This window comes from Aeromonas sp. QDB54, assembly GCF_027707385.1.
In the GTDB taxonomy this organism is placed as follows: Bacteria; Pseudomonadota; Gammaproteobacteria; order Enterobacterales; family Aeromonadaceae; genus Aeromonas; species Aeromonas hydrophila.
The window spans coordinates 1-55,269 of sequence record NZ_JAPCIT010000022.1 but is presented as its reverse complement, the minus strand read 5'-3'; the positions used below and the strand labels follow the sequence as shown (position 1 = coordinate 55,269).

General features: G+C 64.7%; 52 protein-coding genes, 1 pseudogene and 1 riboswitch (1 of these 54 only partly in view). Of the genes and pseudogenes, 26 read left to right on the top strand and 27 right to left on the bottom strand.

The genetic code is table 11. The annotated features are described in order from the left end of the window. The 4 genes in view from PG881_RS19175 to hemC are tightly spaced (at most 10 nt apart) and all read right to left on the bottom strand, a layout consistent with a single transcriptional unit that may run on beyond the window. Positions 1-656 carry the 5' portion of a heme biosynthesis HemY N-terminal domain-containing protein gene (locus PG881_RS19175; RefSeq protein ID WP_073348742.1) on the bottom strand. Its footprint begins 508 nt before the window's first position, so the window shows 656 of its 1,164 coding nt (coding positions 1-656); the start codon lies at positions 654-656; the stop codon falls past the left edge of the window. A 10-nt stretch (positions 657-666) separates the two neighbouring features. Continuing rightward, positions 667-1,740 (bottom strand): uroporphyrinogen-III C-methyltransferase, encoded by a 1,074-nt coding sequence (locus PG881_RS19170; protein WP_270802131.1) that lies wholly within the window; start codon positions 1,738-1,740, stop codon positions 667-669. After that, a complete protein-coding gene (locus PG881_RS19165; RefSeq protein ID WP_270802129.1) occupies positions 1,737-2,471 on the bottom strand; it encodes a uroporphyrinogen-III synthase in 735 nt (244 codons plus the stop codon). Before PG881_RS19165 ends, PG881_RS19170 begins: the two co-directional genes overlap by 4 nt. Further along, a complete protein-coding gene (gene hemC / locus PG881_RS19160; RefSeq protein ID WP_016349245.1) occupies positions 2,468-3,397 on the bottom strand; it encodes a hydroxymethylbilane synthase in 930 nt (309 codons plus the stop codon). The genes PG881_RS19165 and hemC overlap by 4 nt, the downstream gene beginning before the upstream one ends. 323 nt (positions 3,398-3,720) lie before the next feature. Between hemC and PG881_RS19155 the strand changes: the two genes are divergently transcribed. After that, the gene (locus PG881_RS19155) at positions 3,721-6,255 is read left to right on the top strand and encodes a class I adenylate cyclase (protein WP_043125655.1); all 2,535 of its coding nucleotides are present in this window, start codon (positions 3,721-3,723) and stop codon (positions 6,253-6,255) included. Positions 6,256-6,378: 123 nt separating this feature from the next. Here PG881_RS19155 and PG881_RS19150 read toward each other — a convergent pair whose 3' ends face one another. Beyond that, positions 6,379-7,032 (bottom strand): alpha/beta hydrolase, encoded by a 654-nt coding sequence (locus PG881_RS19150; protein ID WP_253627524.1) that lies wholly within the window; start codon positions 7,030-7,032, stop codon positions 6,379-6,381. A 14-nt stretch (positions 7,033-7,046) separates the two neighbouring features. Next, positions 7,047-7,361 (bottom strand): iron donor protein CyaY, encoded by a 315-nt coding sequence (cyaY, locus tag PG881_RS19145; RefSeq protein ID WP_011704445.1) that lies wholly within the window; start codon positions 7,359-7,361, stop codon positions 7,047-7,049. A gap of 73 nt (positions 7,362-7,434) precedes the next feature. On the opposite strand from cyaY, the gene lptM reads away from it, so the two are divergent. The 6 genes from lptM (at position 7,435) to PG881_RS19115 (ending at position 12,260) form a co-directional block, all read left to right on the top strand. Next, a complete protein-coding gene (lptM, locus tag PG881_RS19140; protein ID WP_017408874.1) occupies positions 7,435-7,611 on the top strand; it encodes an LPS translocon maturation chaperone LptM in 177 nt (58 codons plus the stop codon). Positions 7,612-7,631: 20 nt separating this feature from the next. Further along, positions 7,632-8,882, top strand: coding sequence for a diaminopimelate decarboxylase (lysA, locus tag PG881_RS19135; RefSeq protein ID WP_270802124.1), 1,251 nt, complete (start codon positions 7,632-7,634; stop codon positions 8,880-8,882). Positions 8,883-8,947: 65 nt separating this feature from the next. Further along, positions 8,948-9,778 carry a diaminopimelate epimerase gene (gene dapF, locus PG881_RS19130; RefSeq protein ID WP_011704447.1) on the top strand — a complete coding sequence of 277 codons (831 nt, stop codon included), beginning with the start codon at positions 8,948-8,950 and terminating at the stop codon, positions 9,776-9,778. 80 nt (positions 9,779-9,858) lie between these two features. After that, entirely contained in the window at positions 9,859-10,539 is a 681-nt protein-coding gene (locus PG881_RS19125) for a DUF484 family protein (RefSeq protein WP_016349251.1), read from the top strand. Next, complete coding sequence (gene xerC / locus PG881_RS19120) at positions 10,532-11,509, top strand: tyrosine recombinase XerC (protein ID WP_270802121.1); 978 nt, start codon at positions 10,532-10,534, stop codon at positions 11,507-11,509. Before PG881_RS19125 ends, xerC begins: the two co-directional genes overlap by 8 nt. Before the next feature lie 40 nt (positions 11,510-11,549). Beyond that, entirely contained in the window at positions 11,550-12,260 is a 711-nt protein-coding gene (locus PG881_RS19115; protein ID WP_270802119.1) for an HAD-IA family hydrolase, read from the top strand. Between the two features lie 109 nt (positions 12,261-12,369). On the opposite strand, the gene PG881_RS19110 is transcribed toward PG881_RS19115, so the two are convergent. Together PG881_RS19110 and PG881_RS19105 are read right to left on the bottom strand one after the other, a co-directional pair. Next, positions 12,370-12,771 (bottom strand): STY0301 family protein, encoded by a 402-nt coding sequence (locus PG881_RS19110; protein ID WP_270802117.1) that lies wholly within the window; start codon positions 12,769-12,771, stop codon positions 12,370-12,372. Positions 12,772-12,812: 41 nt separating this feature from the next. Further along, a complete protein-coding gene (locus PG881_RS19105; RefSeq protein ID WP_270802115.1) occupies positions 12,813-14,339 on the bottom strand; it encodes a mechanosensitive ion channel family protein in 1,527 nt (508 codons plus the stop codon). Between the two features lie 133 nt (positions 14,340-14,472). Between PG881_RS19105 and PG881_RS19100 the strand changes: the two genes are divergently transcribed. Further along, complete coding sequence (locus PG881_RS19100) at positions 14,473-14,868, top strand: hypothetical protein (RefSeq protein ID WP_161785140.1); 396 nt, start codon at positions 14,473-14,475, stop codon at positions 14,866-14,868. A 7-nt stretch (positions 14,869-14,875) separates the two neighbouring features. On the opposite strand, the gene PG881_RS19095 is transcribed toward PG881_RS19100, so the two are convergent. From PG881_RS19095 to PG881_RS19085, 3 genes are all read right to left on the bottom strand, one after another. Further along, positions 14,876-15,646 carry a gamma-glutamyl-gamma-aminobutyrate hydrolase family protein gene (locus tag PG881_RS19095; RefSeq protein WP_043167235.1) on the bottom strand — a complete coding sequence of 257 codons (771 nt, stop codon included), beginning with the start codon at positions 15,644-15,646 and terminating at the stop codon, positions 14,876-14,878. 361 nt (positions 15,647-16,007) lie between these two features. Continuing rightward, positions 16,008-16,817: a sugar-phosphatase gene (gene yidA / locus PG881_RS19090; RefSeq protein ID WP_085734306.1), complete on the bottom strand. Its 810-nt coding sequence runs from the start codon at positions 16,815-16,817 to the stop codon at positions 16,008-16,010. 104 nt (positions 16,818-16,921) lie between these two features. After that, positions 16,922-18,592 carry a DUF342 domain-containing protein gene (locus tag PG881_RS19085; protein ID WP_333563426.1) on the bottom strand — a complete coding sequence of 557 codons (1,671 nt, stop codon included), beginning with the start codon at positions 18,590-18,592 and terminating at the stop codon, positions 16,922-16,924. A 285-nt stretch (positions 18,593-18,877) separates the two neighbouring features. Between PG881_RS19085 and PG881_RS19080 the strand changes: the two genes are divergently transcribed. The 3 genes from PG881_RS19080 (at position 18,878) to PG881_RS19070 (ending at position 21,978) form a co-directional block, all read left to right on the top strand. Then, on the top strand, positions 18,878-19,852 hold the full coding sequence (locus tag PG881_RS19080) for an HlyD family secretion protein (RefSeq protein WP_270802158.1): 975 nt from the start codon (positions 18,878-18,880) through the stop codon (positions 19,850-19,852). Beyond that, positions 19,845-20,774, top strand: coding sequence for an ABC transporter ATP-binding protein (locus PG881_RS19075; protein ID WP_041217707.1), 930 nt, complete (start codon positions 19,845-19,847; stop codon positions 20,772-20,774). The genes PG881_RS19080 and PG881_RS19075 overlap by 8 nt, the downstream gene beginning before the upstream one ends. A 109-nt stretch (positions 20,775-20,883) precedes the next feature. After that, positions 20,884-21,978 (top strand): ABC transporter permease, encoded by a 1,095-nt coding sequence (locus PG881_RS19070; RefSeq protein ID WP_270802108.1) that lies wholly within the window; start codon positions 20,884-20,886, stop codon positions 21,976-21,978. A gap of 71 nt (positions 21,979-22,049) precedes the next feature. Here the strand turns inward: PG881_RS19070 and PG881_RS19065 are convergent, their stop codons facing one another. Both PG881_RS19065 and PG881_RS19060 read right to left on the bottom strand, forming a co-directional pair. Then, positions 22,050-23,207 carry a competence/damage-inducible protein A gene (locus PG881_RS19065; RefSeq protein ID WP_270802106.1) on the bottom strand — a complete coding sequence of 386 codons (1,158 nt, stop codon included), beginning with the start codon at positions 23,205-23,207 and terminating at the stop codon, positions 22,050-22,052. Between the two features lie 58 nt (positions 23,208-23,265). Next, positions 23,266-24,504 (bottom strand): HD-GYP domain-containing protein, encoded by a 1,239-nt coding sequence (locus PG881_RS19060; RefSeq protein WP_016349264.1) that lies wholly within the window; start codon positions 24,502-24,504, stop codon positions 23,266-23,268. 144 nt (positions 24,505-24,648) lie between these two features. On the opposite strand from PG881_RS19060, the gene metA reads away from it, so the two are divergent. Beyond that, entirely contained in the window at positions 24,649-25,602 is a 954-nt protein-coding gene (gene metA / locus PG881_RS19055) for a homoserine O-acetyltransferase MetA (protein WP_270802102.1), read from the top strand. An 8-nt stretch (positions 25,603-25,610) separates the two neighbouring features. On the opposite strand, the gene PG881_RS19050 is transcribed toward metA, so the two are convergent. Next, a complete protein-coding gene (locus PG881_RS19050) occupies positions 25,611-26,129 on the bottom strand; it encodes a cyclin-dependent kinase inhibitor 3 family protein (protein ID WP_270802100.1) in 519 nt (172 codons plus the stop codon). A gap of 159 nt (positions 26,130-26,288) precedes the next feature. On the opposite strand from PG881_RS19050, the gene PG881_RS19045 reads away from it, so the two are divergent. Beyond that, entirely contained in the window at positions 26,289-26,759 is a 471-nt protein-coding gene (locus tag PG881_RS19045) for an Lrp/AsnC family transcriptional regulator (RefSeq protein ID WP_011704464.1), read from the top strand. A 57-nt stretch (positions 26,760-26,816) separates the two neighbouring features. On the opposite strand, the gene PG881_RS19040 is transcribed toward PG881_RS19045, so the two are convergent. Continuing rightward, positions 26,817-28,781 carry an LTA synthase family protein gene (locus tag PG881_RS19040; protein ID WP_270802098.1) on the bottom strand — a complete coding sequence of 655 codons (1,965 nt, stop codon included), beginning with the start codon at positions 28,779-28,781 and terminating at the stop codon, positions 26,817-26,819. A gap of 259 nt (positions 28,782-29,040) precedes the next feature. Here PG881_RS19040 and PG881_RS19035 point away from each other — a divergent pair, with 259 nt between their 5' ends. The 3 genes from PG881_RS19035 to PG881_RS19025 all read left to right on the top strand — a co-directional run bounded on the left by PG881_RS19035 (position 29,041) and on the right by PG881_RS19025 (position 33,265). Then, positions 29,041-29,298 (top strand): DUF2442 domain-containing protein, encoded by a 258-nt coding sequence (locus PG881_RS19035; RefSeq protein WP_011704466.1) that lies wholly within the window; start codon positions 29,041-29,043, stop codon positions 29,296-29,298. Between the two features lie 256 nt (positions 29,299-29,554). Then, positions 29,555-31,522, top strand: coding sequence for a TonB-dependent copper receptor (locus tag PG881_RS19030; protein ID WP_270802096.1), 1,968 nt, complete (start codon positions 29,555-29,557; stop codon positions 31,520-31,522). Between the two features lie 123 nt (positions 31,523-31,645). Continuing rightward, positions 31,646-33,265, top strand: coding sequence for an alpha-amylase family protein (locus tag PG881_RS19025; protein ID WP_270802094.1), 1,620 nt, complete (start codon positions 31,646-31,648; stop codon positions 33,263-33,265). Between the two features lie 55 nt (positions 33,266-33,320). On the opposite strand, the gene PG881_RS19020 is transcribed toward PG881_RS19025, so the two are convergent. Both PG881_RS19020 and PG881_RS19015 read right to left on the bottom strand, forming a co-directional pair. After that, on the bottom strand, positions 33,321-33,854 hold the full coding sequence (locus PG881_RS19020; protein WP_016349269.1) for an MgtC/SapB family protein: 534 nt from the start codon (positions 33,852-33,854) through the stop codon (positions 33,321-33,323). A gap of 24 nt (positions 33,855-33,878) precedes the next feature. Beyond that, the gene (locus PG881_RS19015) at positions 33,879-35,321 is read right to left on the bottom strand and encodes a RimK family protein (RefSeq protein WP_270802092.1); all 1,443 of its coding nucleotides are present in this window, start codon (positions 35,319-35,321) and stop codon (positions 33,879-33,881) included. A 186-nt stretch (positions 35,322-35,507) separates the two neighbouring features. Between PG881_RS19015 and PG881_RS19010 the strand changes: the two genes are divergently transcribed. The 3 genes from PG881_RS19010 to PG881_RS19000 are packed head-to-tail and all read left to right on the top strand — an operon-like array spanning position 35,508 to position 37,028. Beyond that, on the top strand, positions 35,508-35,966 hold the full coding sequence (locus tag PG881_RS19010) for a GNAT family N-acetyltransferase (protein WP_049046858.1): 459 nt from the start codon (positions 35,508-35,510) through the stop codon (positions 35,964-35,966). A 13-nt stretch (positions 35,967-35,979) separates the two neighbouring features. After that, positions 35,980-36,225 carry a DUF3624 domain-containing protein gene (locus PG881_RS19005; protein ID WP_029301849.1) on the top strand — a complete coding sequence of 82 codons (246 nt, stop codon included), beginning with the start codon at positions 35,980-35,982 and terminating at the stop codon, positions 36,223-36,225. A gap of 56 nt (positions 36,226-36,281) precedes the next feature. After that, positions 36,282-37,028 carry an SDR family oxidoreductase gene (locus tag PG881_RS19000; protein WP_270802089.1) on the top strand — a complete coding sequence of 249 codons (747 nt, stop codon included), beginning with the start codon at positions 36,282-36,284 and terminating at the stop codon, positions 37,026-37,028. A 61-nt stretch (positions 37,029-37,089) separates the two neighbouring features. Here the strand turns inward: PG881_RS19000 and PG881_RS18995 are convergent, their stop codons facing one another. Then, entirely contained in the window at positions 37,090-38,562 is a 1,473-nt protein-coding gene (locus PG881_RS18995) for a C69 family dipeptidase (RefSeq protein ID WP_270802087.1), read from the bottom strand. A gap of 472 nt (positions 38,563-39,034) precedes the next feature. Between PG881_RS18995 and PG881_RS18990 the strand changes: the two genes are divergently transcribed. After that, positions 39,035-39,487 carry a hypothetical protein gene (locus PG881_RS18990; protein ID WP_270802085.1) on the top strand — a complete coding sequence of 151 codons (453 nt, stop codon included), beginning with the start codon at positions 39,035-39,037 and terminating at the stop codon, positions 39,485-39,487. Between the two features lie 195 nt (positions 39,488-39,682). Here PG881_RS18990 and PG881_RS18985 read toward each other — a convergent pair whose 3' ends face one another. After that, positions 39,683-40,264 (bottom strand): hypothetical protein, encoded by a 582-nt coding sequence (locus PG881_RS18985; RefSeq protein ID WP_017408897.1) that lies wholly within the window; start codon positions 40,262-40,264, stop codon positions 39,683-39,685. A gap of 211 nt (positions 40,265-40,475) precedes the next feature. Between PG881_RS18985 and PG881_RS18980 the strand changes: the two genes are divergently transcribed. Further along, positions 40,476-41,651: an iron-containing alcohol dehydrogenase gene (locus PG881_RS18980; protein WP_081086414.1), complete on the top strand. Its 1,176-nt coding sequence runs from the start codon at positions 40,476-40,478 to the stop codon at positions 41,649-41,651. Between the two features lie 132 nt (positions 41,652-41,783). On the opposite strand, the gene PG881_RS18975 is transcribed toward PG881_RS18980, so the two are convergent. The 3 genes from PG881_RS18975 to PG881_RS18965 all read right to left on the bottom strand — a co-directional run bounded on the left by PG881_RS18975 (position 41,784) and on the right by PG881_RS18965 (position 44,122). Then, the gene (locus PG881_RS18975; protein WP_270802080.1) at positions 41,784-42,413 is read right to left on the bottom strand and encodes a glutathione S-transferase family protein; all 630 of its coding nucleotides are present in this window, start codon (positions 42,411-42,413) and stop codon (positions 41,784-41,786) included. Between the two features lie 107 nt (positions 42,414-42,520). After that, positions 42,521-43,789, bottom strand: a complete 1,269-nt coding sequence (locus PG881_RS18970) for an O-acetylhomoserine aminocarboxypropyltransferase/cysteine synthase family protein (RefSeq protein WP_270802079.1) — start codon at positions 43,787-43,789, stop codon at positions 42,521-42,523. 156 nt (positions 43,790-43,945) lie between these two features. Then, a complete protein-coding gene (locus PG881_RS18965; protein ID WP_016349280.1) occupies positions 43,946-44,122 on the bottom strand; it encodes a hypothetical protein in 177 nt (58 codons plus the stop codon). 100 nt (positions 44,123-44,222) lie between these two features. Here PG881_RS18965 and sgrR point away from each other — a divergent pair, with 100 nt between their 5' ends. From sgrR to PG881_RS18950, 3 genes are read left to right on the top strand one after another with little or no spacing between them, the layout of a single operon-like run. Then, entirely contained in the window at positions 44,223-45,956 is a 1,734-nt protein-coding gene (sgrR, locus tag PG881_RS18960) for an HTH-type transcriptional regulator SgrR (protein WP_270802078.1), read from the top strand. 35 nt (positions 45,957-45,991) lie between these two features. Beyond that, positions 45,992-46,387: an acyl-CoA thioesterase gene (locus PG881_RS18955; RefSeq protein WP_011704482.1), complete on the top strand. Its 396-nt coding sequence runs from the start codon at positions 45,992-45,994 to the stop codon at positions 46,385-46,387. A gap of 31 nt (positions 46,388-46,418) precedes the next feature. Further along, positions 46,419-47,132, top strand: coding sequence for a hypothetical protein (locus PG881_RS18950; protein WP_270802076.1), 714 nt, complete (start codon positions 46,419-46,421; stop codon positions 47,130-47,132). A gap of 45 nt (positions 47,133-47,177) precedes the next feature. Here PG881_RS18950 and PG881_RS18945 read toward each other — a convergent pair whose 3' ends face one another. Together PG881_RS18945 and PG881_RS18940 are read right to left on the bottom strand one after the other, a co-directional pair. Then, positions 47,178-47,933 carry a lipase secretion chaperone gene (locus tag PG881_RS18945; RefSeq protein WP_270802074.1) on the bottom strand — a complete coding sequence of 252 codons (756 nt, stop codon included), beginning with the start codon at positions 47,931-47,933 and terminating at the stop codon, positions 47,178-47,180. Continuing rightward, positions 47,930-48,841 (bottom strand): lipase family alpha/beta hydrolase, encoded by a 912-nt coding sequence (locus PG881_RS18940; RefSeq protein ID WP_270802072.1) that lies wholly within the window; start codon positions 48,839-48,841, stop codon positions 47,930-47,932. The genes PG881_RS18945 and PG881_RS18940 overlap by 4 nt, the downstream gene beginning before the upstream one ends. A gap of 290 nt (positions 48,842-49,131) precedes the next feature. Here PG881_RS18940 and PG881_RS18935 point away from each other — a divergent pair, with 290 nt between their 5' ends. Further along, positions 49,132-49,557 (top strand): hypothetical protein, encoded by a 426-nt coding sequence (locus tag PG881_RS18935; protein WP_270802156.1) that lies wholly within the window; start codon positions 49,132-49,134, stop codon positions 49,555-49,557. Between the two features lie 21 nt (positions 49,558-49,578). Beyond that, positions 49,579-50,193: a superoxide dismutase gene (locus tag PG881_RS18930; protein ID WP_270802067.1), complete on the top strand. Its 615-nt coding sequence runs from the start codon at positions 49,579-49,581 to the stop codon at positions 50,191-50,193. A 53-nt stretch (positions 50,194-50,246) separates the two neighbouring features. Here the strand turns inward: PG881_RS18930 and PG881_RS18925 are convergent, their stop codons facing one another. The 3 genes and pseudogenes from PG881_RS18925 to PG881_RS18915 all read right to left on the bottom strand — a co-directional run bounded on the left by PG881_RS18925 (position 50,247) and on the right by PG881_RS18915 (position 55,010). Next, entirely contained in the window at positions 50,247-51,224 is a 978-nt protein-coding gene (locus PG881_RS18925) for a SanA/YdcF family protein (RefSeq protein WP_270802065.1), read from the bottom strand. Between the two features lie 211 nt (positions 51,225-51,435). After that, positions 51,436-54,182, bottom strand: a pseudogene (locus PG881_RS18920) (collagenase). Positions 54,183-54,686: 504 nt separating this feature from the next. Then, the gene (locus PG881_RS18915; RefSeq protein ID WP_270802063.1) at positions 54,687-55,010 is read right to left on the bottom strand and encodes a fimbrial protein; all 324 of its coding nucleotides are present in this window, start codon (positions 55,008-55,010) and stop codon (positions 54,687-54,689) included. A gap of 93 nt (positions 55,011-55,103) precedes the next feature. Further along, a riboswitch (cyclic di-GMP riboswitch) is annotated at positions 55,104-55,189 on the bottom strand. Positions 55,190-55,269 lie beyond the last annotated feature (80 nt).

Genomic DNA, 55,269 nt, shown 5'->3' with positions numbered 1-55,269 from the left:
AGCTTGCCCACCTTGTGCAGCACCGGGATGAGGTCGATGAGGGCAGCCCAGTCCTCACGGGCCAGGTGCACCTGGCGCAGCTGGTCCAGCACCATGGGGTGGCGCGGGTTGAGGGCATAGACGGATTCCAGCATGGCCAGCGCGGTATCGTACTGGCCCTGCTCGATCTGCAGCTGGGTCTGGGTCAGGGTCAGTGCCAGCTCGGCCTTGGGGTTCTCCTCCTGCGCCTTTTGCAGGTATTGGTCCCGGCGCACGTCATCGCCACGGGCCTGGGCCGCCTTGGCTGCGCTCAGGTAGTTGAGCAGCGGGGTGTCGCTGTTGCTGGCGCCCTTGAGCATCAGCTTCTCGGCCTGGCTGTAGTGCCCCTCGGCCATGGCCAGGGTGGCGGCCACGGTCTGCTGGTTGGCCTTGCGGCGCCGGCGCGAGCCGTACCAGCCCAGGGTCTTGCGGCGCAGGCCGAATACCCGGCCCAGCAGCCACTCGACGATGAGCAGGGCACCGTAGAACAGCACCGCCAGGATCACCGCGCTGGTGACCGAAGATTCAACCGTGTAGTTGCCCAGCGAGATCAGCACATAGCCCTTGTTGCCGGAGGCCTGCGGGCCGAAGATGAGGCCGGCCACCATGGCGGCCACCAGTACAATCAGACGAATCATGGTGCCCTCCTCAGTTGCTGGCCAGAATGCGCTGCAGGCGCTCGGTCAGCACCTCTTCCAGCATGGCCTGGGTCTTGAAGCGATCCGGATAGTTGAACTGGATCTGCTCCCCCTTGAGCTTGTCCAGCTCGGACTGCATGTAGTGGGTGGCGCTGTTGTCGGTGTCGAAATACTGGGTCAGCCAGCGCTGGGCCTTGTCCAGGCTGTCGTCATAGAGGGCCTGCTGTTCGCGGTAGACGGCGAGCTGGGCCTGCAGCAGCTTGGTCTTGAGGTTCTCGCGCAGGAAGATCTCCTGCTGCGGGGAGAGCAGGGCCTCCACCGCGCCGTCACGACGGCGGATGGTGATGAAGTTCTCGGTGAACTTGACCCAGTTCTTCTTGAGATTGCTCTCCCACTCGTCCGGGTTGGTGCTGACGGTCTGATCGGGCTCGCTCTTGGCTTCCGGCATGCTGACGGTGGAGAGTGGCAGCAGCTCGATCTGATCGGAGAGGGCGGCCAGCTTCAGGGTCAGCCCTTCGCGGTCGATGCGCGGCATCCCCTTGAGCTGGGCGATGTCTTCGGCCAGCGCCTTGCGGATGGGCATCAGGCTGGGATCGTTGAGCGCCTTGATGCGCTCGTCGGCGTTGCCGAGCAGTGTGATGGCGGAGACGAGGTCGTGTTCCAGCCACAGCTTGCGACCGGCCATCCGCACCAGATATTCGGATTCGGCCAGCATCCAGTCGTTGGGGCGCTTGTCGTTGAGATCCAGCACCCGGGTCTGCAACCCCTTGAGCTCGTCCTGCAGCAGTTGCTGCTGCTTGCCGAGGGCGGCCAGCTGCTCGCCATCCTTGCTGTTGCTCTGGTCAAGCTTGTTCATGGCCTCGGCCAGTTGCAGCTTGAGCTGGTTCAGCTCGCCCTGCTGGGCCACGGCACTCTTGTGGCCGTGCAGATAGAGGCCGCCGGTCAGGCCGAGGGCCAGCAGGATGGCGATGCCGCCGACCACAGCACCCGAGCTGCTCTTCTTGTTGTTGACCTTCTGGCCGGGTTGCTTGTTGTCGGCTACGGAGGCCGCGGCACTCGGCTGGACTTCTTGCTGTTCAGTCATTCCATCTTCCTCAGTTCCAGAGCGGCCGTCAGGGCCTGGTTGGATGCACCCTGGGCAATCGTGATATGGGTAAAGCCCGCCGCCGCGGCCATCTCGGCCACCCGCGGGCTGGGCACCACCAGCAGGCGGTCGCGCAGCCAGGGCAGCTGTTGGTCCGGGACCAGTTCCAGCAGCCGTTGCAGCAGTTCACCGCTGGTGACGAGCAGGCTGTCGAGCCCGGCCGCCTGCCAGTGGCGAGTCAATGCGTCCCCGTCCAGTGCGGGGTAGTGGCGCTCATAGGCCGCACAATAGTGCACCAGTGCGCCGCGTGAGGCCAGCGTCCGGGCGATGAGATCCCGGCCGCCATTGCCGCGCAGGATCAGCACCTGCTTGCCGTTCACCTGTTGCAGGCTGGGCAGGGCCAGCAGCCCTTCACTGCGCGGATCGTCCGGGCTCAAGGCCTGGATGCCCACCTCAGTGAAGGCATCCGCGCTGGCCTGGCCGACCGCAAAGTAGTCAATATTTGGCCAGGTCTGACCAGTTTGCAACAGAAAATGATGAGTGAAATGAACTGCATGCACGCTGACGGCGATGACGATGTCGGCCTGGGGCAGCAGTTCGGGCAGGCGGTGCAGTTCGCTGCCCGCCACGGTTTCCAGCAGCGGGCAGCAGAGCGGTGCGTGGCCGTGCTGGCGCAGCAGCGCCGCCAGCTCGGCGGCCTGGGCGGCCGGGCGCACCACCAGCGGGATCATGCCCGGTAGACCTCGGCCAGGATGACATCGGCACCATCGGCCAGCAGACGCTGGGCCAGGGTGTGGCCGAGGGCCTCGCCGTCGGCCAGCGGGCCGCGGATCTCGTCGCGGATGACGCGGCTGCCATCCGGGCTACCCACTAGCCCGCGCAGCCACACTTCTTCTCCCTGTACCAGGGCGTAGGCCCCGATGGGGACCTGACAGCCCCCCTGCAGGGCACGGTTCATGGCGCGCTCGGTCAGTACCCGGATGCGGGTCTCGGGGTGTTCGAGCGGTGCCAGCAGGGCGTGCAGCTCGTGATCGTCGAGGCGGCACTCGATGCCGACTGCACCCTGACCATTGGCGGGCAGGCTCTGTTCCGGCTCGATGAAGGCGGTGATGCGGTGCGCCATCTCCAGCCGTTTCAGGCCGGCGGCGGCGAGGATGATGGCGTCGTATTCACCGGCGTCCAGCTTGGCGAGACGGGTGTTGACGTTGCCGCGCAGGTCGCGGATCACCAAATCTGGACGTGCCGCGCGCAGCTGGCACTGACGACGCAGGCTGGAGGTGCCGACCACGGCCCCCTGCGGCAGCTCATCAATCTGGCCGAAGCGGTTGGAAACAAAGGCATCGCGCGGATCTTCGCGCTCGCAGATGGTGTGCAGACCGAGCCCTTCGGGGAACTCCACCGGCACGTCTTTCATGGAGTGCACGGCGATGTCGGCCCGTCCCTCCAGCATGGCGGTTTCCAGCTCCTTGACGAACAACCCCTTGCCGCCCACCTTGGCGAGAGGGGTATCCAGGATCTTGTCACCCTGAGTGCTCATGGGCACCAGCTCGACCTGTAACTCGGGGTACAGGGCTTCCAGCCGGTCTTTGACGAAGTTGGCCTGCCACAGGGCCAAGGGGCTCTTGCGAGTGGCAATTTTCAGGGTTCGGGCTGCCATATCAATCAGTTGTTTCATCTTTAGAAGGAAAACGATCTTACCACCCTTTGCAGGGGCTTTCATGGCACAGCCTGCAAAAGCGGGCTCAAGCTCAAAAACGGCTGCTGAAAATGATTTTTATTAAGTCTGGCTTTCCGGTTAATTTGTTGAAATTAAAGATTTTTATTGCTTTCCAATGATACTGTTTAGTGACTTGTCATAAATAATCCGGCGATTGTGTGCGGGCTTGTTTACCACCGCTGTTTGCATTGTTAACATGATCACACTTTTTTGACGTCTCCCCGTTTTGGTGCGTCATTTCTTACCTCGGTATAGGCAGGGCATTGCTGGTAAAACTCGACACGCTGGTGGCGCGCTACGACGAACTCAATCGTCTCAAGACGCAACGGGCGCTAGGTCTCATGAGTCGCTACGGGCAGCAGGTTTTTCAGCTGCTACCCGTCATGCTGCACTTCAATCACCCCCTGTTGCCCGGTTATGTGGCGGGGGATGTGCCGCACGGCATCTGGAGTTTTACCGCCAACGAAGCCCAGCAGGCCTTCATCGAGGACCTGTGCCAGAACGCCAACTGCCTGAACGGCCTCACCACCCATGACAAGTCGATCCAAGGGCTCTACTCCATGGGCAGCACCTCGTCCATCGGTCAGTGCTGCCACTCGGATCTCGACATCTGGGTCTGCCACGTGGCCGGTTTGTCGCAGGAGCGGCTCGAGCTGCTGGATCTCAAGTGCCAGCAACTCTCCAAGTGGGCCGAGCAACGCGGGGTCGATCTCAACTTCTTCCTGATCCCCGAGGACAAGTTCCGCCAGCGCAACGATGCCCAGATGCAGGGTGAGAGCTGCGGCAGCGCCCAGCACCTGCTGCTGCTCGACGAGTTCTACCGCAGCGCCATGCTGATCGCCGGCAAGCGGCTGCTCTGGTATCTGGTGCCCAGCGAGTATGACGACCACTACGACGACTATGTCAACGGCCTGTTCGCCCACGGCAAGCTGAGCCAGGATGACTGGCTCGATCTCGGTGGCTTCAACCGCATTCCGGCCGAGGAGTACTTCGGCTCCGCTCTCTGGCAGCTCTACAAGGGCATCGACTCCCCCTACAAGGCGGTGCTCAAGTCGGTGTTGATGGAGGCCTACTCCCACGAGTATCCCAACACCCGTCTGTTGTCGGTGACCAGCCGCGACTGGTTCCAGCACAACGAGGGGATGCACTACCGGCTCGACAACTACTGCCTGATGCTGGACAAGGTGACCAACTACCTCAAGTCCATCGGCGACATGCAGCGGCTCGATCTGGTGCGCCGCTGCTTCTATCTGAAGGTGTGTGACGGTCTCAGCCATCCGAAGGAGGAGCACTCCCCGGCCTGGCGCCGCGAGCAGATGACCCAGCTGGTGGCCTACTGGGGCTGGAGTCAGGAGCGGTTGCACCATCTGGATCACCGCCAGGAGTGGAAGGTCGAGGACGTCAAGGTGGCTCACGCCGAGTTGCTGGAAGCCCTGATGCAGAGCTACCGCAACCTGATCCAGTTTGCCCGGCGCAACAACATCAGCGAGTCCATCAACCCGGAAGACATCGGCATCCTGTCGCGCAAGCTCTATGCCGCGTTCGAGAGCCTGCCGGGCAAGGTGCAGCGCATCAACCTCAAGATTGCGCCGGACTTGAGCGAGCCGGATCTCAGCTTCGTGCAGGTGCCGCACGGCCGCTTGAACCGCGCCGGCTGGTATCTCTACAAACATTCGCTGGAGCCGGCAGACATCATCGGCCGGGCGCCGCTCGAATATAACGGCTACATCAGCAAGCTGGTGTCGTGGGCCTACTTCAACGGTCTGTTGACGCCCCAGTCCCGGGTGCACCTGTTCAACCAGGGCTCGGATCTGCACATCGACAACCTGCACCAGTTCTGTCGCGATCTGTCCGGCACTTTCCCGGTCAAGTATCCTCGCGCCACCAACCTGGCCCTCAGCCGGCCGTGCGAAATTCGCCAGCTCTCCATTTTCCTCAACCTGGAGACGGACCCGACCAGCCACTGGGTGGGCCAGGTGATTGAATTCGACGCCAATGCCGCCGACGTCTTCTCGTTCGGCCGCAACCAGGAGTGCCTGGTGGGCTCGGTGGACCTGGTCTATCGCAACTCCTGGAGCGAGATCCGTACCCTGCACTTCCAGGGGGACGAGGCGGTGGTGGATGCCCTCACCACCATCCTCGGCAAGATGCACCAGGATGCCGCCGCCCCCGAGATGATCGAGGTGTTCTGCTACAGCCAGCACTTCCGCTCCCTGGTGCGCACCCGCTTCCAGCAGCTGGTGGCCGAGTGCATCGAGCTGCGTCTGGCCCGCGACAAGCAGCAGCTGGTCAAGACGCTGGCGCTCGGCAAGGAGAAGTACGGCATCTTCTTCGAGCGGCGCGGGGTGTCGGTCAAGAAGCTGGAGAACGCGGTCGACTTCTATCGCCACATCTCCCACAACAAGCTGGATCACCTGCCGCTGCGGCTCGACAAGACCCACAGCCAGCATCTGCCCGGCATTGTCGACGCCTACGCAAGCGAGGGGCTGGTGCAGTTCTTCTTCGATACCCGGGATGCGGGCACCAACATCTATATCCTGGACGAGGCGAACCGGGTGGAGATCTACCAGCACTTCGCCGGCAACAAGGATGAGCTGGTGCAGGGGGTGAACCGCTTCTATACCTCCAGCCACGAGCGCTTCAGCGACGCTGGCCAGTTCAGCAACTTCAACCTGCCCCAGTACTACGAGATAGTGCAGATCAATGGCGAGCTGGAAGTGATCCCCTACCGCAGCCAGGGTCAGCTGCGCGATGGTGGTCAGGGGCGCGAGCTCGGCTCCGCCGCAGGCGCGGGGTAGGGCAGGGGCCGGTCCGGCGTGCGCGCAAGCGCCCCGGTCTCGGCCCCCTGCTGCACAGGATCATCGCTCATATCGAATGAAAACGGCCTGCATCTGCAGGCCGTTTGGCTATCCGCGGTTGGCTCAGCCCGCGAGGCGGGCCTGCAGCCACTGGCGGATGTCGTCGAGCTGCGGGCGGCAGATCTCGTGGCGCATCGGGTACTCGTGCCACGCGGGGGAGAGCCCCGCCGCCTCCAGCCGGTTCTTGGCGTCCCAGCCCATGGAGAGGTTCACCACGTCGTCATAGATGCCGTGCATGTAGCAGATGGGCAGGCTGCGGGCAGCCTCGCTCATCTCGCCGAGCAGGGCGTCGGGGGCCGCCAGGTAGGTGGACATGCAGAGCAGACCCGCCAGTTGCTGCGGCAGGCGCAGGGCGGCGAAGGAGGCAATCACGCCCCCCTGGGAGAAGCCGGCCAGCACGATGCGCTCGGGGGCGAAGCCCTCCGCCACCAGCTGCTCGATCAGCGCGGCGATGCGGGCCGCGGACTCCCTGACGTGGGACTCCACGGCGCGATCCGCCGGGTTGTCGAAGCTCTTGATGTCGTACCAGCCGCGCATCTTGTAGCCCATGTTGATGGTGATGGCGCGCTCCGGCGCATCGGGCAGCAGATGACGCACCGGCAGGTCGGCGGGCAACGCCAGCGCATCCACCAGCGGGGCGAGACCGGCGCCGGAATCCCCCAGCCCGTGCAGCCAGATCACCGCGTGACGGGCGCCTTCAGGATGCAGATCGATCATGGCGGGCTGCGTCATCATGGGAACTGGACGGGTTCGCCCGCCTGGGTGGTGCAGGCCTTGCTCAGCAGCGTCTTGAGCTCATGGCCGAAGCGGTTGTCGATCCAGCTTTCCCCTTGCAGCTCGAAGTGGAAGCCGTTCTCGCGGGTGGCGACCCAGATCTGGTGCAGGGGTTCCTGCTTGTTGATGATGACCTTGGTCTTGTTCTCGAACGACAGGGTCAAGACCCCGCCGGCACGCTCACAGTCAATATCCGGATATCCTGCGTCGACGGTGTCCTCCACATATTGGAAAAAGGCGTCGGTCAGGGCGTGATACTCGTGATCCTTCATCGGTTTATCCTGTTGCTTTTAACAATGTGAGTGCGATTATAGAGGGCCAAAAATTTTTTCGCAGCGAACCATTATGATTACCCAGCTTACCAAGTGTCTGCTTGCCACTCTTCTGTCTCTTGGTTTGGCCGCGTGTGGCCTGACGGGACCGCTCTACATGCCGCCCCCCGAGCAGCCCCAGACCCAGAGTACACCGCAAGCACAGACGCCTGCGACCGCCGAGGCTGCCCCAGAGGCCGCGCCGCAATAATTTAGGAAGGAACCGCCCCCTTGGATCACTTTAACTACGACGCCGACGGCCAGCTTCAGGCCGAACACACCTCGCTGCAACAACTTGCCGAGCAGTACGGCACCCCGCTGTACGTCTACTCCCGCGCCACCCTTGAACGCCACTGGCACGCCTTCGACAAGGCGGCGGGCGACATCCCCCATCTCATCTGTTATGCGGTCAAGGCCAACTCCAACCTGGCGCTGCTCAACCTGCTGGCGCGCCTTGGCTCAGGCTTTGACATCGTCTCCGGCGGCGAGCTGTCGCGGGTGCTGGCGGCGGGCGGCGATCCGGCCAAGGTGGTCTTCTCCGGGGTGGCCAAGAGCGAAGCCGAGATGCGCCTCGCGCTGGATAAAGAGATCCTCTGTTTCAACCTGGAGTCGGAAGCCGAGCTGGAGCGTCTGAACCGGGTGGCGGGCGGCATGGGCAAGAAGGCCCGGGTGTCGGTGCGGGTCAACCCCGACATCGACGCCGGTACCCACCCCTATATCTCCACCGGCCTCAAGCAGAACAAGTTCGGCATTCCCATCGAGCAGGCATCCGCCATCTATCGCAAGGCGGCAGCCATGGCCAACATCGAGATCGTCGGGGTGGATTGCCATATCGGCTCCCAGCTCACCGAACTCAATCCGTTCATGGAGGCGGCCGACAAGCTGCTGCGGCTGATCGACGGCCTGGCGGCGGAAGGCATCCACATTCACCACCTGGACGTGGGCGGGGGCCTGGGGGTCAATTACGGCGCCGAGCAGCCACCCCACCCGAGTGAATATGCCGAGGCGCTCAAGCAGAAGCTGGCGGGCCGGGATCTGACCCTGTTGTTCGAACCGGGTCGTGCCATCGTCGCCAATGCCGGCGTGCTGCTGACCCGGGTGGAGTACCTCAAGCCGGGCGAGACCCGCAACTTCGCGCTGATCGACGCCGGTATGAACGATCTGCTGCGTCCCTCGCTCTACGGCGCCTGGATGAACATCATCGAGGTGGACAGCCGCACCGCCCACGAGCCGGCGCTGTACGACGTGGTCGGCCCGGTCTGCGAGACCGGCGACTTCCTCGGCAAGGAGCGCACTCTGGCAATCGCCGAGGGCTCCCTGCTGGCGGTGCGTTCCGCCGGTGCCTATGGCTTTACCATGTCCTCCAACTACAACACCCGTCCCCGCGCCGCCGAAGTGCTGGTGGACGGAGCGCAGTCGTTCCTCATCAGAGAGCGCGAGCAGTTGGCCGATCTCTGGCGCGGTGAGCATTTACTGCCCTGATTGTTAATGGATTTCTCTAAGCGTTCCTCCAGGTGAGAGCGTGAACAAGGGTACAGGAACGCACGATGTTGATAGATTTTTCCAAGATGCACGGGCTGGGGAACGACTTCATGGTGGTGGATGGCGTCACCCAGAAGGTGTTTTTCAGCAATGAGGTCATCAAGAAGCTGGCGGATCGCCACTTCGGCATCGGCTTCGACCAGCTGCTGCTGGTGGAGCCGCCCTATGATCCCGAGCTCGACTTCCACTACCGCATCTTCAATGCCGATGGCAGCGAGGTGGAGCAGTGCGGCAACGGTGCCCGCTGTTTCGCCCGCTTCGTGCGTCTCAAGGGGCTGATCAACCGGGATCGCATCGCGGTGAGCACGGCGCGCGGCCGCATCGTGCTGCAGCTGGAAGGGGAGAACCAGGTCACGGTCAACATGGGGGTGCCCCAGTTCGAGCCGGGCAAGATCCCGTTCCGGGCCCAGAAGGCGGAAAAAACCTACCTGCTGCGGGCCCAGGAGCATACTGTGATGTGCGGGGCCGTCTCCATGGGCAATCCTCACTGCGTCATCGAGGTGCCCTCGGTGGCCGATGCACCGGTGGCGACCCTGGGTCCCATCATGGAGCGACACGAGCGCTTTCCCGAGCGGGTCAACGTCGGCTTCATGGAGATGGTCAACGCCAGCGAGATCAAGCTGCGGGTGTTCGAACGCGGGGTGGGCGAGACCCTGGCCTGCGGCACCGGCGCCTGCGCCGCCGTGGTGGTGGGCATCAGCCAGGGCAAGCTCAAGGAGCGGGTCACCGTCACCCTGCCGGGAGGCAAGCTGACCATCGCCTGGAAGGGGCCGGGTCAGCCGGTCTACATGACCGGGCCGGCCGAGCACGTATTTGACGGTCAGATAGAGTTATAGGCACGGGCGGGGAGGCCCCCGCTCTGCCAAGCGCTAATGTCGGGGCCTTGTGCCCCTTTTTCGGATGGACCAACCAAGTTATGAGCGAACTCAAACGGCAGGAACCACTGGTGGATGAAGCCACAGTGCTGGAGTACCTGGCCCGTTATCCCGAGTTTTTCCAGCGCCACGCGGCCATGCTGGACCGGATCCGCATTCCTCACGAACGCAAGGGCACCGTCTCGCTGGTGGAGCGCCAGCTGGACAGACAGCGCGAGCGCATCGAGCAGCTGGAGCAGGAGATCACCGAGCTGATGGGGATCGCCAGCGAGAACGAGCGGATCTTCCGGGTCTATGCCGATCTCTACGGCGAGCTGTACGGCTGTCAGAGCCTGTTCGAGGTGAGCGCCGTGATGGGCAAGGCGTTCGTGCAGCGGTTGCGGCTGACCGGCCTGCGGCTTTGGCTCAGCCCGAAAAAATTCCAGTTGAGCGGCCCCGAGCAGAAGTTCATGGCGGAGGGCCGACAGCTCGAGCAGCTGCTGGGCCAGCGCCTGCCGGGCCAGGATTACTACTTCGGCCGGCTCAACCAGAGCGAGAAGCAGGCGCTGTTCGGTCACGACGTGCTGGTCAACTCGGTGGCGCTGATGCGGCTCGGCGATCTCGGCGTGCTGGCCTTCGCCAGCTCGGATCCGAGCCACTTCACCCCCCACAACGACACCCTGCTGCTGGGCCAGCTCGGCCGCCTGCTGCAGCTGCGTCTACCCGAGCTGGCGCGTGGCTAAGACGCCGGCCAGATCCCCCGCCAAGGCGCCGCCAGCCGCCGAGCCCCTGCCGGCCGCGCTGGCCAACGAGCTGGCGGCCTTCATCGAATACCTGCGGGTCGAGCGCCAGCTCAGCCCGCACACCCGCAGCAACTACCAGGCCCATCTGGAAGCCATGACCGCCGAGCTGGTGAAGCTCGGGGTCGACGACTGGGCCAGGCTCGAGGCGAGTCAGGTGCGCAGTCTGGTGACCCGGATGCACAAGGCGGGGCTGGCGCCCCGTTCGCTGGCCACCAAGGTCTCCGCCCTGCGCAGCTTCTGCGACTGGCAGGTGCGTCAGGGCCGACTGGTGGCCAATCCGGCGCGCGGCATCGTCACCCCCAAGCAGGGGCGGCCGCTGCCCAAGAACCTGGATGTGGACGAGATGTACCAGCTGCTCAACATCACCGACGAGCAGGATCCGCTGGCGGTGCGGGATCGCGCCATCATGGAGCTGATGTACTCCTCCGGCCTGCGCCTCGCCGAGCTGGTGGGGCTCAATCTGGCGGACGTGAAGCTCGACGAGCGCCAGCTCAGGGTGACCGGCAAGGGCTCGCGGGAGCGGGTGCTGCCGGTGGGGCGGATGGCGGTGGAGTGGCTGCACAAATGGCTCAAGCTGCGCCCCCTGCTGGCCGGTGACGAGCTGGAGGCGCTGTTCGTCTCCAAGCGCAAGCAGCGGCTGTCGGCCCGCTCGGTGCAGGAGCGGCTCGACGGCTGGGGCAACAAGCAGGCGCTCAACGCCCACGTCCATCCCCACAAGCTGCGCCACAGCTTTGCCACCCACATGCTGGAGTCTTCCGGCGATCTGCGGGCGGTGCAGGAGCTGCTGGGTCACGCCGATCTCTCTACCACCCAGATCTACACCCACCTCGACTTCCAGCATCTGGCCAAGGTGTATGACAGCGCCCATCCAAGGGCGAAGCGGGATCCCGCCACTCCGGACGACGAATGAGGAGGGCCGGGCCCGCCCGGCCTCGACAAGAGGAGATACCATGCAGTTCTATCGCCGCTGGCAGCCGGTGGCCGCCATCTCGTTTGACCTCGACGATACCCTCTATGACAACGGCCCGGCCATCGAACGGGCCGAGCAGTGGATGCTGAGCCACCTGCGCAGCGAGTACCTGGCCACCGCCATGCTGGACAAGCCGCGCTGGCAGGCGCTCAAGCACAACCTGCTGCTGGCACAGCCGGCACTGCGCCACGACGTCAGTCTGGCGCGCCGGCATGGCATTCAGGCCGCGCTGATGGCGGGGGGGATGGCGCAAGGGTTGGCGGAGCGTGAGGCAGCGTCGGTGTTCGCCGGCTTTCTGGCCGAGCGCTCGAAGATCGAGGTGAGCGACCAGACCCACGCCCTGCTGGCCCGGCTGGCCGAGCACTACCCGCTGGTGGTCATCACCAACGGCAATCTGGATCTGACCCGAGCTGGTCTCGCGGATTACTTCACCCTGGTCTGCAAGGCTGGCCTCGGCAGCAGGATGAAGCCGGCGCCGGACATGTTCGTTGAGGCGCAGAGGGCCCTCAAGCTGGCGCCCGGCCAGATCCTGCACGTGGGTGATCATCCACAGACCGACGTGCTGGGAGCCCGGCTGCACGGCTTCAAGGCCGCCTGGCTCAACGAGCACGGTCAGCCCTGGCGACAGTTGCAACTGCTGCCGGACGTGGAGCTGACGGCGCTGGGCGAGCTGGCCGAACTGCTGCTCTAATCAGACCTCCATACCCACCCCATACCCGCCGGTTCGCAGCCGACATGCATCCCCTGTCGGCCGATCATGCACCGCAGGCAGCAGCCATTGTTGGGTCGTGTCGGAGTTGTCACTCGTTGCGGCAGATAAATCCGCGCAGATCGTAAGGCTCGGGCTGGTTGACCCGGCAGTAGCTGATGCCGGCGGGCAGCGCCTGCTGCAGGGTGATGGCGGTCTCCCGATAGTGGCAGACCAGGTAGAAGGGGCGGGGGTTGCGGCGATCCAGACTCCAGTAGTGCAGCGCGTCGCTGTCGCCGTTGTCCGGCTTGAGCTGGGCTCGCTCATCGGGGTCGCCGTCGAACAGGGCCAGGTTGTCCAGCCGGTGGCTGAGGGGCTGGTGTTGTTCCCCTTGATCGTTGCGGGTGACGGCCTGCCACCCCGGGCTGGCCCCCAGCAGCTGCTGGCGGGTTTCAATGGTCGCGGGGCAGTCAAATTGCAGGGTGGCGCTCAGGGCCAGTGCGGTCAACAGCATGAAGTACATCTCTGGTAGAAAGCCTGAGCCGCCATGCTACGTCATCGACCGCCAAACAGCGCCATCAGTTTGTCCAGCAGATCCCGTGGCGTGGTGATCTGCTTCATGGCTTCCGCCTCCCGCGCCAGCAGCTCCTGCTGCTCCTGCTGACGGGCGCTCAGCACCTTGTAGAGCGGCTCGAGCAGGGAGCTACGTTGGGCCACCAGCTCCTGGAACATGGCCTGATTGATGCGATAGGTTTCGACGGTCCCCAGGGCCCGCACAGTGAACGGGCTGGGCTCACCGGTGAGCAGGCTCAGCTCGCCGAAGAAGTCGCCGGCATTGAGGGTGCCGAGCGGCAGCTCGCGCCCTTCCACCTCCACCAGCATCTGGGCATCCCCCTTCACCAGCACGAACAGCCAGCCGGAGACCTCCCCCTGGCTCAGCATCCGATCGCCGTTGACGAAGGGAGCGAACTTGACCTGATCCGCCAGCCGCAGCAGCTCCTCCTCCTGCAGCATGGCGAACAGCGGCAGGCGGCGCAGGGTGTCGGTGCGCTCGGCGGTATGCCGCTTGTGGCGCTGATCCTTGTGATCCTGATCCGTGGTCATGAAGACGTTGAAGATGGGCGGGGTGAGGCGCCGGTCGTTGCGGCGCAGGGCGGCATCGATCAGGGTGCGTACCGCTGAGTCGGTGGGATCGTCCACCGCCAGATCGGTGAGCCAGTAGCGCACCGCGTAGCGGGCGATGCCGTTTTCCACGTTCATCAGCAGGCAGTCCGGCTGCGGGCTGGCGGAGACGTGGCGGATGCGGGTCTCCCGCAGGGACTGTTCCACCAGGGCGATGATCTGGGTTGGCAGGGTATCCAGGGTGATGTCGAACCAGACCCAGCGGCGCCACTGCAGGGGGGCGTTCTGCCGCCGTCCGAGCACGGTGAAGCGCTGCTTGAGCAGGTGGCTGTTGGGGATCACCACCGTCTCCCAGTTGCGGGTCTCGATGGTGGTGGCGCGCCAGTTGATCTCCACCACCCGGCCCTGGGTGGTCTCCACCTGCAGCCAGTCACCGATGGCGATGGAGTTGTCGAGCTGGATCGAGACGCCGGCCAGCAGATTGCCCAGGGTGTCCTGCATGGAGAAGGCGATGACGGCGGTAATGACGGCGGAGGTGGTGACGATCTCGCCGAGGGCCATGCCGGAGGCGTAGAGGCGGAACAGACACCAGCCGATGTAGCCGACCGTGATGACGATGTCGGCGATGATGCGCGGGATGCGGATCTGGCACAGGGGCAGCAGAAACTGGAACAGCAGGATCCCCCAGATCTTCACCAGCACCAGTCCAGCAAGCAGGCTGGAGATCTCCACCAGCCAGTGGTGGGGCAGCGGCAGACGAAACCAGCCCCCCTCGAACTGGATCAGCAGGATCACCACCAGGCTTATCATCACGAAGCCGAGCTCGCTCACCAGCTCCCGCCGACGGCCGGGGCTGCGCAAGAAATGGGTGAAGAGCAAGAACAGGGTCAACAGGGTCCAGAACGGGTGTTCGCCAATCCACAGCAGGGTAGGTAGCGCAACGAGGTTATCGCTAAACATAGCAGCCCCTTATCATTGGTTATTTCCAGCATAGTTGGTTTCAACCCGCTAAATGGGTGCGGGGCGGGGGCAATTTATTTATGCTGGGCGCCGGTCTGACGAGGGAGTGGTACGAGTGCGCACGCTGAACAAGATGGTCTGGATTGCCGGGGCCTGGTTGCTGACGGGCTGTGATCAGCTGGCCGATAAGTATCGGGTCGAGTTTCGCGATGGCTCTTGGCGCGAGATCGCCATCACCCCCTTCGCCGACGAGGCGCGCTGGCGCGAGGGCTGTGCCACCGGCGAGGTGCTGAGCGACATGATGCTGCCGCTCAAGCGCGGCAAGACGGTCAACGGCCGCGAGCAGCTGTTGATCGGCGGCGAGCTGTTCGAGCTGGACGACAACGCCCTCTATCGCAGCAACGGCATGGTGTTTGGCCACACGCCGGATCACATCCAGCGCGGGCTGAAGGGGCTGGAGGTGTGCCGAACCCTGCGCCCGGATCGCGGTGCACTGCCCAAGCTCAAGGCGCGCGGGTTCGGCGACTAGCCGGCTGTCAGACGCCGGCCAGACGGGCCCGGCAGGCGTCGCCAAAGGCCTCGAAAATCTTGATGGAGTGAGGGTTCTCGCTCGCCTTCCACTCCGGGTGCCACTGCACCGCCAGCAGGAAGGGGGAGAGTGCGGGGGCGTGGATCGCCTCGATCAGCCCGTCTTCGGCATGGGCCAGCGGCTCCAGCCCCTTGGCCAGCGTCTTGATCCCCTGGCCGTGCAGCGAGTTGACCGGGATCGACGGTTGTCCCATCAGCTCCGCCAGCCAGCTGCCCGGCACCAGTTCGACCTGATGGCTCTCGCCATACTGATCGTCCACCGGATCGTCAGCATCCTCCCGATGATCGTCATAACCCGGCTCGCTGTAGACCTTCTGGTGGATGTCTCCCCCCAGCGCCACGTTGATCTCCTGCATGCCGCGGCAGATCCCGAGGATCGGCAGGCCGCGATCGAGGGCGGCCCGCACCAGCGGGATGTCGAACAGATCCCGGTCCCTGTCTTGCTGCTTCTCCGGGGTGAGGTTCTCCTGGCCGTAGAGGGCGGGATCTATGTTGGAGCCGGCGCCGCTCAGATAGACGCCATCCGCCAGATCCAGATATTGCGCCAGATCCTCGGTGCCACAACAGGTGGGCACCAGCAGCGGCACGCAACCGCTGATCTCCACCAGCGGCTTGATGTATTTGTGGGTCATCACCTGATAGGCGTGGCCATTGCGGGGCTGGGCGCCCGTGGTCATCAGTACGACGGGTTTACGCGGGGTGTGGGGGCTGCGAGTCATGATTCACCTTGGCTGTCCTTAGCGGTCCTGCGCCTTGGGCAGGCCCTTGCCGTCGTCAGCCGGGCAAGGGCATGCCTCAAGGCATGGTCGTGGGATCGGAGGTGCGTTGCACAGCCAGAATCGTCGGTCAGCCTGGGCAACGACAGCCTGGATCCTGATCCCAGTCTGCCAAGGCCGTTCAATATGTCAAACGAAATGATGCCTGGATGTTAAATATATTCTGCGCTCGACTGGCTTGAGTCCCATTTAAAGGGGCCTGTAGCGAGGGAGGGGAGAGGGAAGGGCGTTGTCGTGGTGGATATATTAAACATGTGGCGCTGGCGGCCGGATAGTAGAAGGGGCCCGCAGGCCCCTTGTCGCGTCAGGCGTTCAGGATGAAACGCTCGATCACCTGGGCGACCCCGTCTTCATCGTTGCGCCCTGTGGTGTGCTGGGCCAGCGCCTTGATATCGTCGGTGGCATTGCCCATAGCCACCCCCAGCCCGGCGTACTCGATCATGTGGTGATCGTTGCCCGCATCCCCCACCGCGATGACTTGGGAGGCATCCAGCCCCAGGTGCTCGGCCAGGGCGGCGACGCCGGTCCCCTTGTTGCTCTGCTTGTTCATGAACTCGAGGAAGTAGGGGGCGCTGCGCACCACGGTATAGCGCTGGTAGAGCTCGGCCGGCAGCTTGGCGATGGCGGGGGAGAGCAGCGGCTCGGGATCGATCATCATCACCTTGAGGATCTGCTCGTCGGCGGGCAGGGTGGCGAAGTCCAGCAGCTTGATGGGCATGTCGATGAGGCGGGATTCGTGCTCGGTGTAGGGGCTGACCCTGGGGCTGATGAGCCCCCGGCTCACCGAGAAGCCGTGCACGTTGACGCCCAGCTCGTCGGCCAGGGCGGCGATGGCGCTGGCATCGCTGCCGGTGAGCAGCTGGCTGCGGATGATGCGCTGATCGGCAACCTGCTGCACCAGGGCACCGTTGTAGCAGATGACGTAGTCATCCTGACCGGTGAGGCCGAGTTCCACCAGATAGCGGCTCATCCCCTCCAGCGGCCGGCCCGAGGCCAGCACGACGGTGACGCCCCTGGCGCGGGCGGCGGCGATGGCCGCGTGGGTGCGGGGGGAAATCTGACCCTGGGAGTTCAACAGGGTGCCATCCATATCCAATGCGATCAGCTTGTACATCTCTCACTATCCTGCGGTCTGGCTGGCCCGCCCGATGGGGCCAATGGGAGGCCGAGTGTAGCGAAATTCGCCGCCCGGATCACGACTGACGGGTCACTCTTGCGTCACTTGTGGAGTTCGTAGGGGGTCAGCTGCAGCTGATCTTCACGGATGGCGAAGTGGATGGGGCCGTGCTCGATGTCGACCCGGTAGTGGTGGTGGGCCATCTCCACCTCGACCCCGGGGAAGGCGTGCTGGGTGGCGATGATGTCCATCTCCGCCATCAGCTTCTGCAGCTCCTCCTGGGCCGCTTCCAGCTGTTCATCCAGCAGCTTGCTCTCCTCGAGACGCTGGGTCCGGATCAGCTTGATCTTCTGCAGGGTCTGGGGATTGCGCTTGTCGCTCGGCAGTTGCAGCAGCTTGAGCAGCAGCTCCTGTAGCTTGTCCAGCTGCTCCCGGCACTCCTGCTTGCGCTGGCGCAGCGCCTGCTCCTGCTCCTTGTGGGTGAAGTAGCCGCCGAGGATCTGCAGCCGGGTCTGGTTGTGGGCCGAGGCCCCCAGGATCGGCGCCATGATGAGGCGGTTGGCGATGCTGATGCCCCCCAGCAGGTGGCCCTTGCGCATGCCGCTGTCACCCACCTTGAGATCCTGGCCGCTGCGGCTGTAGCAGTGGCTGAGCTGGGTCAGGATGTGGATGTCACCGCCGGCCTCCAGCTTGGCGTACTGGGCATAGCTGGCGTGGATCTCGCCTTGGGCGTTGAGGTGGCAGAGGAACTCGTCACTCTGTTCGCTCTTGCGCCCTATGATGCCGTTGCGCACCGTGATGGTGCCGCTCGATTCGATGTAGCCCCCCTCGACGAAGCCGCCGATCACCACGTCGCCGCTGGTCTTTATCTTCATGCCCGGGGTGACGTCGCCCGCCACGATCAGCGCCCCTTCGAAGATGACGTGGCCGTGGCGGATATCCACCTGCTTGACGCTCAGCACGTCGTCCACCTTCATGCCGTTTTTCTCCTGGCGCGGCAGGCCGGGGCGGCTGGCCAGCAGCAGATCGGGGTCATCCGGCGAGAGGAAGGTCCCCTCGCCGGCCACCATGGGACTGTCTTTGCCATGTTTGGCGGGCAGCTCCTGGCCGGTGACGGTGAAACCGGGCACCCCCTGGGTCGCGGGGTGGCGGCGCATCAGCTGGGCGCCGGCCTTGACGGTGAGGATGGTGCCGAGGTCGCGCATGTCGACCCGGCCGTGATCCAGCTCCTGAGGCTTGAGGATCCGTTCGGCCGGGGTCTCCACCAGTCGCTCGAAACGGGTGTCCTGGCCGTTGACGGCGGCCTTGCCCTGCGCCACCGGCAGCCTGAGCAGGGTGCCCGGCGTCGCCTCCTTGGCGGCCAGCACGGCGGCGGCGATGAGTGGCGCCTGCACCCCCTGACTGATCTCGCTGCTCTGGATCGCCTGCTCCAGCTGTTCGCTGGTGAGGTATTTGCCGCCCCAGTCGGCGGTGATCTGGGCGGTGGCGCTCATCCGGTCCTTCTCCACCACCAGCAGGACGCTGGCATCGTGGCGCTGGGCGATGGGCACCGGGTTGCCGGGCAGGGGGGCGGTCGGGTTGCTCAGCAGGGTGTTGAGCAGGCTGATGGCCTGCTTGATCCCCTCCGTCAACGGTTGATAGCGGCGGCAGTTGGAGGCCAGCAGCAGCGTCTGGATATCGCTCTCCGAGATGGGGTTGGTCAGCCCGGGCACGATGCGCAGGCAGGCGTATTCCATATCGGCTGACAACAGTAACCACTCTTTGCTTAACACCCGGATCCCTTCCTTCGTCCGCATCCCAATTGGAACGGCTGCTTGTTTTCAGTTAATCGGCATTTTGTTAAAAATGCGAATCATCAACATGGTGCTGGTCTGCAGTATCCAGACATTTCTCCTTTTTGGTCAATGAGCTAAGCACAAATGGGTGAACTGGGACGAGGAAATGAAAAGTAACAGGGAGTATGCTGACGGCACCATGAGCCCGTCTGCCAGCCGCTAGCGGCTGCCGTCCGGCGGGTGAAGGGAGTGCCCCCGGGCGGATCCGCCACCGTGAGAGGAGTGTCGACCTTGCGTCATTGTCTGCTGCCCCTGGCCCTGACGGGCCTGCTTAGCGCCTGCCAGCCACAGGCATCCACCACGGCCCTCGGCACCCTGGAACGAGACCGGGTGCTGCTGACCGCCACCGCCGGCGAGATCATCCGCGCCCTGCCGGTGGCGGAGGGCAGCCGGGTGGAGGAGGGGACCCTGCTGGCCCGGCTCGATGACCGGCGTCAGCAGGCGGTGCTGGCCCGTGCCAGGGCCCAACAGGCACAGGCGCGGGCCGCCCTCGCCCGGCTGACCAATGGCGAGCGGCCGGAAGACATCGCCGCCGCCCGCGCCAGCCTCGACAAGGCGCAGGCCAACGTCAGGGAGAGCGAGCGCAACTTTGAGCGGATCGACCGGCTGGTACGCCGCAAGCTGGTGAGCCCGGCGGATCTCGACAAGGCCCGCGCCCAGCGCGACAGCGCCCTGGCCGAGCAGGACGGCGCCCGCCAGCAGCTCGACAAGCTGGCACGCGGGGTGCGGCGCGAAGATATCGACGAAGCGCAGGCCGCCCTGCTGGCCGCCACTGCCGAGGTGGCGCTGGCGGAGCGGGAGCTGGCGGATCTCTCCATCGTCGCCACCCGCAGCGGCCGGCTCGACAGCCTGCCCTATCACCTCGGCGAGCGCGTCGCGGTCGGCGCCGTGCTGGCTGCGATCCAGGCAGACGAGGCGCCTTACGCCCGGGTCTATGTGCCCGAGCCCTCCCTCGCCGGTTACCGGGTCAGCCAGCCGGTGCGGGTGCAGGTGGACGGGGTGGCGGAGCCCTTCACCGGCCGGCTGCGCTGGATCTCGAAAGAGCCCGCCTTTACCCCTTACTACGCCCTCAACGAGCAGGACAGGGCCCGGCTGGTCTATCTGGCCGAGATCGATCTGCCGGCGGGGGCGCAGGATCTGCCGAGTGGCCTGCCGCTGCAGGCCGAACCCGCCGCGCAAGGAGAGGGCCATGAGTGAGCTGGCGATCCGGGCGCTGGGGGTGAGCCGCCGTTTCGGTGATTTTCTGGCGGTGGACGGGCTGGATCTCTGCGTGCCCAAGGGGCAGATCCACGGTTTCCTCGGCCCCAACGGCTGCGGCAAATCCACCACCCTGCGCATGTTGACCGGCCTGCTCACCCCCTCGGCAGGAGAGGTGGAGGTGCTTGGTCTGCACATCCCGCGCGAGGCCGAGACCCTGCGCCGGCGGATCGGTTACATGACCCAGAAGTTCTCCCTCTATGACGAGCTGACGGCCTGGGAGAACCTGGAATTCATGGGCCGGATCCACGGCATGGGCGGCGCCGTGCTGGCTGCCCGCCTGCACGAGCTGCTGGCCACCTATGAGCTGGCGCCGCTGGCCCGGCAGCGGGCTGGCGCCATGAGCGGCGGCCAGAAGCAGCGGCTGGCGCTGGCGGCGGCGGTGATCCACCGGCCGGCGCTGCTGCTGCTGGACGAACCCACCTCGGCGGTGGATCCGCAGAACCGGCGCGATTTCTGGGAGAAGCTGTTCGATCTGAGCGAAGGGGGTACCACCATACTGGTGACCACCCACTACATGGACGAGGCGGAGCGCTGCCATCAGCTCGCCATCATGGAGGCGGGCCGGGTGCGCGCCCAGGGGGCGCCGCAGGCGCTGATGGATGCCATGAGCACCCGGGTGGTGGAGGTGCTGGCCGCCGATCTGCGGCTGCTCAAGCAGCAGCTGGTACAGCTGGCGCCGGTGCGCTCCGCCGCCCAGCTCGGCCAGCGCTTGCGGGTGCTGGTGGACAAGGAGCTGGCAGAACCGGTGGCCTGGCTGCAGCAGGCCTGCCCGGCGCTGGCCGGGGCCAGCCTGGCGCTGGTCAGACCCAGTCTGGAAGATGTGTTCGTCAGCTGCACCGGCCAGGAGCCGAGGGCATGAACAGTCTGCGACGACTCTGGGCTATTACCCAGAAAGAACTCAGGCAACTGGCCAGAGACAGGTTCACGACCTTGGGTATGGTGGTGATGAGCCCAGTGGAGGTGAATCGATGAACAGTCTGCGACGGCTCTGGGCCATCACTCAGAAAGAACTCAGGCAACTGGCCAGAGACCGGTTGACCTTCGGCATGGTGGTGATGATCCCGTTGATCCAGCTGCTGCTGTTTGGCTACGCCATCAACACCGACGTGCGCCAGATCCCGGTGGGACTGGTGGAGATGAGCCAGAGCGCGCCGGGCCGGCTGCTGGTGGAAGCGGTGAAGGCGAGCCAGGTGGTGCAGATCAAGCAGCAATACGTCGGAGTGCAGCAGGCCGAGGCGGCGCTGACCCGGGGCGAGGTGCGCGCCGTGCTGGTGCTGCCCGCCGATCTGAGCCGCCGGCTCAGCGCCGGCGAGACGGCGGGGCAGTGGCTGGTGGATGGCTCGGACACCATGATCGCCGGAGCCCTGCTCGGCCTTCGCAACATGCCGCTCTCCGATCTGAAACCCGACCTCAAGACGGCCCCCCCCACCTTCGAGACCGTGCTCTACTTCAACCCGGCGCGCCGTTCGGCGGTCAACATAGTGCCCGGCCTGCTCGGGGTGATCCTCACCATGACCATGATCATGTTCACCTCTGCGGCCATCGTGCGCGAACGGGAGCGCGGCAATCTGGAGCTGCTCATCACCACCCCGGTCGGCTCGATGGAGCTGATGCTGGGCAAGATCCTGCCCTATATCGGGGTGGGGCTGATCCAGGTGGCCATCATCCTCGGACTCGGCCACTTCATCTTCGATGTGCCAATCAACGGGGCTCTGAGCCAGGTGCTGCTGGCGACCTTGCTGTTCATTGCCGCCAGCCTGACCCTGGGGCTGCTCATCTCCACCCTGGCGCAGACCCAGCTGCAGGCGATGCAGATGACGGTGTTCATCCTGCTGCCCTCCATCCTGCTGTCGGGCTTCATGTTCCCCTACGAGGGGATGCCGCTGCCGGCCCAGTGGATTGCCGAGGTGTTGCCGGCCACTCACTTCATGCGGCTGATCCGGGGCATAGTGCTGCGCGGTGGCGAGCTCGCCGAGCTGCTGCCTGACGTGCTCTGGCTGGCGGGGTTCACCCTGCTGGTGCTGACCCTGGCTGCCCATCGCTTCAAGAAGAGCCTGGATTGATGCCCCGCGAGGGGTGAGAACCTGGCTGCTTGCTGCTTGCTGCTTGCTGCTTGCTGCTTGCTGCTGGCCTGTCAGCGGCTGGCGGTACGGGCCAGGGTGCGGTAGTCGCCTAGCACCGGCAGCCCCTGCAGTTGGCGGCGCAGCATGTCGAGGGCGGCGAAGGCGAGGATCCGGCGGCCGCTGTCGGGATCCGGGTGGCTGACCTTGAGGGTCTGGCCGTGCAGTTGCCCATCGACGCAGAGCAGCAGCGGCACGCCGTCCGGGCCTGCGCTGCCTATGGTCAGGCTGAGGGGGGCTGCGGGCGCCGCCAGCTGCGCCAGCTCGCTGGTCAGGGCGTGGCTGAAGCTGGCCGTCAGGGCCGGATGCGGGTGGCACATGGCCAGCAGGGCGCCCCGGCTCTCTCCCTCCTGCAGCGTCAGCGGTTTACCCCCCAACAGATCCAGGATCTGCCGCGCCGGCTCCTCATCGCCCCGCCCTACCAGCCAGGGCTCGATGGCGGCGAGCAGCCGCGCCTCGGCGGTGTCCATGTCCGCCGTGCTGGCGCCGTGGCCGATAAGCTTCAGCTCGATAAGCGGCATGGAGGAGCGGTAGCCGAGCTCGATGCCGGCGGGCCAGGGCGCGGCATCCAGCATGTCGCTGAGGGCCGACTCCGAGACGCCGAAGGTATAAAAGCGGCGCAGTTCGGTGTCGGTCTGCGCGCCGGCCAGCGCCTTGAGGCGCGGCATGATCTGCTCGCGCACCATCTGCTTGAATTCGAACGGCACGCCCGGGGTGAAGAAGAGCCGGCTTGGACCCTGATGGCCTGTGTGGGTGACCACAAAGCCGCAGGCGGTGCCCACCGGGTTGTCGAGGATCTCGCACCCCTGTGGCAGCCAGGCCTGCTTGGCGTTGCTGGCGGGCATGGGCCTGCCGCGGCTGGCGTAGCGCGCTTCGATGGTGGCGAGCCAGTCCGGGAACAGGGTGAGCGGCTGGTCGAAGGCCTCGGCCGCCGCCTGGGCGGTGAGATCGTCGGCGGTGGGGCCGAGCCCACCGCACACCAGCACCACCTCGGCACGGCTGGCGCTCTCTGCCAGCACGGTTTTCAAGTCCTTGAGGTTGTCCCCCACGGTGACGCGGCGGCGCACCTGCCAGCCCTGCTCCAGCAGCAGGGCGCTGAGCCAGGCAGCGTTGGTGTCCACCACCAGACCCGTCACTATCTCGTCTCCGGTGCTGATGATTTCGATGCGCATGGCGGGCTCCTCGGGGCTGACGGCTGGGCTTGGGGGGCCACCTGGGTGGCCGGGTCGATCAGGGCTTGGTGTGTTCGAAGTAGTAGCTGATGCGGGTGCGCGGGTTGAGGTACTCAAACACCGCCGGCGGCAGCCGTTTGGGATGGATCACCTTGGCGATGGAGAGCTCGGCCTGCTGCAGGTCGATAATGGCGGCCTCCTGGCGCGGGATGCGTGGATCGTACACCAGTACCGAGGGGTAGAGCAGGCGGGAGGCGTTGACCGACATCACCAGCCCCACCTGGCCGTTGGAGAGCTGCACCACGCTGCCGGGCGGGTAGATCCCCATCAGCCGGATCAGCATGCTGAGGTACTCAGGATTGAACTGGGCCTTGCGCTGCTTGTAGAGGCCGCTCAGGGCCGAGTAGGGCACCTTGGCCTGCATGTGGCAGAGGTTATCGTACTCGTTGATCAGCGACACGATCTGGGTGAGCGGATCGAGCTGCCCCTTCTTGAGCCCCTCCGGCCCGCTGCCGTCCAGGTATTCGTGGTGGTGCAGCACTATGCCCTTCGCCTCGGCCGGGAAATCCTTGGCCAGATTGAGCAGATCCAGCCCGTAGCGCGGGTGCTGGGCCATCAGGTTCTGCTCCGGCTTGGTGAGCGGCTCGGTCTTGCGCAGGATCTGGCTCGGGATCTTCAGCTTGCCGATGTCGTGGAACAGGGCCCCCATGCCGACCTGGCGGATCTCGTCGGCCGACATGTTGCACTCCTTGGCCAGCAGCATGCTGAGCACACTGACGTTGAGGGAGTGGAAGTAGAGGTTGTTGCCATCCTCGCTGTCGGAGACCAGGTGCAGCACCATCTCGTCCACCGACAGCAGCTGCTCGGTCATGGCGTTGATCAGCTCCTGCGCCTCGCCGATGGCGTTGAGGGGGCGGGACTGGATCTTGCTCATCACGTTGCGTACCTGGGCCAGCGACTGCTGGAACTGCTTCTCGCACTGCTGCAGATCGCGGCGATACTGTTGCAGCTGCTCGATGCGGCGCTCCTTCTCCAGCTGCATTTCGGCCTGACGCTGGGAGGTATCCGGCGCCTCCACCGGTTGGGCCTGGATCTGGTTCAGCGGCTTGGGCGGCGCGTCGCTCTTGTCGGGGATGATGGTGACGAGCTTGAGACCGAGCCGGCGAATGAGCTCGATCTCCTCTTCATTCTTGAGTTTGAAGCTGGAAAACAGGAAGGGGTGTTCGCGCCAGCCAAGTGGCAGAGAAACGTAATTGCCGACTTGCAGCCGGTCTACTGAAATCTTGATACCTGTCATTGTCTTGGATGCGAGAGACACACTGAGCCGTATGCTAGTCAAAGGTGGGGGTGAATACAAAAGGTATCTGATGACAGGGTGGGTGCTTTATTATAGGCTTCTGGATGTCCAGACATATTTACCGATGCAGTACAGGGAGTAAGCATGCCGATCAAGATCCCGGATCAGTTACCCGCCGCCGAAGTGCTGGGGCAGGAGAACATCTTCGTGATGACGGAATCCAGGGCCGTCACCCAGAACATCCGCCCGCTGCGGGTGTTGATCCTCAACCTGATGCCCAAGAAGATTGAAACCGAGATCCAGCTGATGCGGATGCTCTCCAACTCGCCGTTGCAGGTGGACGTGGATCTGCTGCGCATCGACGATCGGGAGTCGAAGAACACGCCCCAGGCGCACCTGGAGAACTTCTATCACGACTTCGAACAGGTGCGTGGCAACAACTACGACGGCATGATCATCACGGGGGCGCCGCTCGGGCTGGTGGAGTTCGAGGAGGTGGTCTACTGGCCGCGCATCGTCGAGATCATCGAGTGGTCCCATCAGCACGTGACCTCCACCCTGTTCCTCTGCTGGGCGGTGCAGGCGGCACTGAAAGCCCTGTACGGCATGGAGAAGCAGACCCACGGCGAGAAGCTGTCCGGGGTCTATCGCCACCACCGGCTCGACGAGCACGAACCGCTGCTGCGTGGCTTCGACGACGAGTTCGTGGCGCCTCACTCCCGCTATGCGGCGTTCGACGGGGATCTCATCCGCGCCCACACCGATCTGCAGATCTTTGCCGAATCGGCAGAGGCCGGCGTCTATCTGGCGGCCACCAAGGATTGTCGTCAGGTGTTTGTCACCGGTCACCCGGAATACGATGCGCTGACCCTGGATGGCGAATACCAGCGGGATCTGGCGGCCGGGCTTACGCCCGTCATTCCGGTCAACTACTACCCGGACAACGACCCGACCCGGACCCCGCGCGCCAGCTGGCGCAGCCACGGTCACCTGCTGTTTTCCAACTGGCTCAACTACTACGTCTATCAGCTCACCAGCTATCGCGTCGAGGATATCGGCAAGGTGTTTACCTATCAGCAGAACTCGCCGTCGAGGTAGGGACTGGCTCAGTCACCCTCGGCCAGCCGCGCCGCCAGCCCGTCGAGCCACTGGCGGTGGCAGGCCAGGGTGAAGGCTTTGGGGCGATGGGCCCGGATGGCGGCCATCGCCTCCTGCTGGGGCTGGCCCAGACTCATCAGCAGGGCCGCCGCCACCAGCCCGGTGCGGCCGCTGCCGCCCTTGCAGTGGATGACCAGGTGCTTGCCGTCCCGCAGCAGTCCGATCAGGGCTGGCAGAGCCTGCCGCCAGGCGGCCTCGAAGGCAGCATCGGGAGCCTGATCGTCCTCGATGGGCAGCTGGAACCAGCGCATGCCGGCGGCCTCGATCTGCTGGCCAAGCCTGCCCAGCTCGAGCCGGGCCAGTTCGGCGTCGGTCATCAGGGTCAGCACGCCGTGCGCCCCGGCCAGCTTGAGCTGGCCCAGCGCCAGCGGCAGCGTCACCTGCTGGGTGCCGGGGCAGGGGGTCAGCAGCAGCTGGCCATCGACGCGGGGGACTTCCTGGCTCCAGAAGGGGTGAGACGGGTGCATAAAGATCCTTATGACGCCAGCAACGGCGAGGCAAGCCGGGCCTGACCCGGTTTTTGAGTGCGCCAAAGCATAGGGGGCGCGGCCCCGATGTCAATCTGCGTTGTGTTCGGCCCGGTTTACGGGCAGAGTCTAAAAAATTGAGCGGTTCAAGGAGTAAAGATGAGAAACCTGGATCAACTGGATTTGGATATCCTGGCCCATCTGTTTCGCGATGCGGGCATGACCAACAAGGATCTGGCCGCGCTGGTCGGGGTGGCACCGTCCACCTGTCTGGAACGGGTACGCAAGCTGCAGCAGGACGGGGTGCTCAAGGGCGCCCACTGCGAGGTGGATTACCAGGCCCTCGGCGGTCACATCCAGGCCATGGTGTCGCTGCAGCTGGCCCGCCACAGCCGCCAGATCATCGATGCGTTTCGCGACGCCATCCTGGCCCTGCCCGAGGTGATCAGCCTGTTCCACATGGGCGGCAAGGATGACTTCCTGGTGCATCTGTGCGTCGCCGACACCGAGCACCTGCGCAACTTCGTGTTCGATCACTTCACCTCCCGCGAAGAGGTGGTGCACCTGGAGACCTCGCTGGTGTTCGAGCACAAGTTCAGCCGTTCGCTGCCCTGCTTCCTCAACACCTGACGCCCCGCCTGCCTCTTACAAAAAACCCGCCAATCGGCGGGTTTTGTTTTATGGCGCTCAGTTCAGCACGGTGCGGGTATCCGGCGCCGTCCGGTAGAGCCCCTGCTGGTAGGCGAGGCTGCCCCACAGCGCCAGGCCGAGGGCGGCATCCTTCATGGTGGCCGGCTGCGGCGCCGGGGTGAGCGTCTCTGTCGCATCCTCATAGATGAAGCCTTCCGGCGCCTGTTCCGGCTGCAGGATCACCACGTCCTTGCCGCGCATCAGGGCGAAGTTCTTGTCGTATTGCATGATGGCGCGGCCCGGCCAGTCGGCGGGCATGCGGGTCAGATCCTTGCCGAGCATGGGGTAGTCGGCGCTGATCCCCATCAGGGAGAGCAGAGTCGGCGCCATGTCGATCTGGCTGACGATGCGGGGATCCTGTCTCGGCGCTATGCCGTCACCCACTATGACGCCCGGAATGTGGAAGCGGGGGATGGGCACCAGGCTGGCGCCGCTGACCCGGCTGTCGTGATCGGCGATGACCAGGAACAGGGTGTCTTTCCAGTAGTCCGACTGTTTCGCCTTCTTGAAGAACTCGCCGATGGCGTAGTCCGCGTACTTGGCGGCGTTGTTGCGGGTCTGCTTGGGCTGCTCATAGAGGGCGATGCGATCGTCGGGAAACTCGAACGGATCGTGGTTGCTCGAGCTGAACACCAGGCTGAAGAAGGGCTTGCCCTGCTTGCTGAGCGCCTGGAAGGTCTCGTCGGCCTTGGCCATCAAGTCTTCGTCAGAGGCGCCCCAGGAGCCCTCGAACACCGGGTTCTTGAAATCCTTCTGCTCGACGATGGTGGTGAAGCCGTTGCCGAGGAAGAAGCTGCGCATGTTGTCGAAGTGGCTCTCGCCGCCGTAGATGAAGCTGGTGTCGTAGCCTCGCTGCTTGAGCAGATCGGCGATGGTGAAGAAGTTGGTCTGGCTGCGGCCGAGCTTGACCACGGCCTGGGCCGGGGTCGGTGTGAAGCCGGTCAGCACCGCCTCGATGCCGCGTACCGAGCGGGTGCCGGTGGCGTAGAGCTGCTCGAACGCCCAACCCTCTTTCGACAAGGCATCGATGTTGGGGGTGAGCGGCAGGCCGCCGAGGGAGCCGACGAACTGGGCGCCCAGGCTCTCCTGCAGCAGGATCACCAGGTTCTTCGGCTTGCCGCCGTAGCTGGCCTCGTTGAAGGTCTGGCTGGGCAGGGTGTCGGAGCTGAATTCATGGGATTCGCGGCCGCTCTCCTGGCGAACCAGATCCAGAATGCGCTGGCGGGGCAGCTCGCCGTAGAACTGGCTGGCATCCTCCTCGGCCCGCATTTGCTTGATGGCGAAAAACAGGGAGTAGGAGGAGTTGACGGTGAGCGCATTGACCAGCGGATCGCTGGCAAACGCCACCATGGCCGGGTTGAGGGCGCGGTGACCCAGGCTGGAGCGGGCACCGAGAAAACCGATGGCCAGGATCAGCAGGGCGAAGGCTGGCCGCCAGTACCAGCGCGGGAAGCTGATGCCGCGCAGCAAGCGGCCGCTCAGCCACCAGCCACCCGTCAGCACGGCGCCGCTGAACAGCAGTGCCAGCAGCAGCTCGCCTTTGCGGCCGGCCCACAGCATGGCGAACACCTCTTTGGGATAGATGAGGTATTCGATGTAGAGGCGGTTGGGTCGCACCCCGTACTCGGTCACGAAGGAGGGGGTGGAGATCTCCAGGAAGAGCAGCAGCCAGAGCCCCAGGGTCAACCAGACCCGGATGAGCTGCAGCCAGGCACGGCCCACGGCATGGGGGCCGGCCAGCAGCAGGGTGAACACGGCGGGCACGCCCCACAGCCAGCAGAGGGTGGCGAAGTCGACCCGCAGCCCCTGCAGCAGCATCTCCTGCCAGCCGGCGACGGCGTCGACCCGCTCCAGTTGCCAGAGGCCGAGCGCAAGCCGGCTGATGGAGAGAGAGACTAGCGCGATCAATGAAAAAACGGCGATGGGCCAAAACGGTCCCAGCCATCGTCTGATAGTGGTCATTGTTGTTCCTACAAGCCTGTTTGCACCCGTCCACGGGCGCATTGTTTTTATATTGCAGGGTTATGACAGCGGGCTCGGGGAAAGGTTGCGGGTAGGTGCTGTTTAAAAGGATGTTTTGGCAAGATTCATGATTTTTATGTGAGGGCGCGCAGGGTTCGAAGACAGCATAAACGGCTGGAAAAACTGTGATCCTGCCGGCAAAGCGGTGCGGGGGGCTTATCTATAATGGTGCCGAATTTTCTCAATCGGAGCCGAAGGGATGCCGGTCTTTATCGATGTGGAATATTTGCAAGGGTGGAGCCTGTTCGTGGTGCTCTCGGACGGCACCACGGGGGCACTGGACCTGACACCCTGGCGCACCCAGCCGCTGTTCGCGGCGCTGGATTCGGAGCGGCGCTGCGCCCGGGTCTTCATCAATCGCCACCACCAGCTGGAGTGGCCCGCCGGCTGCATCCTGTCGGCCCACGAGGTCTATCACCTGATCAAGCCCATCGACGAGCGGGAAGCGTTCAGCTAACCCCCTGTTTTTGTGAGCCATCCCAAGATTCCTGTAACGGGAATGTTTGAGCGTTTGCCTTCCTCACCCAATTTGGGTAAAACCTGCGCAACATTTTGCCAACCCTAGCTTGGCTTCGCCTCAGAGGGCTTGCCGCCACCGCGCCGCAGGCCTTTTTTGCAGCCTGACGGCAAACCTTCCAGCAACTGAATAGTTTGTTGGTTGGAATTAAAAAAACAAAATAAACAAAAAATAAACAAAGAGATAAGGAAAGAGTATGGCTTGTCATATGCGCACCCCGCTGGCCCTGCTGGTGGGCGGTTTCGCCTGTCACGGCGCCGCCGGCCAAGAGCCGGTCCAGCAACTGGAGCCCATGGTGGTGGTCGCCAGTCGCCCCGCCAGCACCCTGGAGGTTACCCTGGATCCCAAGAAGCCGGGCTCCCCCATGCCGGCGGCCGACGGCGCCGGTTACCTCAAGAACGTCACCGGCATGAGCATGGTGCGCAAGGGGGGCTTGGGTGGCGATCCCGTGCTGCGGGGGATGGGCATGTCCCGCCTCAACGTGCAGATGGATGGCGGCATGCTGGCCGGTGGCTGTGGCGGCCGGATGGACCCTCCCACCGCCTACGTCTTTCCCCAGTCCTTCGACCGGATCCGGGTGCTGAAGGGGCCGCAATCCCTCGAGCAGGGGGCCACCCTGGCGGGTACCGTGCTGTTCGAGCGGGACAGGCCCGAGTTCACCGTCCCCGGCGTCAAGGCCGAGGCATCGGCGCTCTATGGCAGCTTCGGGCGCGACGACCAGATGCTGGATGCCACCGTAGGGGCGCCGCAGGGCTATCTGCGCGGCCAGTTCACTCACTCCGACAGCGATGACTATCGCGATGGCCACGGCGACAAGGTGCGCTCTTTCTACCGGCGCGAGAACGGCACCGCCCAGCTTGGCTGGACGCCCAGTGAGCACACCTGGCTGGAGCTCACCGCCGAGCGCAGCAACGCCCGCGCCGCCTATGCGGATCGCACCATGGACGGCCCCATGTTTGACCGCGAATCCTTCGGCCTCAAGCTCAGGCAGGAGCAGATCAGCCGCCACTGGCAGCGCAGCGAGCTGACCCTGTGGGACAACCACATCGACCACATCATGGACAACTTCAGCCTGCGTCCGAACAGCGGCATGAAGATGCTCTCCAACCCCGACCGGCGCAACACCGGCGGGCGCTGGGCCAACGACATCGCCCTGCCGGCCGACTGGCTGCTGACCGCCGGGCTCGACAGCAACCGGGATCAGCACCGCAGCCGGGGCGGCGTCGACTATGCCACCAAGGATCGCCAGCGCACCCTGCGTTTCGAGCAGCAGGGCGGCTTTGCCGAGCTCGGCCGCCAGCAGGGGGCTCACAGTTACAAGGGGGGTTATCGGCAGGACAGGGTTGAGACCACCCGTTACGGCGCGGGGGATCAGACCCTCTACAGCGATACCCTGACCCTGGACAGCGGCTTTGGCCGCTACGAATACCAGTGGTCGCCGGCCTGGTCGAGCTACCTGGCCTGGGGCCAGGCGAAACGGGCGCCGGACTACTGGGAGCGCAGCAAGGACAGCGTGCCCTTCACCCTCAACCCGGAGCGCAGCCGCCAATGGGATGCGGGGCTGGCCCTGCGCAGCCGCGAACTGGATCTGACTTTCTCCCTCTTTAGCGCCGACATCCAGGACTACCTGCTCTATAACAACAAGTCGAACAAGGTACGCAACATCGACGCCCAGACCCGCGGCGGCGAGCTGGAAGGGCGCTGGCAGTTTGCCGAGCAGTGGCGCCTCGATGGCGGTCTGGCGGTGGTCTACGGCGAAAACCAGAGCGATCACCAGCCGCTGGCCCAGATGCCACCGCTCGATGGCAAGCTGGCGCTGGGCTGGCAGCCAACCGAGGCGTGGAACCTGACCCTGCTGGGCCGCGCCGTGGCCGCGCAGGATCGGGTCGATGTGGGCTCCGGCACGGTAGCCGGTCAGGATCAGGGGGAGACCCCAGGCTTCTTCACCATGAACCTGAGCGCCGCCTGGCAGTTTCACCCGGGCTGGCAGCTGTCGGCCGGGGTCGACAACCTGTTCGACACCTTCTACTACGAGCACCTCTCCAAGTCGGTGCACGCCAGTCAGGCCGGGCTGGGCTACGAGCAGGTGGGGCGGATTCCGGAGCCGGGCCGCGCCTACTGGCTCTCGGTCAGTTACCGTTTCGCCTCGGCCGGCGTGCTCTAGGTCGGCGCGCCAACCGACTGAGCCAGGTAACGTTTTCAGTCACAGACCCGTGCGGGCGGGGCCGCTATCATGGCCCCAGTGTGGCGCTTTGGGCGCCGATACCACCATAGCGGGAACATAACAATGAAACAAGGAACGTTGCGCCATGGCGGCCTCATCGGGGCCGCCCTGTTATTGACGGCTTGCGGCAGCGGAGGCGGGAGCGGCTCCAGCGAGCCCCAGCAGCCCCCGGTCACCAACCCGCCGCCGGCCACCGCCAGCCGCGCCTGCTACGGCAATGATCAGCCGGCCTGCAACCTGCGCACCTATCAGGTGATGGTGGAGTCGTTCGTCGACGGCGACGGCAGCGCCAACTATGGTGTCGGCTACGGCCCCTCCCAGCACAACGGCGATCTGCAGGGGATCATCGACAGCCTGGACCACATCAAGAGCCTCAACGTCAACGCCATCTGGCTGACCCCGGTGTTCGACTCCTGCGCGGGGCAAGGCGGTGACGACAAGCTCGATGCCACCGGCTACTTCGCCTGCGACTTCTTCAACGTGGACCCCAACTTCGGCAGCAACGTCCAGCTCAAGCAGCTGGTGGACGGAGCGCATCAGCGCGGCCTCTACGTCTTCCTCGATGGGGTGTTCGGCCACGTCAACAAGGTGGGGGTGAGCAAGCCCTCGCCCGAGGGACGGCTGCCCGCCCTCAAGAGCGGCGGTGCCGGTTATCCCGGCCAGCTGGTGGATTACAGCCAGCCCCAGAGTCTCGCCTACTTCAAGGAGGTGGCCCGCTACTGGGTCGAGCAGTACGGCATCGATGGCTGGCGCCTCGATCAGGCCTATCAGCTTGGCCTCGACGACTGGCGCGCCATTCGCAGCGAGGTGGAGCGGGTCAGCGCGGCGCGCAAGGCAGCCGGTCAGCAGTGGGGCACCCTCGGCTACATGGTGGGCGAGGTGTGGAAGGGCGCCGACGAGATCCGCGCCCAGGCGTATGGGTCGAGCGACAACCCGGCGCTCTCTTCGGCGTTCGACTTCCCGCTGCGCTACGGCCTGGTGCAGGCGCTGGCGGTGGAGGAGTCCGGCAAGGGCGGGCAGGGGGTCAGCGTGCTCGACGCCAGCTGGAACAAGGTGGAGAACTACCCGAATCACGCCATGCCCAACCTGATGCTGGGCAACCACGATCTGGTGCGCTTCGGCGATCTGCTGGAGCGCGGCAACTTCAATCCGGCGGACTACTGGCAGCGCCACAAGGCGGCCTTCAGCTTCCTGGCGGCCCGCTCCGGCCCCATCACCCTCTACTACGGCGAGGAGTTTGGCGACGAGGTGCCGGGCTTTGCCAAGCAGGTGGGGGGCGACTGCGCCGCGCAGGGACTCTGTGACGATCACGTGGCCCGCAGCGACGGCAAGGTGCCGGGTGCCACCGGCTTCGTGCCGAGCAGCGAGCAGAGCGAGCTGAAACAGTGGCTCAGCCAGCTGCTGGCCCTGCGCGCCGCCCACCCCGCCCTCTATCAGGGGGAGCGGGTCAAGCTGGTGGCCGAGGGGAGCGTCTATGGCGACATCAAGCAGACGGCGGCGGAGCAAGTAGTCTACCTGCTCAACGTCTCGGGCACGCCCCAGAGTTACGCGGTGCCGGTCGGCAAGCTGCGCAGTGCCAGCGCCCTGGTGGATCTGCAAAGCGGCGAGAGCCTGGCCATCGGTGGCAGCAGCGTGACGGTGGATTTGCCGCCGCTGAGCGGCCGCTTCCTGCTGGTGCGCTAAGCGAGGCTGGCAACAAAAAGGGCTCCGTGATGGAGCCCTTTTTTCATGGGGGAAGTTACTTCTCGATGCCGCTGCCGAGTTCGTCCTGATGGGGGGCAGCCTGCGCGTGGCCATTGCCGTGGCGCCAGCTCTCCAGCCGGTTGTGGACTCCGCGGCGCAGGCTCTTGAAGCTGGTCTCCAGATAGTCGACACCGACCAGAATGGAGAGGGTGACGCCGGTGAGCAGCAGCGCCTGGTGCAGCATCTGCATGCCGATGAGGGCGCCGAGGGCCGCCAGCATCCAGACGGTGGCAGCGGAGGTGACCCCCAGTACCTGGCCATCCCGGGTCATCATCACCCCGGCGCCGAGAAAGCCGATGCCGGTGATGAGCTGGCCCAGCACCCGCGCCTGATCGGCGCTCTGGGGGCTGACGGCGGCACCGATGGCGAGAAAGCAGTAGGTGCCGAGGATGATGAGCGAGGAGGTGCGGATGCCGACTGGCTTGCCGCGCAGCTGCCGCTCCAGCCCTACCAGGGTGCCGCACACCAGACAGACCAGGATGTTCTCCCAGCCAAGAGGCGCAATGTCCCACCAATCAGTCGTCATCATATCCACCTCTGCTCTCGATGCTTGTTATCCGGCCGCGCTCTGCCCCCGGTTTTCCAGTCGCTGGCGGAAGGCCCGGGCGAGACGCTCGTAGAGGTCCTTTGCCTCTCTGTCCTCAATATCGCCACGTATCCAGGGATTGTCGATGATTTCCAGCAGCACGCAGTCACGCCCCTGCTGGCGCAGATCGACCCCGAACAGGCCGTTGCCGAGCTGATGAACGGCGCGGCGGGCGGTCTGCAGCACCCGCTCCGGCACCTCGTTGAGCGGCAGCGCCTCGATGCGGCTCATGTCGAGGGGGTGCTTACGGCGGCGGATGCGGTTGCCAGGCTCGGGGCGGAAACGGCGGCAGGCAAACAGCGGCGAGCCGTCGAGAAAGCCGATGCGCCAGTCGAACTCGGCGGGGATCCGGCTTTGCACCAGCAGCAGGGCGGAGCGGGCCAGCCCCTCATCCAGCAGACGGGCCAGTTGCTGCTCGTCGCTGGCCATGGCCAGATCGCGCCCCTGCGCGCCGTCGGGCACCTTCACCATCAGCGGCAGGCCGAGCCGCTGCACCAGCTCGTCCACGTGGTGGCGGCCGCGGCGGGTAACCACCATGGTGGGTGGCATGGGCACGCCGCTGCGCACCATCAGCTCGTAGAGATAGAGCTTGTTGCTGCAGGCGAGGATGGCGCGGGAGCTGTCGATCACCGGCATCTTGAGCTGCTCGGCGCGGCGGGCAAATTCGAAGGTGTAGTGGCCGACCGCGGTTTCGGAGCGCAGCCAGAGGGTGTCGAACTCCGGCAGCCGCTCGATGGCGGACGGCGCCAGGATCTCGGCCCGGATCCCCTGCGCCGCGGCCGCCTGTATGAAGCGATCCAGCGCCAGGGCATCGCTGCTGGCGCGACCGTCGTTGGGGTCGACCAGGATGGCGAGCTGATAGAGCGGCGCCGCCTGCTCCTCGTCACCGGTGCCCACCAGCGCCTGGGCGTGGTGTAGCATCAGCGCCTTCTCGCTTGGGCTCAGTTCCAGCGGCGACAGGCTCTGCTGCTGGCGCACCGACCAGCCGTGGCGGCCGCGCTTGAGGGTCAGCTCCTGCAGCGGCAGCTGGCTCAGGCCGTAGTAGTAGCGGGCCAGCCCCGCCAGCTCGCTCTGTTCGCACTGGCCGAAGATGGCGCGCACCCGGATTCGGTCCTCGCTCTGCTGGGCCAGCCAGCCCTGCAGCTTGCGCCACAGCTTGGCCGGCGGCTGCTGGGGTTGCAGCTGGCTGATGGCCTGCAAACCCGGCAGGCAGTGGTGGCCGCGGGCCTGGGCCAGCAGCGAGCAGTAGTAGCCGGCGCTGAGGTGCTCCAGATTGCGGCAGAGGTTGATGATGCGCGGACGGCCGCCGGTGGTGGGCACCCCGTGTTGCAGGTAGGTGCGGGCAGTCAGCAGATAATCGGCATGGCAAGGCCAGTCGCCCGGTTCTTCGACGATGACGTAGGTACTCATTTTTTCGGCTCCACAGATGAAACTGCCTTAAGCGGCAGGATCCCCAGTGGGCTTCGATGCACCGACAAGCACGACAATGGCGCGAGGGGAAACAAGAGGTTACAGTGCCTAATATGCCGCCTTGGTAACTTGTGATACAAGTCGCATTTTTGGTGATGAAGATAAATAACCGAACAAGGACTCCCCGTGTTGACCGTGCGCGCGGCCCGGACCGATGATCTGGGCGCCATCGTTAAGCTGGAACGCTACTGTTTTCCCCCTGAAGTCGCCTTTGGCCGCAGCCGCTGGCACTATCTGCTGACCCACGCCAAGGGGCGTACCCTGCTGGTGCTGGACCAGCAGGAGCAGCTGATGGGCTACCTCTGCCTGCTGGAGCACAGGGGCTGGGATCGGCTGATCATCCAGACCCTCGCCATCCGCTGGACCATCCGCCGGCAAGGCTGGGCCCGCCGCCTGCTGGAGCAGGTGATCCAGGAGGGCAAAGAGGGCGGCTGGGGGGCGATCCGGCTGGAGGTCGGCGATGCCAATGAAGAGGCGCAGGCCCTCTATCGCGAGCTGGGTTTTCGGCCCAGACAGAAGCTGCCGGACTATTATGGCCACGGTCAGCACGCCCACCGACTGGTGCTGGCGCTGAAGCAGGCCTGAGAGAGGAGAGGGGATGAGCTGCGACAACTGCCTCGCCACTGCCATCAAGGCCAAGCTGGGGCGCTGCCCGGTCTGCGCCGGCCAGACCTTCGTCATCGGCCTGGTCGGTTGGCTGGTCTGGTGGTGGTATGGCGCCGACACCTCGGTCAATGCCCTGACCGGCCTGCTATTCGCGCTGGGGGGATCGGGCCTGTTTTTGCTCCACCTGCTGGTGTTTGTCTGGCGCAGGGCGACCGGACGTGAATTGAGCGATGAATGAATCAGATTTATTTCAAACAGATAAATAACAATAGCGCTGTAGATATGGAGGTTCAGATGATAGCAATGGTAACGGGCGCCTCGTCCGGGTTTGGTGAGTCCATCAGCCGTCAGCTGGTGCAGGCGGGCTACCGGGTGATCGGTACCGGCCGTCGCGGCGAACGGCTGGCGGCGCTGGCCGACGAGCTGGGTGCGCAGTTCCTGCCGCTGGTGTTCGACGTTCAGGACAAGGCGGCCACCCGCGCCGCCATCGACGGGCTGCCGGCCGAGTGGCGCGAGGTGGATCTGCTGGTCAACAACGCCGGGCTGGCGCTGGGGCTGGAGCCGGCACACAAGGCGGATCTGGAAGACTGGGAGCAGATGATTGCCACCAACATCAGCGGTCTGACCCTGCTCACCCGCCTGCTGCTGCCGGGCATGGTGGCGCGCAATTGCGGCCACGTCATCAACATCGGCTCCATCGCCGGCACCTACCCCTATCCGGGCGGCAACGTCTACGGCGCCACCAAGGCGTTCGTGAAGCAGTTCAGCCTCAACCTGCGCGCCGATCTGGCGGGCACCGCCATCCGCGTCACCAACGTGGAGCCGGGCCTGTGCGGCGGCACCGAGTTCTCCAACGTGCGCTTCCACGGTGACGACGCCAAGGCGGCTACCGTCTATCAGGGCGTGCAGGCGATCCAGCCGGAAGACATCGCCAATACCGTGCTCTGGGTGAGCCAGCAGCCGGCCCACGTCAACATCAACAGCATCGAGATCATGCCGGTGGCCCAGACCTTCGGCCCGCTCAATATCAGCCGCCGCTGATGGCGGCAGCTGACGAAATGAAAGAGGCTCCCCTGGGAGCCTCTTTGCGTTGGTGAGCCGATTACAGGCTCATGATCTTCTTGAACTCTTCCGGCGAGTACTTCTGCTCGGTGCGCTTGGTGAGATCCGTCATCAGCTTGTAGCGCAGCTCTTTGGCCATCTGATAGGTCTGCTCCAGCTGGCCATAGGAGTAGTCGGCGGCCAGCCCGATGGCGGTAGCCTTGTCGCTGGCATAGGCCTGCTTCAGGCTCTTGTCGAGCAGGGCCACCTCCTGGTAGAGCTTGCTGCTCTCCTTGCTCCAGACGCCGCGCAGCAGCGGCAGGTACTTGTCCGGATCGGCGCTGGCCAGTGCAGTCAGGCTGCGGAACTGCCAGTAGGCGGAGTCATCGGAGTAGCTGTCGCTGCCGCTGCGATAGGGCAGGGGGTAGGACTCCAGGGTGTTGTAGAGCGGCACCATCACGGATTCGGCCAGCACGCCGTAGCTCTGCCAGATCAATCCCTGCAGCTCTTTGGGCATCTCCTTGCGCAGCTGGATGACGTGGGATTCCAGCTGCCTGTCGATGCGGATCGGCCGCTCCGCCTTGCCCGCCAGCGGCGTGCCCTCATAGGTGGCGCTCAGCAGCCTGGCCACGTCCGGCACGGCGATGGGGGCATCCGGCTTCATGAACAGCGGATATTGCGCCTGCCGGGTCGGCTGCGGGTGGCTGGCGGTCAGCATCTTCTGGCCGAGCCACTCCCGATCCACGTTGTAGGGGTCGGCGATGACCCCGAACGCCTTGGCGAAGTTGAACTCTTTCGGGTCGGCGTTATCCAGCAGTTTGTGTTCGCGCACGAACTCCAGCAGCTTGGGCGAGTGCAGCACATCGGCGCCGTCGAGATCGACGCCGTGGATGCGCAGGCCGTTGGCCACCATGGCGTAGCTGTCGTCCGGCACCCGCACCGCGATCCAGTGGTGGCCGGAGCCTATCTCCATCAGCCAGGCCTCGTTCACATCCGCCAGATAGAGGCTGTTGCCCTCACCGGCGCCATATTGCTCCACATAACGGCCGAGCAGCTCGACCCCCTCCTTGGCCGTCCTGGCCTGCGGCAGGATCAGGGTCGGGATGATGGCCTCGATGACCCCCTTCTCGATCAGCGGATCGGCTTTTTGGGCCTTGTCGTTGACCTCGGCGCTGGTGGTGGCCGAGATGGCGACGTTGAATTCGTTAATGCCGCGCTCTTCATAATATTTGCCGGCCGGGTCGCTGGCTGTGGCATCCCAGTCGCGGATGGCGGAGTAGGCGAAGAAGGCCTTGGGCATCGGCACTTCCAGCCCGTTGCCCAGTTTCCAGATTGTGCCCTCGTTCTGCTGCGCGGGCCGGAAGGCCAGGTACTTGTTCCAGTTGTTGACGCCAAAATCCTCGTTTCTGGCGATCATTACGCTGCCATCGGCACTGGCCCCCTTGCCGACGATAAGGCCGGTACAGGCGTCGGCACTGGTGCCAAGCAGGGTGAGCAGGGTGGCGGAGAGAAGACTCAAGGTGTGTTTTTTCATAGTTATGCCCGAAAGGTTGCGGTGAGTGAGAGTCAGACGAGGGGATGAGGTGTGGAGAGGCCGCAACTCCGAACTGGCAGCGGAGTGAGCTTGGCAGATTGGTCTGCCTGTTATTGGTTTGACGAACAGATCATCCATGACACGGCTGGCTGGTTGTTATGTGCGCCAAAATTGTATGCCTCACTGGTTGTTTGTTTTGTGATCGATGGAGCGTTCCTGCGGTTTATATGGTGCAGCGTTTTTGAGGTAGCGGTATGTGTCGGAAATCGGGGTAAAAGCAGCGGATGAGTCATGATTCTGACGCTGCGTCGGGGCTGTAACCGTTGGCAAGCTTGCCAGAGCGGGGATCTCGCCCAATCTGACAAGTTGGCCTGTAACTTGCTGGTTTTATTGTCAAAGGTGGGGCCAGACCCCATACCGCCGCATTCAGTCGGCCCGCTCCGGCGGGTCTGCACACAGAACGGGAGTCTTCATGGATATCAAACCCTACAGCCAGCAGCTTGCCCAGAGCGCCTCCAACAACCGGGCCCTCGCCACCCTCAGCAGTGCCGACAGCGGTCAGGGTGGCGGCTGGGAAGATCTGGTCAACCTCTCCTCCCAGCGGATCACTGGCCAGGCCCAGCAGGCGCTGACCTATGAACACCTGGCCAAGAACAGCAAGCTGCCGTCGGCGCTCGACATCGGCTCCGACAAGGGGGGCGTGATGCAGCAGCTGGTGGACAAGGCGCTCGGTTTTGATCGCAAGAAGTTCAACGAGATAGAAGAGAAGCTCAAGACGATTGCCGACAACAAGCAGCTGACTGCCGAAGAGCGGGCGGAGCAGAGCAAGCCGCTGAACGAGCAGCGGGACGCCATGTTGCAGGATGCGATGGACCGCCTCACCGGCAAGAAGAGCAGCACCAAGGACGAGACCAAGAGCGCCTGAACGGCGGGATGACTCGAACGGCAATCCATGGTCGTTGGGGGCAATCACTTGCCCCTGTCCGGATGCCAACGGGTTGCCTAGGTGGCGCAGCACGGGCCGCTGTGCGCCGCCACAACGGCAGCAAAAAAGGGAGGGCGGCTGCCACTCCCTTGGTGACCGGACGGCGTCCGGCCGCTGCATCGACTCAGGCCGTCGCTACTTCTTCTCGGGCAGAATGCCGATCCCCACCGCCTGGGTCTGAACGGCCTTGATCTGGTCGCCCTTGGCGATGAGCGCAAACTGGGCCGGGTTGTGCACCTTGAGCACCAGGGTGTGATCCACCCCCTTCACCGTGATGGTCTGCTGCCCCTTGTCGACCGCGATGACGTCGCCATAGAGAGTGACCTTTTTGCCGATCCCGGCGCCCGGCTTCTCGCCTGCCTCGGCCTTGTCGGCCGCCACTTCCACGACACGTTTTCTCACCCCGGCGGTGCCCTTGAGCAGCTCCAGATCCAGCATCTGCATGTATCTCAGTGCTACCGTATCGCCCACCTTGAGGTTGGCCAGGTTGGTGACCTGCTCACCGGCGACGATGTCGAATGCCTCGCCGGCGGCGTTTTTCAGGCTGACCTTGCGGCTGGCCATGTCGATGGCAGTGACCGTGGCCTGGGCCGAGACGGCTTCCACCAGATTGGCCTTGCCAGGGGCCGTGGTGACTTCGGCCGCCACCTCGGCGGCCTGTGCCAGGCAGGTTGAAAGGGAGAGCAAACCGGCAATCCATGCATGCTTGAGTTTCATGTGTCAGACCTTATGAGCAAAAGAGTGAGGAGGGCGGGAGCGGGGCGATGAGAGTGGAACACCCGGTTCCCAGAGAGACCATAGCAGAGCGGCACAGAAACAGGAGTGGCGCCGCATCACATCTTTCCGCTAGCCCGGCCCCCACTGTGCAATTTGATAGCCGGCTCCCGTTTTTTGACCTGCCGGAGCCACAGGCGCACAATTCCCCTGCATGCATTCAACCGAGGGCTCTGCCGTGTACAACTTCCAATATGCCAATCCTACCCGCGTCTGTTTCGGTGAAGGCCAGATCGCCAGGCTGCCGGAGCTGATCCCGGCCGGCAGCCGTCTGCTGGTGCTCTACGGCGGTGGCAGCATCAAACAGAACGGGGTCTATGAGCAGTTGACTCAGGCGCTGGCGGGACGGGAGTGGCTGGAGTTTCCCGGCATCGGCGCCAACCCCCAGTACGATCAGCTGATGGAGGCGGTGGCCCTGGTCAAGCGCGAGCGCATCGACTTCCTGCTGGCGGTCGGCGGTGGTTCCGTGGTGGATGGCAGCAAGTTCGTGGCCGCCGCGGCCTGCTTCGAGGGGGCGGATCCCTGGGAGATCCTGCTGCACAAGGCCCCCATCAAGGGGGCGCTGCCACTGGGCTGCGTGCTGACCCTGCCGGCCACCGGCTCGGAAAGCAACCCGGCCGCCGTGGTGAGCCGCGGGGAGGCCAAGCTCTCCTTCATGAACCCGCTGGTGCAGCCGGTGTTTGCGGTGCTGGATCCCACGACCACCTACAGCCTGCCGCCGCGCCAGGTGGGCAACGGGGTGGTGGATGCCTTCGTCCACATCATCGAGCAGTACCTCACCTTCCCGGTGGGGGGCGAGGTGCAGGACCGGCTGGCCGAAGGCCTGCTGCAGGTGCTGGTGGACAACGGTCCGCGCGCGCTGACGGAGCCCACCAACTACCAGGTACGCGCCAACCTGATGTGGGCGGCCAGCCTGGCGCTCAACGGCCTCATCGGTCGCGGTGTGCCGCAGGACTGGTCTACCCACGCCATCGGTCACCAGCTCACCGCCCTGCACGGGCTGGATCATGCCCAGAGTCTGGCGGTGGTGCTGCCCTCCCTGCTGCGGGAGCAATCGGCCCAGAAGCAGGAGAAGCTGGCCCAGTTCGCCGAGCGGGTATGGCACTCCAGCCGCGAGGACAAGGCGCTGCGCATCGAGGAGGCGATCATCCGCACCGAGCAGTTCTTCCAGCAGATGGGAGTGGGCACCCGCCTCGCCGACTACGGTCTGAGCGAGAGCTGCATCCCCGGCATCTGCTCCAACCTCAAGCGTTTCGGGCTGACCGCCCTCGGGGAGCAGCAGGACATAGATCCGGACAAGGTAGCCAGGATCCTGTCCCACGCGCTTTAAGTCAGGGGACTCGCGCCTCGCAATCAGAGTGGCGCGGATCCTTTCTCACACGCCCTGATCATCTGGCTGTCGAGCAGAAAAAAACGCCCCGATCATCGGGGCGTTTTGCATGGTGTCACCAGGCGCGGCCGTTTATCCGGCGCTGCGGTCCAGCTCGCGCTCCAGCGCTGCCGCCTTCTGGCGGGCCGGGTGAGTGTTGAGTCGCTGCCAGTAGGCCTCAAGGTGCGGGAACTGGGCCAGCTGGCCGCTTTGCGCCAGCAGATCCACCAGGAAGGAGTTCAGGATGTCGGCGCCGGTGAGGCGATCGGCCACCAGATAGCGGCGGCTTGCCAGCACCTCATCGAGGTAGCCCAGCACCTTGGCGCACTCGGCCTTGGCGTAGTCCGGCAGGAAGCGCATCGGGCTGCCGTCCTTGCGCACGAACATGTCGAGCAGCAGCGGCAGAATACCCGAGCTCTCGGCGAAGTGGAGCCACTGCAGATACTCGGCATACTCCGGGCTATCGGTAGCCGGTGCCAGCCGTTCCGGGGCGTGGCGGGCGATCAGGTACTCGGTGATGGCACCGGATTCCGCCAGTACCCGGCCGTCGAACTCGATGACCGGCGACTTGCCGAGGGGGTGGATGGCCTTGAGCTCGGGCGGCGCCAGAAAGGTGGTGGCATCGCGCTGATACGCCTTGATCTCATAAGGCAGGCCCAGCTCTTCGAGCAGCCAGATGATGCGCTGGGAGCGGGATTTGTTCAGGTGGTGCAGGACTATCATGGAAACCTCGACGCAGTGACGGAAGGCGGTGATACGCAGCGGTGCGGTGGCAGGTTCACCGCTGGCCAAAAAGAGCGGGCTGGATGCCCGCTCCTGCGTTGACTGACTCAGGCCTCCAGCGCCTGATCCAGATCCGCCAGTATGTCCTCGATGGCCTCGATCCCCACCGACAGCCGGATCATCTCAGGCTTCACTCCGGCCTTGGCCTGCTCCGCCTCGCTCAACTGGCGATGGGTAGTGGAGGCGGGGTGGCAGGCCAGCGACTTGGCGTCGCCGATATTGACCAGCCGCTTGAAGATCTTGAGCGCATCGTAGAAGCGCACGCCCGCTTCATAACCATCCTTCAGACCGAACGAGAGGATGGCCGAGGGGCGGCCGGCCATGTATTTCTCCGCCAGCAGGTAGTGGGGGTGACCCGGCAGACCGGCGTAGCTGACCCAGGCCACCTTGGGGTGATGCTTGAGGTGATGGGCCACCCGCAGGGCGTTATCCACGTGGCGCTCCATGCGCAGGCTCAGGGTCTCCAGCCCCTGCAGCAGCAGGAAGGCGTTCATCGGCGCCAGCGCCGCGCCGGTATTGCGCAGCGGCACGGTACGCACCCGCCCGATGAAGGCGGCCGGGCCAAAGGCCTCGGTATAGACTACCCCGTGATATGAAGGTTCGGGTTTGGTGAGTTGGGGGAAGCGCTCGGCGTGATCCGCCCAGGGGAACTTGCCCGAGTCGACGATGACGCCACCCAGCGAGTTGCCGTGGCCGCCGACGTATTTGGTCAGGCTGTGCACCACGATATCGGCGCCGTGTTCGATGGGTTTACACAGCACCGGAGTGGCGACCGTGTTGTCGACGATGAGCGGCACGCCGCGGGCGTGGGCCACCTTGGCGAAGGCCGCCAGATCGACGATGTTGCCAGCCGGGTTGCCGATGCTCTCGCAGTAGACCGCCTTGGTCTTGTCGTCGATGAGGGCGGCGATGGCCTCGGCGCTGTCATCCTTGGCGAAGCGTACCTCGACCCCGAAGCTCGGCAGCATGTGGGCGAACAGGGTGTAGGTGCCGCCATAGAGCTGGGGGGTGGAGACGATGTTGTCGCCGGCGGCGGTCAGCGCCTGGATGGCGTAGGTGATGGCGGCGGAACCCGCCGAGACCACCAGGCCGGCGATGCCCCCTTCCAGCGCGGCCATCCGTTGCTCCAGCACATCGTTGGTGGGGTTCATGATGCGGGTGTAGATGTTGCCTGGCACCGTCAGATTGAACAGATCCGCCCCGTGCTGGGCGCTCTCGAACTCGTAGGCCACCGTCTGGTAGATGGGCACGGCAACGGCCTTGGTGGTGGGGTCGCTGGCAAAGCCGTGGTGCAGGGCCAGGGTCGCATCTTTCATCACACACTCCTTGTTGGATGTTGCTGGGTAGCAGTTATAGATGGATAGACGTCCAATCTATCAGGCCCAGCGCCGATGTAAACCACCCAATCCGGCAAAGCAATTGCGCCCGCTGGCGAACTGCGCCCTCCCTTGTGCGATCCGGGCGAGGGGGGCTCAGAGGCGGCGGCGATACTCCCGATCGTCGATCTGCTGCATGTCCCACTGCATCAGGCGGTTGAGCTGGCTCATGGGATCCTCGATCAGGGTCAGCGGTCTGGGCAGGATCCGCTTGAAGTAACGGCGCAGGATCTGCTGGATCCGGTTCGGTTTGATGGGGTTGGCGTGGCTCATGATGGTGCTCCTCTGCTGTGGTTCTCACGTTCGCCAGCAGTATTGAGCTAAAATGAGGAAGTAAAAACTGATGACTTTCAGCAACAGGATTTCCTCTTTTATGCCCACCAGCCGCCTTTACCAGCAATTCCAACGGCTCGCCCAGCAGCTTGGCTGCGACGAGCGGGAGATCAGCCTCGCCGAGGTGGCGGATCTGCTCTGCTGCACCCCGCGCAATGCCCGCCTGCTGCTGCGCCGCATGCAGGATCAGGGTTGGCTCAGCTGGGCGGCGGAGGCCGGGCGGGGGCGACGCTCCCGGCTCACCCTGCTGGACAACCAGGAGAGCCTGACCCGGCGCCGGCTGCGGGATCTGCTCAGCCAGGGCCAGCTGGCGCAGGCGGTACGGCTGGCCGAAGATCGCCTCGATCTGCTCACCCCGCTGCTGATCGAGCAGCTCGGCCAGGCCACTCGGGAAGGGCGCCAGATCCTGCGGGTGCCCTACTACCGGCCGCTGCCGCGCCTGCTGCCCACCGGCCCGCTGCGCCGCTCTGAAATCCACCTGAGCCGCCAGATCTTCAACGGCCTGACCCGGCGAAATGAGGAAAATGGGGAAATCGAGGGGGATCTGGCCCACCACTGGGAGTGTCTGGGCCCCTGCCACTGGCGCTTCTACCTGAGGCCGGCGGTACGTTTTCACCACGGCCGCGAGCTGGTGGTGGAGGACGTGGTGGAGAGCCTGCTGGCCCTGCGGGATCGCCCGCTGTTCGCCCATCTGGCGCGGCTGGAGAGCCCCTGGCCGCGCACCCTGGATCTTCATCTCGACAGTCCGGATCCTCTGCTGCCCCAGCTGCTGGCCGAGCCGGTGGCGGCCATCCTGCCGCGCGAGCTCAAGGGGGAGGCGGGCTTTGCCTTGCAACCGGTGGGCACCGGCCCCTACCGGGTGACCGCCAACGACCCGCTGCAACTGTGCCTCGAGGCATTCGACGACTACTTCGGCCTGCGCGCCCTGCTCGACGAGATCGACATCTGGATGCTGCCGGAGCTGGCGGAGCGGCTGGAGAGCCACCTGCAACTGGGGCGCGACAGCCCCGAGCTCGGCACCATGCGCGGTGAGTCGGAGCTGGAATCCGGCTGCTACTTCCTGCTGCAGGACGACAGATCCGCCCCCTTGCAGGATCCCGCCCTGCGCCAGTGGCTGGCCGGCATGCTCAACCCCATTGCCCTGATGGCGCGGGTCGCCCCCGAGCTGCAGCGGGGCTGGACCAGCGCACTTGGCCTCTTGCCCCACTGGCGCGAGGCCCAGCCGGCCCCGCTGCCGACGCCGAAACAGCTGCCGCGCCAGCTGGTGCTGGCCTGCTTCAACCAGCACCTGGAATTCAACGAGTGTGCCAACGCCATGAGCAGCCTGCTGGCAGAGCAGGGGATCCGGCTCGAGGTGCGCACCCTGGATTACGGCCGCTGGGTGAGCGGGGCGGACGAGGACGTGGATCTCTGGCTCGGCACTCTCAACCTGGAGCACGAACACGCCTTCGCCCCCTACGCCTGGTTGCAGGGCACCCCGCTGCTGCGCAAGGTGTGGGGCAGCCAGCAGCGTCTGTGGCAGGGGCTGACGCAGTGGCGTGCCAGCGGTGAGGAGCCGGGGCCGCGCGCCCTGCTGGCAAGCGTGCAGCAGCAGGGCTGGTTCGTACCGCTGTTTCACCACTGGCTGGAGCTGGAGAGCCGGGTCGGCGTGCACGGGGTGCGGATGACGGCGCTCGGCTGGTTCGATTTTCGCAGCGCCTGGCTGCGCCCGGAGCTGGCCGTCGGCGCCGGCGACACGACGGGGGAGCTTGAGTCCAAAGGCGGGCCGCGTTAGCCTGAGCGCGGTCCAACGACAAGGAGTCGATATCCATGCTGGAAATGCAGATCCAACCCCGTTTTCAAGAGACAGATGCCCTCGGCCACATCAACAACACGGTGCCGGCGGTCTGGTTTGAATCGGCCCGCGACCCGCTGTTTCGCATCTTCTCCCCCGAGCTGGATGTGCACAACTGGCATCTGATCATCGCGGGCTACACGGTGCAGTTCAAACGGGAGCTGTTCTACGGCCAGCAGGTATTGATCAAGACCGGGGTCCGCCGCATCGGCTCCAGCTCCTTCACGCTCTGGCAGGAAGCCTGGCAGGGGGACGAGCTGGCGGTGACCGCCGAAACCACCCTGATCCATTTTGACTACCAGTCCCGCCAGTCCATCCCCCTGAGCGATCGCCACCGGGAGGGGCTGCGGGCCTGGCTGATAGAAAGCTAACCTTGGCCCACCGGCCAATCACAGGACACTTATGCGCAATACCGTGATCGCCCTGAGCCTCGGCTTGGGACTGGGGCTCTGCTCCCTGCCTTCCGTGGCGGCCTCCCTCGCCGAGCAGTTCTCCCTGATGGAAAAGGGGGCCGAGAGCGCCCTCGATACCCGTCTGTTCAGCCACGATGGCGTCGACATCAAGGCCTGGGTGGATGGCGCTCCCGTCATCATCGCCGTGCCCATCATGAATGAGCAGGGCAAGCTGGAAGGGGAGAGCCGCTACTACTTCAAGGGCGGCAAGCTGTTCGGGGTGAAGGAGCCCGCCGCCCAGTTCGCCTTTGACGACAGTGGCAAGCTGACCCAGTGGCTGGACGACAAGGGGCAGCCCGCCGAGTTCGTCAGCAAGATGAGCATGCAGCAGCGGGAAGTCTGGCTCACCAAACGGGCGGCCGAGCTGGGCCAGCTGTTTGCGCCGAGCGCCGCCGAACAGAAGGTGGCCAAGGGGGGCGTCAAGCTCAAGGGGGCCGAGCTGGCCCACTGGCTCTGCAACGGCAAGCTGATGGCGCTGGCCGGGGGTGACAAGGTGACCTTCGAGCAGGCCAAGCTCAAGACCCGCGCCGAGGGCATCGAGGGGGAAGTCTCCCTGCGCCAGGAGAAGGGGTGGCAGGATCTGAGCCTCAAGTGCGAGGTGCAGGGTACCCAGGTGATCCGCCTCACCTGGCAGCCGCTGCCGGGCGCCAACAAGCCGCTGTAAGTACGGTAGTAGCAAAGCGAGGGGGCCCAGATGCGGGCCCCCTTTTCATTGCGGTGACGGCTCGCCCAGCCTGAGCCGGGTGAGGGCTTCCACCCGTCGCCACTGGTCGGGCTCGAACCAGCGCGCCAGGATCTCCGGTTGCTGTTCGGCCCGGCGCTCGGCGGGCAGGGGCTTGAGTTCGGCCAGATAGCCGGCCAGCTGCTGCTCGAACCCCTGCTGGTTTTGCGTCAGTTGATGCAGCCGGTCCGCTGCCTCCGGCCCCAGCTGCTCGCGCAGTACGGCGTCACGCTCGGTTGCCGGCAGCCGCTCCAGACTCTGCAGGTCGCCGAGCAGGCGGCTGTTGGCCTCCGCCTCCCGAAACCACTGGGGCTGCTCCGCCAGCCAGAGCTCGAGCTCGCTCGCCAGTAGCGGCTTGTCGACATCGCCAGCCTCCGCCAGCGCCTTGCGGCGCAGGGTCCACTGCTCCATCAGCCGATCTTCGGCAAACAGTTGCTCCTGCTCGGCCGGGGTGAAGCTCTGCTGGCGCAACTGCTCGCGCTCGTCGAACAGCACCTGCAGGCTGGCCAGGCCCGGATCGGTCGGTACCGTCAGGCTGCCCTCGGCGGCGAGAAAGGCTTCATAGCGGGCCTGCAGCGAGTCCTCATCGGGCGAGGGGGCCGCTTGCCGGGCCAGGGGGGAGCTCGGCCCTGCCTCTTGCGCTGGGGGAGCGGCCGAGGTGGAGCTTGGGGCGGGCCACAGCTGCCAGCCCCCCAGCAGCAGGGCCGCTCCCAGCGGAGCAGCCATCAGCCATGCCTTGTTCATAGTCCCAGTCTCTGCAGGCGGTTGGCGTGCTGGCGATAGAGGCTGACCGGGTCGGTCTCAAACAGGTGGCGAATGCCGAACGACTGGTTCACCTCGTCCAGGTGGTTCATCCGGTAGTCGGTGCCGATCACCTTGCCGAGGTGGCTGCTGCACACCCCGACCAGGCCGTCGTTGGGCTCCTTGAAGAAGCTGCCGGTCAGCGCCAGCGCCGGATCCACCGGATCCAGGATGTTGGTCATGGTGCCGCGCCCGCTCCAGGAGAAGTAGTAGACCCCGTTGGCGGCCTGCATGGGCCCTTCGCCGCAGTACTGGCTGGGCAGCCCCTCCGGGTAGCGCTGGTTGAAGCGCTGGGCGCCGGCGCTGGTGAGGGCGTCGAGGGCGGCGAGGGGATCCTGCGGCAGCTGGCTGCCCCCGGAGAGCAGCGAGATGACCCCGGACAGGGCGGAGGCGGCAGCCACCGCCAGCTTCTCGGCCACCGAGCCCGGTGCCACGTTGGCGCGCACCAGATCGGCGATCTCCGAGCCGTAGTTGACCCCGCCCACGCTGGTGGCGGAGGCAACCAGCTCGGGGGCGACCGAGGCGACGTAGCGAATGGTGGGGCCGCCGTGGGAGTGGCCGATGAGGTTCACCTTGTCGGCCCCCGTGATGGCGAGCACCTGCTGTACCTGCTTGAGCAACTGCTCGCCGCGCAGCTCGGAACTCTGGGTGGCGGAGACCTGGGCCACGTAGACCATGGCGCCATCCCGGGTCAGCGCCTGGGGGATGCCGTAGAAGTAGTCGACCCCGAGCAGCTTGTCGAAGCCGAACAGACCGTGCACCAGCACTATGGGGTAGCGGGTCTGGGTATAACCTGCCGCCTGGCCCAGCATGGGCAGGGCGCACAGCAGCCCCAATAGCCATTTTTTCATCTTGTCCATCCTTGTGAATAAGGTTGCCGCAGCGGCAACCACCGGCCTCATGCCAGTACCGACCAGCATGACGGAGCGGGACGTTTGCATCTGTGCAAATGATCACCAAACAGACAGATTCAAAAAAGCCCTACCCATATGGGCAGGGCTGTTGGCGGTGCCGGCACAACTATCCCTTGTGTTCGCCGCTCACATAAGTTAAATAATAATTATTATCATTTGCGGTGTTGAGGATCATGGCGGCGAGCTGGGTAAGAGGATGGGTGGGGACTGAGGAGAGCGACAGCAGCATGGTGCACTGGAAGGTGCAGACCATGAGCGGCAATCGCCACTTCGATGCCGGTGAACATGGCAAGGCACTCTCCTGCTATCAGCAGGCGCTGTGGCTGGCCCGCCAGCAGTTTACCGGCTGGCACGACGTGGACGAGGCGGTCGCCGCGCTGGTGGTGGCCCACCACAATCTGGCGGATCTGCTGATTGCCATGGCGCGGCCGGAGCGGGCGGCCGACCTGCTGTGCCACATCCACGACTGCCTGCTCGCCACCAGCCAGTCGCCGGCCAGCCCCGATCCTCTGCGGGATGCGGCCCTGCGCCACACCCGCAGCACCCATGCCGAGCTGCTCGCCTTCCTGCGCAAACACGGCAACCACGACGGCATCCGCCGCTGCCTCGGTCAGTGCCTGTGCCAGACCGGGTCCGCCCGCCAACTGCATTAATCACAATAAACAGAGGTGACCATGAGCCATACCCTGCCAGCCCTTGCCTATGCCTATGACGCGCTGGAACCCCATATCGATGCGCTGACCATGGAGATCCATCACAGCCGTCACCATCAGACCTATATCAACAATCTCAATGCCGCCCTGGCCCTTCTCCCCGAGCTGGCGGCGCTGCCGGTGGAGGAGCTGCTTGCCCGCTTCGACAGCCTGCCTGGCAAGGTGCAGGGGGCGGTGCGCAACCACGGCGGCGGTCATGCCAACCACAGCCTGTTCTGGCAGGTGATGAGTCCGCAGGGCGGCGGCGAGCCGGCCGGCGAGCTGGCCGCGGCGATCGATCGGGACCTGGGCGGGCTGGAGGCCTTCAAACAGGCCTTTACCCAGGCGGCGCTGAGCCGTTTTGGCAGCGGCTGGGCCTGGCTGGTGGTCGATCAGGGCGGCAAGCTGCAGGTCGTGAGCAGCGCGAACCAGGACAGCCCCCTGCAGGATGGACTGGTGCCCATTTTGGGGCTGGATGTGTGGGAGCACGCCTACTACCTCAAGTACCAGAACAAGCGTCCCGACTACATAGCCGCGTTTTACAAGGTGATCGACTGGAACGAGGTGGCGCGGCGTTACGTGGCGGCACTGGCCTGATCGCCGGAAATACCGAGTCCAATGAAAGAGACCCGCCTGTTGGCGGGTCTCTGCTATTGAGGGGTCGGCGCGCTGCTAGTTGGCGGCGCCGCACTGGCAGCCGGATTATCCATGGGCGTTGGCTTGCTCGGTGCAGCTTCGCTGGTGGCCGAGGCACCGCTGGTTGGTGTTGCCGCACTGGCGGCAGCCGGATTATCCACGGGCGTTGCCTCGCTCGGCACGGCGGCGCTGGTAGCCAAGGCACTGCTGGTTGCAGCCGCCGCACTGGTGGCGGTGGCAGCGCTCACTGCCGCTGCTGGCTTGGCCTTCGGCTTATGAGGGGGCGGTGCAATGGGCAGGCAGGGCTGGCTTGCCCCTATGGTGCTCAACGCCTGGCAGGGGACCGGGCCGCCGATGACGATGGGCTCGCCGAGGAACTTGGGACCCTTGTCCAGCACGTAGAGGTCGAGCAGCCCCATCAGGCGGGCGAACACCTCGCGCACCCGGGTCTTGATGCCCTGATAAGCGCTGGGGTCCACGGCGTTGAAGCCGACCGCCTCGATGCCGAAATGGCGGGCGATGAAGATGGCGCGCTCGTTGTGAAAGGCCTGCGAGACCACGGTGAAGTGGGCCTGACCGAACACCTCCTTGGCCCGCACGATGGAGTCCAGAGTCCGAAAGCCGGCGTAGTCGCTGTAGATGGCGTTGGCCGGGATGCCGGCCTGGATCAGGGCTCGCCGCATCTGGCGCGGCTCGTTGTACTGCACGGTGGCGTTGTCGCCGGAGACCAGGATGTAGTCCACCTTGCCGTTGTTGTAGAGCTCGGCGGCGGCCTTGATCCGGTACTTGAAGTAGTGGTTCGGGCTGCCGCCAATCAGGTACTTGGAGGTGCCGAGCACCAGGGCGACCCGGTTGTAGGGCACCGCATTGACGTCGTCGTAGGTGTAGTGACGGGCGTCCGAGACGGTCCACTCGCTGTAGCCCAGCAGTGTGGCGACGGAGGCCAGCAACAGGCAGAGGCAGGCGAGCAGGATCTTGGCAAACTTCTTCATGCGCGGTGCGGTTCGGGTCTGAAGTAAGAGGTGACAGAGGGTCATTCTATTACAAGTTGCCGCCGTACGTCAGGCTTGATGACCGCCGAAGACGTCACTCGGGCAGAGGTTGTCGCAGGGAGAGGTCGGCTAACTGCTTGATCCTGAGCCGATTAAAATCGTTCATAAGCAGGGGCGGCCATGGCCGCCCCTTGTCATACCCGTCTCGTCCTCAGTGGGAGGAGTCGTTGGCCTTGCACTCGTCGGAGTCCTTGTTGGCTTCCCACCAGGGCAGCAGCTCGCGGCCGAGCCACTGCTGGTAGGCCTCGCTGTCATTGGCAATCAGCTGGTCCAGCTCGGCTTCGAAGGCACTCATGGCCTGCTGCTGATCCGGGTTGCGCAGGGCCTGGGCCATGGCCAGCCAGCTGGCGCCGCGACCGGTCTCGTTCAGGAAGCGGTGCACCGTGTAGGACCAGGAGTAGACCATCTCGCCGCCCTTGTCGTAATCCAGATGCAGGATGTCGGCCAGGGCCGGACGATCGTTGGCCGGGCGGCCGGCGACGTTGTCCAGACCGCGGGCGAAGCACTGGCCGTGGGCAACGAACTCCGCCAGCCCTTCCGACCACCAGGTGGTGCGGTTGAGCGGGTAGTGGCCGAAGCTGCCGTACTGGTTGAAGCGGCCGTCCAGGTAGTGCACGTACTCGTGGCGCAGGTTCCACACCTGGAACGCTGGGCGCTTCCACTCCGCCTCGTAGGCGAAGAAGCGGGCCTGGTTGCCGGGGCGAGCCGGATCCCCTTCGAGGTAGATGCCACCGTTGTCGGTGGAGACGCCGCCGAACAGGGCACTGCCGTAGCGTTTCCAGTCGGCGGAGGAGTTGAAGACCACCAGTTCCAGCGCCTCGTTGTGATCATCCGCCACCGGCTGCCAGCCGGTTTCCATCTGCTGGTGGAACTGCTGTTCTTCGGCACCCAGTTCACGGCAGATCCCCTCGGCCTGAGCCATGGTCAGATCCTGGCCCCGCAGGCGCAGGGTCGGCGAGCAGGTGTGCTCGAACGGCAGCACGTCCTCCACCCGGACGGGGGTGCAGAGCCCGGCAAAGTCACCGCTGATGCAGGCTTCGCTAGTGCGGTCCGTGTAGGTCAGGTAGTAGGTGGAGAGGGTCAGTGACATGTCTTCCAGCAGATCCTGGCTCTGCTGACCACCGGGGATCAGGTCGTGGTGGCGAACCAGTGCGATGACGGAGTCATCCAACAGCTTGCGGTAGCCGTCAAGCTCGTCCGGGCGGGTATAGCGGGCGACCCGGTAGAGGCGGGTGTAGGCATCCAGCACGTTGTTGAGCAGGAACAGGTCTGCACCATCCCGTCCCTTCCACAACGCGAGTTCGCTCATGCCGAGGGCGTGCAGCTGCTTGCGCAGCTCGCCATCCTGCTGGCGGAAGTCGTTGGCGAAGGGGTCGCTGTAGTCGCTGGCGAAGTCGAGGAAGTTGAGCAGATCGAACAGGCCGGTCGCCCAGGCGTGCTGACCGTTGATCTCGCTGGCATGGCGGGTGCTGTAGGCCAGCATCTGGTTGAACTCGCCGAGCAGGGTGCCAAAGCGGCTCTGCACTGCCGGGCTCTTGAACTGACCGTGCAGGGCGATGCTCCAGGCACCCATGACGGCACCTACCTCGTCGCTGGCCTGCTCCGGGAAGAGCCGCGGATGGGCGCCCAGCGCCGTCAACGCCTCGGCCAGCGCCTCGGCGGCGGCCGGGCCGTCTTCCTTGTGCTTGCCGTAGTTGTGGTAGTTGTGGGCACGCACGTATTCCAGCAGCAGCTTCATGGCCGGATGGGCCGGCTGATTGGCCGCCAGCAGGCTCTGGATGCCTCGCGACACGGCCAGCAGCTTGGTGTCATCGTGACCATAGTTCTCCTGCCAGACCGGTGCGGGCTGGCCACTGGCATCCTGCACTATCTTGGCCGCTTCGGCGTCCAGCAGCTCGGTGCCCGGCAGATCCGGCTCGGAGCAGGCACGGCCGTCGGCGCGACGACAGTCGAGCTGCTCTTCCTTGCTAGCCAGCACGATGGGGCGGTTGAGCACCCGGCTCTCCTGCCACTCGGTTGTTTCCGGCAGGGTCTGCCATTCGCTGCCCCCCACCGGGTATTGATAGCCGGTGTCCTTCAAGACCACCTGCACTTCGCTGCCGGCGGGCAGGGTCTGGCGGCACACCCGGTAGCTGATGGTCTTGTCCCCTTCCTGACGGGTCTGGGGTTCATCGCACTCTTGCTGGGTCTTGGCCTGTTCCAGCAACCAGGTGTACTGGCGCCAGACGTGTAGCTCGCTCACCTGACGGGCGGCCTGGCTGCCCGCGATGGGCTGCAGGCGGAAGAAGATCTGCTCGAGGCGGCCATCCCGTTCATTGGGGGTCTCTTCCAGCACCTTCAATTGCTGCCAGTTTTGCGGCTGGTACTGCCATGCCTGCTCGGCGCAGCGACCTTCGGCGTTGGCTCGCAGCGATCCAGCTCCTGCTCGCTGTGACCCAGGATGACCCGCTCCGCCAGCGGCAGACGATCCTGACGCGGCGCGGTCGGGGTGCCTGCCAGCGGCTCCCAGCGGCCCTGCTTCATGCCGTAGCCAAAGTCATAGCTGCTGGCCGGGACGGCCTTGCCGGCCGGCACCACCTCTTCACAGCTGAGGTAGCGGATCTGCCAGCCCTGCTCGATCTTGAGTTGCGGCTCGCCGCACTGCTGTTCTGCCAGCGCAGCCAGGTTGGCATCGCTCCAGTCGAAGCGGCGATACACCCTCAGCTGCTGATAGGGGGCGCCGCCATTACGGGCGCTCAGCTCGTAGGTCACTTCGGTGAGACGATCCCCCAGCTGACGGCTGGATTCACCTTTGAGTTGATACTGTTGCCAGTCGGAGGGGGAGTAGTTGGCCAGCGCCGAAGTGGCAAACAGGCCCGGTACTGCCAGCAGCAGCAACCTGGTACCCAGATTGTTCATTTTTATCCCTTTGCTTGATTGTCTGCGTGATTGACGCGTGCAATCTAGTCAGCCCCAAAGGGATATCAACCCACCAATCAGGCCATATAAATCATTTATTTAGATTAAATCAAAACAAAGTGAGCCCCATTGGGGGCCTGGTTGATAGCAAGGACTCATCTGCCATCTGGGGGGGATCTCAGTCTGAGACCGGCAACTGTGATCAACGTCTCGTTTGAGGTTCTTTTGCCAAGCGGGGATGCGACAGTAGCAAGCTGGGGATCAAGCAGGGAAAGTGCTGATCTGCCTGTGTAGAAAGCCGAGTGTCGCAGTGAGTATCGCAGTGAAAAGGCGCCGGGCGGCAGTTGGCATGGAAATAGAGAAAAACGGGAGGGGGATTGGTGGATGGAGAGCAGTGATTAACGATGCCAGCCTAAGTGAGGCTGTGGGGGCTCATTCTTTAAAAGGCGAGCAGATCCGCCCGAGGTAATGAACAACCTCGGGCAGATGGCAGGAATGACCCGATCAGAGGTAGCTGACGGTAACGATGGCCATGTTGCTGCTGCCGGCAGACAGCTTGTACTGCATGGTGCTGCTGATGGTATTGAGGCTGCCGGCTTGCTGCAGGCTGGCCAGATCCATGGTCTGGCGCTGAGTGCCGGAATAGCAGGTCACGCTGTTGTCGGCGAAGTCGCAGGGCGCTTCGTAGATGGTTCCGGTGAAGGTGACGGAGCCATCGGCGGCGGAGGCAGTGGCAGGCAGCAAGGCTGCACCCAGCAGCATGGCTGCGGCGACAGAAGAAGCGAAACGGATGGCGCTGTTGCGAACGGAAACGGTGGAAGTGTTCATTTTTATGTCCTTTTCGTCACATGTCGTTGTACGAAAAGGGCAACGCAATCAAAGAGAATGACACAGATACAACTGATGACATCGCTCTTCTCAGATGGCAGCTCCGCTGTCTTAGGTTATGAACCCTTAGACCGGTGGCTTTGCGTCCCGACCTTTCGACCGGTTTGCCCTTTACTCTATGTTTAGGGAAGGTGCGAACAAGTCCCTGATATGAGATCATGTTTGTCATCTGGAGCCATGGAACAGGGTTCATCATGAG

Excerpts from the sequence above, each read along its gene's own strand:
- PG881_RS19170 (WP_270802131.1), bottom strand. The coding sequence starts at position 1,740 with ATGACTGAACAGCAAGAAGTCCAGCCGAGTGCCGCGGCCTCCGTAGCC.
- PG881_RS19165 (WP_270802129.1), bottom strand. The coding sequence starts at position 2,471 with ATGATCCCGCTGGTGGTGCGCCCGGCCGCCCAGGCCGCCGAGCTGGCG.
- hemC (WP_016349245.1), bottom strand. The coding sequence starts at position 3,397 with ATGGCAGCCCGAACCCTGAAAATTGCCACTCGCAAGAGCCCCTTGGCC.
- PG881_RS19150 (WP_253627524.1), bottom strand. The coding sequence starts at position 7,032 with ATGATCGATCTGCATCCTGAAGGCGCCCGTCACGCGGTGATCTGGCTG.
- cyaY (WP_011704445.1), bottom strand. The coding sequence starts at position 7,361 with ATGAAGGATCACGAGTATCACGCCCTGACCGACGCCTTTTTCCAATAT.
- lptM (WP_017408874.1), top strand. The coding sequence starts at position 7,435 with ATGATTACCCAGCTTACCAAGTGTCTGCTTGCCACTCTTCTGTCTCTT.
- dapF (WP_011704447.1), top strand. The coding sequence starts at position 8,948 with ATGTTGATAGATTTTTCCAAGATGCACGGGCTGGGGAACGACTTCATG.
- PG881_RS19125 (WP_016349251.1), top strand. The coding sequence starts at position 9,859 with ATGAGCGAACTCAAACGGCAGGAACCACTGGTGGATGAAGCCACAGTG.
- PG881_RS19115 (WP_270802119.1), top strand. The coding sequence starts at position 11,550 with ATGCAGTTCTATCGCCGCTGGCAGCCGGTGGCCGCCATCTCGTTTGAC.
- PG881_RS19110 (WP_270802117.1), bottom strand. The coding sequence starts at position 12,771 with ATGCTGTTGACCGCACTGGCCCTGAGCGCCACCCTGCAATTTGACTGC.
- PG881_RS19105 (WP_270802115.1), bottom strand. The coding sequence starts at position 14,339 with ATGTTTAGCGATAACCTCGTTGCGCTACCTACCCTGCTGTGGATTGGC.
- PG881_RS19100 (WP_161785140.1), top strand. The coding sequence starts at position 14,473 with ATGGTCTGGATTGCCGGGGCCTGGTTGCTGACGGGCTGTGATCAGCTG.
- PG881_RS19095 (WP_043167235.1), bottom strand. The coding sequence starts at position 15,646 with ATGACTCGCAGCCCCCACACCCCGCGTAAACCCGTCGTACTGATGACC.
- yidA (WP_085734306.1), bottom strand. The coding sequence starts at position 16,817 with ATGTACAAGCTGATCGCATTGGATATGGATGGCACCCTGTTGAACTCC.
- PG881_RS19075 (WP_041217707.1), top strand. The coding sequence starts at position 19,845 with ATGAGTGAGCTGGCGATCCGGGCGCTGGGGGTGAGCCGCCGTTTCGGT.
- PG881_RS19070 (WP_270802108.1), top strand. The coding sequence starts at position 20,884 with ATGAACAGTCTGCGACGGCTCTGGGCCATCACTCAGAAAGAACTCAGG.
- PG881_RS19065 (WP_270802106.1), bottom strand. The coding sequence starts at position 23,207 with ATGCGCATCGAAATCATCAGCACCGGAGACGAGATAGTGACGGGTCTG.
- PG881_RS19060 (WP_016349264.1), bottom strand. The coding sequence starts at position 24,504 with ATGACAGGTATCAAGATTTCAGTAGACCGGCTGCAAGTCGGCAATTAC.
- metA (WP_270802102.1), top strand. The coding sequence starts at position 24,649 with ATGCCGATCAAGATCCCGGATCAGTTACCCGCCGCCGAAGTGCTGGGG.
- PG881_RS19050 (WP_270802100.1), bottom strand. The coding sequence starts at position 26,129 with ATGCACCCGTCTCACCCCTTCTGGAGCCAGGAAGTCCCCCGCGTCGAT.
- PG881_RS19045 (WP_011704464.1), top strand. The coding sequence starts at position 26,289 with ATGAGAAACCTGGATCAACTGGATTTGGATATCCTGGCCCATCTGTTT.
- PG881_RS19040 (WP_270802098.1), bottom strand. The coding sequence starts at position 28,781 with ATGACCACTATCAGACGATGGCTGGGACCGTTTTGGCCCATCGCCGTT.
- PG881_RS19035 (WP_011704466.1), top strand. The coding sequence starts at position 29,041 with ATGCCGGTCTTTATCGATGTGGAATATTTGCAAGGGTGGAGCCTGTTC.
- PG881_RS19030 (WP_270802096.1), top strand. The coding sequence starts at position 29,555 with ATGGCTTGTCATATGCGCACCCCGCTGGCCCTGCTGGTGGGCGGTTTC.
- PG881_RS19025 (WP_270802094.1), top strand. The coding sequence starts at position 31,646 with ATGAAACAAGGAACGTTGCGCCATGGCGGCCTCATCGGGGCCGCCCTG.
- PG881_RS19020 (WP_016349269.1), bottom strand. The coding sequence starts at position 33,854 with ATGATGACGACTGATTGGTGGGACATTGCGCCTCTTGGCTGGGAGAAC.
- PG881_RS19015 (WP_270802092.1), bottom strand. The coding sequence starts at position 35,321 with ATGAGTACCTACGTCATCGTCGAAGAACCGGGCGACTGGCCTTGCCAT.
- PG881_RS19005 (WP_029301849.1), top strand. The coding sequence starts at position 35,980 with ATGAGCTGCGACAACTGCCTCGCCACTGCCATCAAGGCCAAGCTGGGG.
- PG881_RS19000 (WP_270802089.1), top strand. The coding sequence starts at position 36,282 with ATGATAGCAATGGTAACGGGCGCCTCGTCCGGGTTTGGTGAGTCCATC.
- PG881_RS18995 (WP_270802087.1), bottom strand. The coding sequence starts at position 38,562 with ATGAAAAAACACACCTTGAGTCTTCTCTCCGCCACCCTGCTCACCCTG.
- PG881_RS18990 (WP_270802085.1), top strand. The coding sequence starts at position 39,035 with ATGGATATCAAACCCTACAGCCAGCAGCTTGCCCAGAGCGCCTCCAAC.
- PG881_RS18985 (WP_017408897.1), bottom strand. The coding sequence starts at position 40,264 with ATGAAACTCAAGCATGCATGGATTGCCGGTTTGCTCTCCCTTTCAACC.
- PG881_RS18980 (WP_081086414.1), top strand. The coding sequence starts at position 40,476 with ATGCATTCAACCGAGGGCTCTGCCGTGTACAACTTCCAATATGCCAAT.
- PG881_RS18975 (WP_270802080.1), bottom strand. The coding sequence starts at position 42,413 with ATGATAGTCCTGCACCACCTGAACAAATCCCGCTCCCAGCGCATCATC.
- PG881_RS18970 (WP_270802079.1), bottom strand. The coding sequence starts at position 43,789 with ATGAAAGATGCGACCCTGGCCCTGCACCACGGCTTTGCCAGCGACCCC.
- PG881_RS18965 (WP_016349280.1), bottom strand. The coding sequence starts at position 44,122 with ATGAGCCACGCCAACCCCATCAAACCGAACCGGATCCAGCAGATCCTG.
- sgrR (WP_270802078.1), top strand. The coding sequence starts at position 44,223 with ATGCCCACCAGCCGCCTTTACCAGCAATTCCAACGGCTCGCCCAGCAG.
- PG881_RS18955 (WP_011704482.1), top strand. The coding sequence starts at position 45,992 with ATGCTGGAAATGCAGATCCAACCCCGTTTTCAAGAGACAGATGCCCTC.
- PG881_RS18950 (WP_270802076.1), top strand. The coding sequence starts at position 46,419 with ATGCGCAATACCGTGATCGCCCTGAGCCTCGGCTTGGGACTGGGGCTC.
- PG881_RS18945 (WP_270802074.1), bottom strand. The coding sequence starts at position 47,933 with ATGAACAAGGCATGGCTGATGGCTGCTCCGCTGGGAGCGGCCCTGCTG.
- PG881_RS18940 (WP_270802072.1), bottom strand. The coding sequence starts at position 48,841 with ATGAAAAAATGGCTATTGGGGCTGCTGTGCGCCCTGCCCATGCTGGGC.
- PG881_RS18935 (WP_270802156.1), top strand. The coding sequence starts at position 49,132 with ATGGTGCACTGGAAGGTGCAGACCATGAGCGGCAATCGCCACTTCGAT.
- PG881_RS18930 (WP_270802067.1), top strand. The coding sequence starts at position 49,579 with ATGAGCCATACCCTGCCAGCCCTTGCCTATGCCTATGACGCGCTGGAA.
- PG881_RS18925 (WP_270802065.1), bottom strand. The coding sequence starts at position 51,224 with ATGAAGAAGTTTGCCAAGATCCTGCTCGCCTGCCTCTGCCTGTTGCTG.
- PG881_RS18915 (WP_270802063.1), bottom strand. The coding sequence starts at position 55,010 with ATGAACACTTCCACCGTTTCCGTTCGCAACAGCGCCATCCGTTTCGCT.